Genomic DNA, 56,768 nt, shown 5'->3' on the forward strand with positions numbered 1-56,768 from the left:
TGGGACAGCTTTTGGTACGAGGGGGAACTCTCCTGCTTGTTTGCCGATTCCAACGTGGGCAAGTCCATCCTTGCCGTGCAGATAGCCGACCGCATCGCCCGAACCGACAATGTGCTGTATCTGGACTTTGAACTGTCCGAAAAGCAGTTCCAGCTCCGCTATACCAACGAGCATGGAGAGCTCTACACCTTTCCCGACAAACTCTATCGGGTGTCTATTGACTGCAACCAGCTTTTGGATGCCAACTTTGAGGAAGCTATCATAGGCGGCATTGAACAGATGGCTGTGCAGACCGACTGCAAGATTTTCATCATTGACAATCTTACCTACCTGTGTTGCGCCATGGAGAAAGGCGATGCCGCAGGACGGCTGATGATTCAGCTGAACAATCTCAAAAAGAGATATGCGCTCTCTATCCTTGTCCTAGCACATACGCCCAAACGCTCTTTGGATTGTCCCATCACATCCAACGACCTTGCCGGAAGCAAACGGCTCTACAATTTCTTTGACAGCGTGTTCACCATTGGAAAAAGTGCCCAAGACGGAGGGCTTCGCTATGTGAAGCAGCTTAAAGTGCGCTATGGCACGTTCTCTCATGATGCGGATAATGTAATCGTTTACGAGATTGACAAGGTGGATGCTTTCTTGCAGTTCGTGTTCAGGGGCTATTCCACGGAAAAGGAACACTTGAAAAAATTGGGCGACAATGAATCAAGCCAAAGGGATTGCCAAATTCTGCAACTCTCCCAATCGGGCAAGTCCGTCAGGGAGATAGCCTCACAGGTGAATTGTGGCAAGTCCACCGTAAACCGTATCATCCAGCGCAGCAAAGAGAGTAAAAACGCAGGTGTCCCAAGTGTCCCACTGTCCCAACCCTTAGAGTGTGGGACAATGGGACAGGATGGGACAGCCGACAATCAACCATCAAAAACGGACTAAGCTATGGGCAATTATTCATTACAGAAGTATAAAGGAACGGCAACACGGCATACCTGCCCCAAATGCGGAGACAGGCATTCTTTCGTCTATTACGTGGACGAAAATAATGTGCCGTTGCATCCATCGGTCGGCAGATGTAACCACGAAAGCGGTTGTGGGTATCACTACACTCCGAAAGAGTATTTTCAAGAGCATCCTGAACACAGAACTACCAATGATTTCTCTTTTGACAGGCAAAGAGCAGAGCAGAAGAAAGTGAAGCAGCAAAGTAAGCCGACAGCCATCGGCTATATTCCCCCTCACTATGTGGAGAAGTCGCAAAGCGAGCGTAGCAATTTCTTCCGTTTCCTCTTCACACTCCTTACTTCCTACTATGGCGACAAGGCGAAAGAGGTGTTGAAGCGGTTGTTGGAGGAATACCGTTTGGGGGCTACCCGTGACGGCTCTGTTATCTTTTGGCAGATAGACAGGACGGGCAAGGTACGCACGGGAAAGGTGATGCAGTACAATCCCGAAGACGGACACCGTATCAAGGGAGGACAGACATCGGCAGTGAACTGGATACACAGCATATTGAAAAAGCAGCGTGTGTTGGCAGAGGATTGGCAACTATCCCAATGCCTTTTCGGGGAACACTTGTTGAAAACGCATCCCGACAAGGTGGTGGTCTTGGTGGAATCCGAGAAGAGTGCCGTTATCGGTTCTGCTATCTTCCCCGATTATGTATGGCTGGCTACGGGTGGTAAGAGTCAGATGAGAGAAGAGAAACTCCGTGTACTGTCAGGGCGAACCGTGCTTCTCTTTCCCGATGCCGATGCTTATGCCGAGTGGAAACAGCGAGCCGAGAGCATGTACTTTTGTAAGGTGGTGGTTTCGGACATCATCGAAAGGAATGCCACCCCGAAACAAAAAGAAGCCCATATCGACATAGCCGATTGGATTATCTTTCAGATACGGGAGGGCAAGGTGATGAGTACAGCCAACCACTTGGTCGAGGCTGAGAGAATCCTCCAGCGGATGATAGAGAAGAATCCCGTCCTGCAAAAACTGATAGACGATTTAGACCTTGTGCTGGTCGGTGCATCTCCAATCGGCAACGATGATGAAAAACCTCCCTGACGGAGGAGAGCGGAAGCCGTAGGCTGGAGTTTGCAGACAATGGCTTGCCATTGATATAGCCCACTATAACTACACGCTCCGCTTACGTAGTTGTGGGCTCTCCCGAGGGGATTAGGGTTTTACCCTAATGACCCACTCAGGGCGTTTCTCCCCTGAGAACCCAGAGCAAAGAGTGACCCTCTCTTTGCAATCTCCGCTTATGGGTTGCACCCCTAAGAACCCCATGCGTTTACGGACAGCGGAAAAGCAAACAATAAAGTACAAACCCAAAAAACAAGTATCTATGGCAACAAAATCAAGCATACATATCAAGCCCTGCAATATCGCATCGAGTGAGGCTCACAACAGGAGGACTGCCGAATACATGCGCCACATCGGAGAGTCCAGAACCTATGTGGTTCCAGAACTCTCCACCGATAATGAGCAGTGGATAAATCCCGACTTCGGCAGTCCGGATTTGCGGATGCATTATGACAATATCAGACAGATGGTAAAGGAAAAGACCGGACGTGCCATGCAGGAAAAGGAGCGTGAACGCAAAGGCAAGAACGGTAAAATAGTCAAGATTGCGGGATGCTCCCCCATACGTGAAGGAGTGCTGCTTGTCAGGTCGGACACCACACTGGCAGACGTGCGTAAATTCGGTGAGGAGTGTCAAAGACGCTGGGGAATCACACCGCTGCAAATCTTCCTGCACAAGGATGAAGGGCATTGGCTGAACGGTCAGCCGGAAGCGGAAGACAGGGAAAGCTTCAAAGTCGGGGACAGATGGTTCAAGCCGAACTATCATGCCCATATCGTTTTCGACTGGATGAACCACGAAACAGGAAAGAGCCGAAAGCTCAATGACGATGACATGATGCAGATGCAGACCCTTGCATCCGACATCCTGCTGATGGAACGCGGGCAGTCAAAGGCTGTCACTGGTAAGGAGCATCTGGAACGGAACGACTTTATCATTGAGAAGCAGAAAGCTGAACTGCAACGCATGGATGCAGCCAAACGGCACAAAGAAGAACAGATAAATCTTGCCGAGCAGGAACTGAAACAGGTGAAATCAGAAATACGCACTGACAAGTTAAAGAAGACAGCCACCACGGCAGCGACAGCCATAACTAGTGGAGTTGCTTCTCTTTTCGGGAGTGGAAAACTGAAAGAACTGGAACGTGCCAACGAAAAACTGCAAGACGAGGTTTCAAAACGGAACACCAATATTGAAAAATTGCAGAGCCAAGTACAGCAGATGCAGAAACAGCATGATACGCAAATCCACAATCTCAGAGAAATGCACAGGCAGGAACTTGACATGAAAGAAAAAGAACTGTCACGGCTCGCCAGAATCATAGACAAGGCTTTCAGGTGGTTTCCGATGTTCAGGGAAATGCTGCGCATGGAAAAGTTTTGTGCCATGCTGGGATTCTCTAAAGAAATGACTGAAAGTCTTATAGTCAAAAAAGAAGCCCTGAAATGTAGCGGTAAAATCTATTCCGAGCAACACAGGCGGAACTTTGATATAAAGGATGATATTTTAAGGGTGGAAAATGACCCTGACGATGAAAGCAGGCTGAACCTGACAATAAACAGGAAGCCGATTGCCGACTGGTTCAGGGAGCAATGGCACAGGCTTAGATATGGAGCAAGAGTGCCGCAACAGGAAGAAAGAAAAAGTAGAGGATTCAAATTATAATAGAAGCAATTTGATTAGTAATCTAAAAGCACTCCGATAACGATTAGAGTGCTTTTAGATTGTTTATCATTAATTATCAAAGCAAGTGCAGTTTAAGATTTTACTGAAGTTTGCATTAATAAAGAATATACTACAGCTGATATATGCGCAACATATTGTGACGCTTGTGATTCATTTCCCTTGAAATCCTTAACAAATACCGCTAAGGTATAACTGATATTATTAGGCAGACATATATAGGCAACATCATTGTGAGCTGCAAGAACACCATTTTCATTAACATAACCTGAACCTGTCTTATGCGCTATAACAACCCCTTCTTTATCAAGAAGTGGAGCTGCTATCCTATCTACACCTGTTTTGCATTCTTTTAACGTATTCTTAATGAAACTTTGTTTCTCATCATCGATAAGACCTTCAGTAAACAAACGATTCATCAACATTGCAGCACCAAGAGGAGATGTATAGTTAGAGTAAGCCTTGTTATGGTCAGCCGACATTTCCTCTTCCGTATAAGCTATCTGAAAACTTGAACGAGGAATGAGTGTGGCTATAAAACTATCTGTTTGAGCGACATTAACCATATCCTTAAACATAAGGTTGCTTGCATTGTTGTCACTCTGAGTAAGAGTATAACGCAGCAAATCTCTCACTGTCAATGATATGACTGGCCCTGAATAATCTTTCAGCATAGGACTCCAAGTCTTTGGGTCAAGTTTATCCCTATTTATATTTACTAAGGTATCAAGTGAAATTCCTTTATTGTCAAAGTCATTACAAAGAGCTAATGCCTGATGAACCTTAAACACACTCATCATAGGATAAACACTCTTATTATTGACCTTAACCGTATCTCTGTTATTAACAATAACCGCCACACCAATTTCGCCAGGACAAGCTGAGACAATTTGAGAAATGCTATCAGTCAAAACATTTGTTAAAGGAGGATTTGCGCTATCTTTTGTCGCTGATTTATGGAACAATGAAAATACCAAGATGAAAATGCAAACTAAAGCTATACTCAAAACTACGATTTGTTTTTTTCTGTTTTTTTCCATGTTTATATTATTTATATTTGTTTGACGAGAATATCTTTATTTGCCGACAAAGGTACATAACTTTACGGAAAAATATGTTTCCTATTTTGAAAATATGATGCAAATTTAAGTATTTTTCCCCAAAATTACAAGCAATTTCCGGAAAAATAATGAAAAATACAGAATGCAAACGTTTGCTCATATTTATACGGCAGTATTAGAATAAGGCTGCTAATCTTTTACTAAATGGGCAAGGCTTGGCGTGTGCTTTATCCGTTGAATTTCTGAATCGACAAGCGATCGAATTTCTTGCTTCACTTTACGATAGTTGGCTTCAATGGTTTCTTTGAGCGTGTCGCAGCTTTCTTTGTCAGTAAAATCAGTTATATTGGGGATGGGTTTATAGGTTTTCATATCCGCAGATACCTTGGCACTATCTACCACTATCTCCGCATGGAAAATTTTCTGGTCGATACGCTCGTCAAAGTTGTCGGACACAGCACCGACAAACATTCCCTGTGTGAGATTACTGATTTTGCTTGCAGGGATAAGGCTATCCATTTGTGTGGAGATAGAGGTGGATTTGTCATTACGGTTAATGGTCATAGACTGTCGCTGTTGAAGCACCTTGCCAAAGCGTTCCGAGAGTGTTTTGGCAGTTTCTCCAACCACCTGCCCTGAGAACACATTACCCACCGTATTCTGGATTACCTTGCTCTCCTTGTCGCCATAATCACGGGTGAGTTGCGAAAAGTCTTGAAAACCCAAACAAACTGCCACTTTATTGCTTCGTGCTGTGGCTATGAGATTATCCAATCCACGGAAGTAAATCGTTGGCAACTCGTCGATAATTACCGAGCTTTTAAGTTGCTTCTTCTTGTTGATGAGCTTTACGATACGGCTATTGTAAAGTCCGAGTGCTGCCGAGTAGATATTCTGGCGGTCGGGATTATTGCCCACAACAAGTACTTTCGGCTCGTTGGGATTGTTGATGTCAAGCGAGAAATCATCACCTGTCATCACCCAATAGAGGGCAGGAGAAATCATGCGTGAAAGCGGTATCTTGGCACTCGCAATCTGTCCCTGTAGCTGTTCCTGCGCTCCTCCCTCCCAAGCATCCATAAAGGGAGAAAGGTAGTTGGCAAGCTCATCGTAGGAAGTAAGTATCGGAAATATCTGTGCGTAGGGACGGTTCAGGAATTCGATGGCATGGGGAAAGGTACAATATTTGCCGTTCTCATATATCTTCAGAAACCAGATAATGGCGGCAAGCAAGATAATCGGTGATTCGACGAAAAAATCTCCCTGCTTCTGAATCCACGAGCGGTTGAGATTGAGCATAATGGTGTAGGCACTCTCATAGGCATCGGATATATCTGTCATAAAGGCAGGATTGATGGGATTACAGCGATGTGATTTGCGAGGGTCGTCGAAGTTAATCACATAGAATTGCGGTTTGACTTTATAAGCATCTAAATGATGGAGCAGGTGATTGTAGGCTATCTCCGACAAATCGGGAAACTTATAATCATAGATATACATGGCAAAGCCTTTCTCTATCTGCTGCTTGATGTAGTTGTTCACGATAGCATACGACTTACCAGAGCCGGGGGTGCCGAGTACCATTGATGCACGGAAGGGATTAACTACATTGGTCCAGCCCTTGTTCCACTTCTTCTTATAGTAGAATCGTGTAGGAAGGTTTACCGAGTATTCGTTCTCCATCAACCGAGTTTCCTGCATAAAGCTCTCATTCTCGGTATTGAACACATCGTCCATCAAGTTGTTTTTGAGCAGTCGGCTCATCCACACACCGCCCATTAGCAGACAGATATAGCCCAAAGAAAGCGTGAAGATATAGAGCGAAGCAGCACCCACCTTACCTATGGGCAATGCCAACAGCCACCAATTCAGAAAGAAGAGCACAAAACCAGCGAAAAGCACCGTCCAAATCTTTGGCCATGTGATTTTCTCCTCCTTCACGCCTTTTGTCCCCAAGCAGGATAAGGCGAGAAATATCACACAAAACAGCTTCGTCCAAAGGATTGATGAAAACAATCCCGTGGAGCGTTGAAAGTTCATCAGTATCTTGTTGATGATGCCGAGTGTGAAGTGCCACGACTGAAATGCCTCGTAGCAGAACCAATAACAGTTAATCAGGAGGAAAATCACTGAAATTCCCCGCATAAAGTCCATAACCTTACCCAATGCCCTTAAATCGTCTTCTTGTGCCATAATGCTATTTTATTGTTGTTAGAATATCGTTTGAATACTATTTGAAAAATCTTTGATTACCATTTGAATGGTGCCATTAACGCTTCCTGCGTTTAAGTTTTACCTTACTTTGCTTACGAAGTTTGCGTTGCCATGCCGCTTCTTTCCAATCATCATTGCCCGATGAAGAGAAGGATTCTCCTACCATATTGTCGATAAATTCATCGACAAGATTGTCGCTTTCCTGCTCATCAGACTGTATTGTCTGCATCTGTTGTTGAAAGGTGGTATCAATCTTTCCATAAAGCGATTCATCCAAGAATGGATTATTCTCCGGGTTAGAGAAGTACTCGTTAAACTTATTGGCAGCATATCCTTTACCCAATCGAGAGCCATTGAGCGCAATACCTTTTTCATCATCAATGAATGTAATTCCATAGATGCGTCCATTATCATTCTTTCGGATTACCACTTGCAAGCCTTGTTTCTCCAATCTTTGTCGAAGTCTTTCCTCTGTGTGGGGAGAAGTACGCATTACTTCTAATACCTTTCTTCTGACAGTTGGTATCAATGGCTTAACCATCTGTTTTGACTTCAGCATCTTGTTCTGAACGGCAGTATAGCCCACACCTCTGCCTATGTCCGAGGCGTGAATGGGCGTGCTCACCTTATTGCCCTTGTCATCGGTAGGTACATAGACCAGCCCGTCATATTGCTTGCCCCTATACTCGGTCTTTACCTCCTCTACTGCAAGGTTGTATTTACGCAGAACGGCATTTAGTTCACCTAAGGAGCAGAAGGTATAATGCTTCATCGCAGAACGAACAGTATTTGCCACTTGTTCCTTGATATTCCCTTGCACAACATTGACCTTTGGTGTTTCTGTTGTTGTTCTCTCACTGACCTTTGAACTTGGAATGAGGTTATATTTCTTTTCCAAAGCATTAGTAATCTTCTTGCTTCGCCTGCCCTCAAACTTGTCATTGATTTTATTACCATCGAAATCCACTCGAAGCGAAACGATGTGAATATGCTCACGGGCAATGTCATTATGCTTAAAGACGATGTAGGGTTGATTGCCATAGCCGAGTGCCTCCATATACTCCTTCGCAATCTGCGTGAGCCTTTCATCAGATAGTTTCTCATCCGGGTGCGGATTGAGTGAGCAATGAAAAACCGTTTTCTTTGTCCTGCATTGCTCTGGTATCGCCTTTTGCATATCGGCAAGTACCTTATCCATTTGAAAAGTGCCATCGAAGCCTTTCCGAAGTTCGTTCACGCAGAGGACTGCCGCTTCGTTGTGCTGCACCTTTTTGAAGTTATATCCCAATGCTCCCCCAAGGTTCTCGGTAGAAGAAATCTTTGCAATCATATTCCTTTATCGACTATCAAATTGTTCCGTCAGTTGGATGGCTTTCTGTTGTAGCGTGATGATTTGACCAGAGATTTTTTCCAATTTTTCAAGTAAAATCTGTGCAGTTTTCACGCTGTGATAAGAGTTTATTGCGCGTACTGTTTGGTTGTAGAGTACGCCTATCCGATGATTTTCGGCAATCAATTCCGAGAGTTTACGATAATAGTCCACAGCGGATTTATCCACTGTTATCACCTTGAACTTCCCTCCAAGAATACATCCACGCACAAAATCAGACTTCGATTTTGCACCGGATTTATGGAAAAGTTCAATGACTTTTTGCTGGTCTTTGGGGTTGGGCAACCGCACGTGCCAATTGTCCCAGCGTGGCTTTTCCGCTTTTTTTCTCTCTGAACGAGATTTCTCTTCCTTATCCATAGCTTTACTTTTCTTTAATCACGACTTTGGAGTGATTTAATCCCCTTTGGGGCAAGGGTCTTTGTGGTACAACTGTAAGTTTGTGTTACAAAGACACACCTTGCCAATATCAAGAGTTGATACGATTGAAGTATCCACCCTCGTGGGGTGTCTGCTTCGGGATATTACCTCCATGTATTATTCTCGCCTGCAAAGTTACGGCGAGTTTTCAAATATCTCATTATCAATGGTATTCACTCTTTTTCCTCGCATTTCCCTGCACTTCATTGGTGTCATATAATCAGCCAAAATATCATTTATTTTGCAGTCAGAACGAGCGAACAATGGCATGATGATACAAGTAAAAGATACATCGTATTACCGTTGGCTTACACCAAAGATGACAAGAAGGAACGAAACATATTCATAACAATTTGTTGTCATGACAAACTATTGTCAGTACAACAGATAGCAAGAACTATAAATCGTCCTTTCAGACTATCGCACGAACCATACGCAGCCAGAACAAACTGTCTGCTGATACTTCTCAAGAATGAGAGCACATCCAAACATCAAATAGACAAGTAATATGAACTAAGAAATTATCATTATGGAGAACAAACAACAACGCCCCATCTTTCTGGGGTTCTCCTCGCAAAAGGGAGGAGTGGGAAAAAGTACTCTTGCCGAAATCGTAAGCAGCATATTGTACTACGAACAAGGCATCAACCTCTTCGTGATGGACTGCGACCTGTCGCAAGACTCTTTCTACAAACTGAGGGAACGTGAGAAAAGTATCGTTCAGGAGAGCGAAGAGCTTTCCAAATCCATGCAAGAGTACTTTCATCACCTTGGCAAAAAAGCATACAGAATTTACAAGTCTGCACCCAAGGAAGCCGTCAGGACTGCACGAAGTAAAATCGACGGAATCAGCAACGAGAAGTACCAGTTGGTTATATTTGATTTCCCGGGACATGCCGGAACAACCGAACTGATGGAACTGTCCCTTCAGATGGACTATATCCTATCTCCACTTGAAGCCGACATACAGTCGCTCGTCTCCTGCATGGCATACGCCAAGACCATCACGGAGATTGGAGTTTCGATGTCCGACTCCCAAATAAAGGACATTATCCTTTTCTGGAACAAGGTGGACAGAAGGGTGAGGAACGTCATCATTGACGAATACACGAAGCTCATCCAAGGACATGAGCTCACGCTCCTGCCCGGCTATGTATATGCTACGCACCGCTTCTCCCACGAACTCTCCACATACGGGCTGCGTGGTGTGTTCCGTTCCACCTATCAGCCTCCTGCAAAGGGACTGCGAACGGGTACGGGGCTGGATGAACTCGTCTCCGAGATAATTCAACGTCTCAAACTAAAAACGAAAACAGAAAATGGCAACGATTGAGGAAAGAAAACAGCAACTGGAAAAGAAGCTGAAGAAAATGGCAGAGGACAATGTCGTGGTGAAACCTGTCATGGTTCCCAACCCCTTCGATCCATCCGAGGACACCGAGCCTTCCCTCGCAACATCACGAGAGGAAGACAAAAGTTCGGAAGAAATGAAGACGGCAAAAGAAGAACGAACAGACGAAACAGGAGGAGAGGAAATCGGGAACACGGAACCGAAAAGAGAAAGGAAGCCAAGAATGGAAAAGTCCGGCAGGTCGTCCCTTTCCATAGAGGAATACCGTTCCCTATACTTTCATCCCGTACGTTCGCAAATGCGGACAGCTTTCTCCATCAATTTGGAGACATTACAGAACCTGCGCAATGTGCTACAAGACTTAGGAGAAAGGGTATCTATTGCTTCCTATATTGATAATATCCTCCGGGAGCATCTGCGGGAACATCAGGAATTGCTCAATAATGCAGCAGCAAAGCAAAGACGTAAGACAACAATAACACTATGATGGAAACAATACTTTTCAGTTTTATATTGGTACTCATCATCATTTGGATGATGCTTGGTATCCTGTATTTCTATATGCGGTATGTATCTCCGTATGACTTCATTATCAAGAAAAACGGAAAGAGCGATGAAGATAGCAAGAAGAAAGGAGCAACGAAGAAAAAAGACGGACAGAAAGGAAAAGGAACAATAGAGCAAGCCGAGTTTGTACTGATTGGAAAAAGCCGTTCCACTTCCCCGATTATCCCACAAATCCCCTCTGTTTCATCATCTGAAAATTCGGAGCAGAATAATAATAATTTTGCACCGCAGAACTCCGAAAAGGAGAAAGAAATGAAAGAGGACAACGAAATGGACGTTGATTTCGAGATGGAGAGAGTGGACGAAGATGAGATTGTCCGTGAGGAATTAAACCTATCCATCGAGTCCACATCGGGCGAAGCCGAAATTTCGGAGCAGTCCGTCCTCGCACGTGACTTAGTTCGCCTGCAAAAGTGGGCAAAGAACAGTGAGGAGGCTGATGAGGAAGAAGTCAAAGAGACCGTTCTGCGGCTTCAAGACTCAGACCTATTGGATAAGTACAAAGAAAACATCGCCAAGATGCTGGGTGAACAAGCCTCGCTATTGGAGAAAATCCGTAAGGCGGAAGAAAAGGAAGAACAGAGTGCTCAACCAGCAATGCCTTCATCACAAAACCCAACACCTCCTGTTTCTGGCATATCTGACACAGCGGTGGGCGATGCTGACGACAGACCGCTGTCCTATTATCTGTAAAAATGGTTTCTTGATTTTCATATTTTGGAGGAATGCAGGGGTGGTTCAAAAGTAAAACAATCAACCAATATCAGTCATACGATAAAACCGAGCCACCCCTTACCATCTCTACCCAAAAGAAAACAATTCATTTAACAACTTAAAATACAAAGAACAATGAACAACAAAAAGAAAATCACAATGCTACTCCTGATAGCCGCCACTGCCACAGGAGCATACGCACAGGGCAACGGCATGGCGGGTATCAATGAAGCCACAAAAATGGTAACCTCCTACTTCGATCCAGGGACAAAACTCATCTATGCCATCGGTGCCGTAGTAGGTCTGATTGGAGGAATAAAAGTCTATAACAAGTTCTCAAGTGGTGACCCCGATACGAGCAAGACCGCAGCCTCTTGGTTCGGTGCGTGTATTTTCCTCATCGTGGCTGCCACTATCTTGAGAAGTTTCTTCCTGTAAGGCGATGGCAGCATTTGAAATCAACAAAGGTGTAGGCCGGACGGTAGAGTTCAAGGGCTTGAAGGCACAGTATCTCTTCCTCTTTGCAGGAGGGCTGCTGGCTGTCTTTATTCTCGTGGTTATTCTCTATCTCTGTGGAGTCAGCCAAATTACCTGTCTTGTCATAGGTGTAGTGGGTGCCAGCCTTGTGGTATGGCAAACGTTCACCATGAATAGAAAGTACGGGCAATACGGGCTGATGAAAAAAGGAGCAGTACGTATGCACCCACGCTACCTTGTGAACCGCTGTACGGTCTGCCACCTTATCCGTAATCTTCAACCAAAGAAAGCAAAAAAATGAGAAACAAAAGCAAGATAACGACCCTTGAATCAAAGTTCCCGCTGCTCTCCATCGAGCAGGGCTGCATGGTGAGCAAGGATGCTGACATCACGGTGGCTTTCCGTGTGGAACTGCCCGAACTTTTTACCGTCACTTCTACAGAATACGAAGCAATGCACTCTGCCTGGCACAAGGCTATAAAAGTGCTGCCCAATTACAGCATCGTACATAAGCAGGACTGGTTCATTAAGGAGGACTATCAAGGAAAGCTCTCCGATGGTGGATTGAGTTTCCTTGCCCGTTCCTCTGAGCGGCACTTCAATGAGCGTCCGTATCTCCACCACTCAGTCTATCTCTTCCTGACCAAGACGAACAAGCAGCGTATGGCACAGCAGAGCAATTTTTCCTCGCTCTGCCGTGGACATCTGCTACCAAAAGAGATTACCAACAAGGACGAGGTAATGAAGTTCATGGAAGCCGTCGATCAGTTCGAGCGTATCATCAACGATACCGAGCAGCTAAGGATTGTCCGCATGACTGAAGATGAGTTGGTTGGCACAAATGAAAAGGGCGGACTCTTGGACCGTTATTTCTCCCTCTCGGAAGAAGGACACGCCTCGTTGGAGGACATCCGCTTGGGCGCAGACCTTGTGCGTGTGGGCGACAATATGCTTTGCCTACACACGCTCTCCGACACGGATGACCTGCCTACAACAGTCAGCACGGACAGCCGATATGAACGGCTATCCACCGACAGAAGCGACTGCCGTCTTTCCTTTGCCTCTCCCGTAGGGTTGATGCTACCCTGCAACCATATCTATAACCAGTATCTCTTCATCGAGGACAGCGATGTCAACTTGGAACGCTTCGAGAAGCAGGCAAGGAATATGCACTCGCTGGCACGCTACAGCCGTAGCAACCAAATCAACGAGGAGTGGATACAGGAGTATCTCAATATTGCCCATTCACAGGGACTGACCTCCATCCGTGCTCACTTCAACGTATTGGCCTGGAGTAGCGATAAGGAAGAACTTCGCCAGATTAAGAATGACGTGGGCTCTGCACTTGCTCTTATGGAATGCCACCCACGTCACAATACCATTGATGCGGCAACGCTCTACTGGGCAGGCATTCCCGGTAATGCGGCAGACTTTCCTGCAGAAGAGTCATTCTATACTTTCATCGAGCCTGCCCTCTGCTTCTTTACGGCAGAGACGAACTACAAGGACTCGCTCTCTCCCTTCGGTATCAAGATGGTAGACCGCCTTTCAGGAAAACCTGTTCATCTGGACATATCGGACTTACCGATGAAAAAGGGAGTCATCACCAACCGCAACAAGTTCATCTTGGGTCCTTCGGGCAGTGGCAAGAGCTTCTTCACAAACCACATGGTACGCCAGTATTACGAGCAAGGGGCACATGTCCTCTTGGTTGATACGGGTAACTCATATCAAGGCTTGTGCGAACTTATCCACCGCAAGACCAAGGGCGAGGACGGCGTCTACTTCACCTATACCAATGAAAGTCCTATATCTTTCAACCCTTTTTATACGGATGATTACTTCTTCGATGTAGAGAAAAGGGAGAGTATCTGTACGCTGCTGCTTACACTCTGGAAGAGTGCCGATGAGCATATCACTAAGACCGAAGCGGGCGAACTTGGTTCAGCCGTAAACTCCTATATCGAGCTGATATGTGCAGACCACAGCGTTACACCCTGTTTTAATACCTTCTATGAGTACCTGCGGGACGTGTACCGAAAGGATATGGAAAAGCGTGACATCAAGGTAACGCTCTCGGACTTCAACATCAACAACCTCTTAACGACATTGAAGCAATACTACAAAGGTGGTCGATATGATTTCCTTTTGAACTCGGACAAGAACATCGACCTGCTCTCCAAACGCTTTATCGTCTTTGAAATTGACCAAGTGAAGGACAACAAAGACCTTTTCCCTGTGGTAACGATTATCATTATGGAAGCCTTCATCAACAAGATGCGCCGATTAAAGGGTATCCGCAAGATGATACTCATTGAGGAAGCGTGGAAAGCGATTGCTTCGGCAAACATGGCAGACTACATCAAGTATCTCTATAAGACGGTGAGAAAATATTTCGGGGAAGCCATTGTCGTAACGCAGGAGGTGGACGATATCATTCAGTCTCCCATTGTCAAGGAAAGTATTATTAATAACTCCGACTGCAAGATACTGCTTGACCAGCGCAAGTATATGACCAAGTTCGACGGCATACAGGCGATGCTCGGTCTTTCGGAAAAGGAAAAGAGCCAGATACTCTCCATTAACCAGAACAATGACCCGAACCGACTCTACAAGGAAGTGTGGATAGGTCTGGGCGGTATGCAGAGTGCCGTCTATGCCACGGAGGTGAGTATGGAGGAATACCTGACCTACACCACGGAGGAAACCGAGAAGGTAGAGGTGATGAACAGGGCGGCACAGCTTGGTGGGGATATCGAAACAGCTATCCGTCAGCTTGCCATAGAGAAAAGAAACCACAAAAAGAAATAAGTACAAACCATCAAAACTATAGTAACAATGAAAAAGTACATTTTTATGGCTCTCTTAGGATTGAGCCTTTCTGTTCCCAAAGCCCACGCACAGTGGGTAGTAACCGACCCTGGCAATTTTGCCGGCAACATCGTCAATTCGGTCAAGGAGATAGCAACAGCTTCGAAGACGGTGAAGAACACCCTTGACGGGTTCAAGGAGGTGGAGAAGCTTTACAACGACACCAAGAAGTATTACGATGCCCTGAAGAAAGTGAACAACTTGATTGGTGATGCCTATAAGGTCAAAGAGTGCATCCTTATGGTGGGTGACATCTCGGAGATTTACGTCACCTCGTATAAGAAGATGCTCTCGGACAAGAACTTCCGTCCTTCGGAACTCGCGGCAATGGCTTCGGGATATGCCAAACTCTTGGAGCAGAGCGGTGAGAGTCTTAAGGAACTAAAGTCCATTGTTAAGAGCAATGTCTTCTCGATGAACGACCACGAACGAATGCAGGCCATTGACCGCATCTACACCACGCTGAGGGAAAATCGTTCGCTCGTGTCGTACTACACAAGGAAGAACATTTCCGTGAGCTATGTGCGTGCAAGGGAGAAGAACAACCTTGCCTCCGTTAAGGCACTCTATGGTAATACGGCAAGCAGATATTGGTAATTGGTCATTCATACATCTAAACACACTTGCTTATGGATTTTGCCAGTTTACATGAGCTGCTACGCTCAACCTATGATGAGATGATGCCACTCTGTGCCCAGATGACGGGCATTGCCAAAGGCATTGCGGGCTTGGGTGCGCTCTTTTATATTGCTCTTCGGGTATGGGCTTCCATTGCCCGTGCCGAGGCGATAGATGTTTTTCCACTTCTCCGACCTTTTGTCTTAGGCTTTTGTATAATGTTCTTTCCGACAGTCGTATTGGGTACGATGAATGCCGTTCTCTCGCCCGTAGTGCAGGGAACGGAGATGATGGTACACCAACAGGAGGGGAACCTTGCAGAGCTTACTGCCAAGCGGGACAAGTTGCAAGAAGAAGCCTACCTTAGGAATCCTGAAACAGCCTACCTTGTCTCCAACGAGAAGTTCGATGAGAAGATAGAGGAAATGGGTATCATCGGGCCTGAAGATGCCGTGACGATAGCGGGTATGTATGCCGAGCGTGCTGCCTATCAGACCAAGCAATGGATTATGAAGATGGTACACGACCTTTTAGAACTTCTGTTCCATGCTGCAGGGCTTATCATCGACACACTGCGCACCTTCATACTCATCGTTCTTGCCATTCTCGGTCCGATAGTCTTCGGCATTGCCGTATGGGATGGTCTTGCTGGCTCACTTACGGCATGGTTCTCACGCTATATATCGGTCTACCTGTGGCTGCCTGTTAGCTCTATTCTTACGGCACTGCTAACGAAAATACAGGTGCTGATGATAGAGAAGGATATCGAAGCGCTCAGTGACCCTAACTACCTGCCTGATTCGGGGACGTGGTACTATATCGTCTTCTTCCTTATTGGTATTGTAGGCTACTTCTGTGTACCTACTGTGGCTGGCTGGATTATCGAAGCTGGAGGCGGTATCGGCTCATACGGTCGCAACGTCAATCAGACAGCGCAGCGTGGCGCACAGGGTGCATACACGGGTGGTAAATATGTGGCAGGCGGAGCGGGTGCCGCTATCGGCAACGTGGGCGGACGTATCAAGGGAGCGTTGCTCAAAGGGAAATGAAACAAGCCGCATAATGGACACTAAGCCCCTCGATTTGTACCCCACTCGTGGGGTGTCGTAAGGGGGCACTCGTGGGGTACGAGCACACCCCACGAGTGGGGTGCGGAAAGGGATATTAATGGGTGGAAACTCCCGTACCCTTACTCTGCTGCCAAACAACGATTACAGATTAAACAGAAAGAACATTAAACAAAAAGAAATGGAATTTAAATCACTCACAAATATCGAGACCTCATTCAGGCAGATACGGCTCTATGCCTTTGTCTTCGCCATCGTCTGCGTGGCGGTAAGCGGTTATACCGTCTATGCCTCGTACAGCTTCGCCAAGGAGCAGCGGGAGAAAATCTATGTGCTTGACCAGGGAAAGTCGCTCATGCTGGCTCTCAGTCAGGATGCAAGTCGTAATCGTCCCGTAGAGGCAAGGGAGCATGTGCGTCGTTTCCACGAGCTGTTCTTCACCATTGCGCCTGACAAGGATGCCATTGAGAAGAACATGGAGCGTGCCTTTGTGCTGTGTGACAAGTCGGCTTTCAACTATTACAAAGACTTGGCAGAGAAAGGCTATTATAACCGTGCCATATCGGGTAATGTCAATCAGCGCATAGAGGTGGACTCTATCCACTGCAACTTTAATACTTACCCTTATGCGGTAACGACTTATGCAAGGGAGTTTATCGTCCGTCAGAGTAACGTTACAGAGCGTAGTCTCATTACGACCTGCACGCTGCAGAACTCAGTTCGTTCGGATAACAACCCGCAAGGTTTTCTTATGGAGAACTTCCTTGTGAAGGAAAACAGGGATATACAGACTTATAAACGATAAGGCTATGGCAAGGAAAAGAAACTTTTTACTCTCACGTCACTATCTGCGCTTTCACCTATGGCTCCGCCATCGGTGTGAACGGCTCACGATAAAGCAGAGAAAGGAAATCGTCTATGGGCTGTGTTTCATCTATCTGCTCTGCTCGCTTTGGATGATAGCGCAGTTTTTCCTTCCTCCAAAGAAGGAAAAACTACCCATCCCCACGGGAAAGCTGATGGACAGTCCGATATGGGCGGACAGTACTTTACAAGAGTTACACGGCAATTTTTATCTACAACATCATCAAACAATCAAAGAAAATGGATAATAAACAGAAAGAACAAATGAAAAAAGGCTTGGTCTTCGGAGGACTGGGACTGCTGTTTGCCCTCTCGATGTGGTTTATCTTCGCACCTTCGGGCAAGGATAAGACTGCAGCGGAGCAGGGACTCAATGACAGCATCCCGCAGGCAACGACAGAAAAACTGACGGAGAACAAGCTCAAAGCCTACGAATTGGGCGACAAGGCACACAGGGGAACAGACTAGCGAGGAGATGGGCAGGCTATCGGACTATTTCGCACAGAACACTGCTCCATCAGAGGCGGAGCGTGCAGAGACAGCTGCTTCTACGGCAAAGATAGAAAACTCCATGCATCGCTATGAGGAGAACAATCGCCTCTTGAACTCCTTTTACGCTCCCGACCCACACGAGCAGGAGCGTGAAGCCCTGCGCTCGGAGATAGATAACCTTAAAAAGGAACTCTCTGCCAAAGACAGCAGGGAGGACAATGAAGAGAAACGGCAGCTTGCCTTGATGGAAAAGAGCTATCAGATGGCAGCAAAGTATCTTCCTAAAGCATCAACTCCACCTACCTTCAATAATGGTCTGACGGCAGGAAAGGAAAAAACGGAAGACACTGAAGGTGGCTCTGATGTCGCTAAGGGCAAGACCATGCAGAATGAAAAGCCTGCAATGGAAGTTCTGCCGGAGCGTAAGCAGATAGTTTCTTCACTTGACCAGCCTATGAGCGATGTGTACTTTATGGAGGAATACGGCAAGAAGGCTCGTAATATGGGCTTTCATTCGCTTGCAAGCACGGCTGTACCTACAATGCGCAATACGCTGAAAGTCGTCGTGGACAGGACTACTGTTCTTAAAGAGGGTGACAATGTTGTACTCCGTCTGCTGGAAACTGCCAAGGTACAGGGACTGCACATTCCACGACAAAGCCGACTCATAGCCGTCGCTAAGATTGAGGGCAACCGTATGCACCTGCTTATCAAAAGCATAGAAGTGGACGGCCATATCATAGCTGTCAAGCTCTCGGTATATGACACAGACGGACAAGAGGGCGTGTATATACCAGGCTCGGAGGACGTCAATGCGCTTAAGGAAGTTGGGGCGAACATCGGTGGTTCAATGGGCACATCCTTTACCTTCGCTTCCTCTGCCAAAGACCAAATTATCTCAGAGGCTGCCCGTGGGGTGATGCAGGGCGCAAGTCAGCTGCTTCAGAAGAAACTGCGTACCATCAAGGTAACGCTCAAGGGTGGCTACCGCCTTTTCTTGGTTCAGTCCAAATAAAACAATCGAAAATGATAAGTAAAAAATAACATCAAATCAAAAAGAACAATGAAGAAAATTATTTTATCAATGGCTATGCTTGCCATGGTGGGAGCAACAGCCACTGCACAGGAAAACAATGATGGCCTGACACCAAACCGTCCGCTTACTTCGGGAGAGCTGTTTCAAGGTATGAGCCGTGCCATACCAACGGGGCGTGTCGTACTGCCGTATGGTCTGGACGTCACCTTTGACAAGACCGTGCATCTTATCTTCCCTTCTGCTATTCGTTATGTAGACTTAGGTTCGCAGAATATCATTGCAGGAAAGGCAGAGGATGCAGAGAACGTACTGCGTGTAAAGGCTTCGGTGAAGGACTTTGAGACGGAAACCAATATGAGTGTCATCTGTGAGGACGGCTCTTTCTATGCTTTCAACGTGAAATATGCCGATGAGCCAGAGAAGTTAAGTATCGAGATGAAAGACTTTCTTTCCACGACGGAAGGTAGACTGCCAAGCAATCGCTCTGACATTTACTTTAAGGAACTCGGTAACGAGTCGCCTGTATTAGTAAAACTGATGATGCAAACTATCTATCAGAATGACAGACGCTGCATTAAGCACATCGGTGCACAGCAGTTTGGCATGAAGTTTCTGCTTCGTGGCTTGTATGCCCATAACGGCTTGCTGTATTTCCACACCCGTATGGAAAACGGCACGAATATGCCGTACTCGGTGGATTTTATCACATTTAAGGTGGTTGATAAGAAGATGGCAAAGCGTACCGCTATACAGGAACAAGTATTACAGCCACTTCGTGCTTATCATCAGGTGATGCAGGTGCGTGGCATGGGTAGTGAACATACTGTGTTTGCGCTCGAGCAGTTTTCTCTTGCAGAAGATAAGCAGCTTGAAGTGACGCTCTATGAAAGAAATGGCGGTCGTACACTGACCTTTTATGTGACGGCAGAAGACCTGCAGTTGGCAAAGAAGATTGATAACCTCAAACTGAAATGGTAGACATTATGAAGAAGAAAATCATTTTATCGGTTTGTGCAGCGGTAGCAATGGCTTTTAGCTTGCCATCGCAGGCACAGCGACTGATACCCAAGCAAAGGGGAATAGAGGTTGTAGGGAGTGTTCCACTTATTAAGGGCGAAAAGTTCCTTGCTGCTGACAATTTCGGTATGGGAGTATCAGTCACCCGATACTTGGGACATGAGAATTATACCTTTGTTATGGCAGAGTATGAACAGCAGAATATGCCGTACAGAAGTTATAACGTAAAACTCATGGATGCACTCTTGCACTTGGGCTATATGCACCCAGTTCTCTCCGACAGAGGCAAGAACGTGTTTCTCTATGGTGGTATATCCGCTTTGGGTGGCTATGAGGAATTGAACGAGGATAAGAAGTTGCTGCCCGATGGGGCAACACTGCTCGACCGCTCTCGCTTTGTCTATGGTGGTGCCGTGCATGGTTCGGTGGAAGTGTTCCTAACGGACAGGGTTCTCTTTCTTATAAAGGCGCAGGGACGTTTCCTCTTTGGCTCGGACCTGCATTGTTTCCGCCCGGCTGTTTCTGCAGGACTAAGGTTTAACTTTTAAGTAGAAGAAAAGATGAAGAAGATATTGAATACGATTTGGGTAATGGGTGTGCTGACCCTTGCCGTGTTTTGCCTATCTGCTTGTGATAGGGATTTGGATGTTCAGCAGTCTTATCCGTTTACGGTGGAGACAATGCCGGTTCAGAAGGACATCATAAAGGGACAGACGGCTGAGATACGCTGCACGCTGAAGCGAGGCGGTGAGTTTGCCGACACTCGTTATACGATACGTTATTTCCAGTCTGATGGCAAGGGCTTACTAAGAAATGATAATGGTACGGTTTTCAAGCCGAACGACCGCTATCCGCTGACGAAGGATGTGTTCCGCTTGTACTACACCTCTCTGTCATCTGACCGCCAGACGATTGATGTATATGTGGAGGATAGTTTCGGTAAGGTTCAGCAGCTAACCTTTAGTTTTAACAACGAGCGGGAAGAGGGCAAGCCTACATCCTCTCGCCACTAAGAACATAATAGATGCGAACGATAAATTCTTTCATTTTACTTTGTGTATTCTGCCTGTTCTGTCAGCCGACCCTTGCCCAGCGCAGGGTGCGGCTGGCAGACTTGCCACCTTTTGAACGTGCGGTTGTCGTTGTGAAATACTTTGAGGGACTGCATGGCTGGAAGAATTATCCGTATGTTGGGTATGGGCATCAGCTGCAACCAGGAGAACGTTTCACAGCGGATATGACGGAACGGCAGGCAGACTCCCTGCTTCGTGCCGACCTTTGGAAATGCTTTGAACACTTCAAGGGGTATGGTAAGGATGCCCTGCTGCTCAGCCTACTTGCCTATAACGTGGGTGTGGGGAGATTGCTTGGTTATGGTAAGCATCCCAAGAGCCGATTATTACAAAAGATTGAGGCAGGAGACAGAAATATCTATCGTGAGTATGTTTCGTTCTGCAAATACAAGGGAAAAGTTTTGAAAGGATTGGTCAAGCGCAGACAGGTGGAGTTTACCCTATTCTTTATTCCTTGATTTTCCAATCAATCTTCCTGTTTGTTTAATCAACTTGCGAGTGAGTTTTATTCCCGTTTTTCGTATTTGTCACTATTAATAAGTAACTTTGTAGAAATTTTAATTAATGAGAAATGCGATGGCTACACTTCATATAATTGGCAATGGCTTTGACATTCATCATGGCATAGCTTCTTTGTATAGTGATTTTAGAGAATATGCATGGGAACATTCTGGCTCAGATGGGTATTGGTTAGGGCAGTTAGAAACGTGTTATCCCACGAAGAATAAAAAAAATGGAGAACTAGAACTATGGTGTGACCTTGAATATGCTTTAGGAAATATTGATTTTCAGAACGCATTCGATGAATCGACAGAAGATATTGAATTGGAGGAAGACCATGAAATGCGGTTTCAAGCTCAAATGGAGGACGCCCCCAAATATCACCTAGAAATGATGTTCGAGGCTTTCCATGGTATATTTGAAGAGTGGGTTAATCAAATAGATATAGATGCTCAGCCTGTAGTCTTGCCACATTTTGACAGAAATGGCACGTTTCTATCTTTCAACTATACCGAAACATTGGAGACCCTTTACAGAATTCCAAAGGCACAAATCAATTATATACATGGAAGGCGAAACTGTAATCAAAGATTAGTTGTTGGGCATATAAACAACCTTAATGGAAATGATTTCCTTTCAGAAGATCCAATGATTTATGAATATGAGGCATACGATAATATTGCTGAAGTTGTAAATGAGCAGCAGAAAAATATTTCTGAAATAATTAGCGACAATGCTAAGTACTGGAGCAGTTTAACCAATATAGATAAAATCGTCATTTACGGACACTCTTTATCTGATATTGATTTAGATTATTTTGTAGAGATAGCTAAACATGTCACACCAGATGTTCAGTGGTTCTTTTCCATTTATTATAATAATCCACAAGAGCGTGACAAAGAAATTTCGAGAGTAAAAGACTTTATCTCGAAGTTAAAACTTGATGCTTCAAATTGTCAAACGTTTACTCTGTAATTAAACCTATAATGCAATTCTTGCGACTTTCTTTTGCTTCTTTGCTTTGGTCGCCTACTCGTTCAAAGACAAAGAAAAGAAGCCACGCAAATTTTCGGTTTGCGTGGCTCTTGGTCTTATTCAAGACACTGTTTCTACACCTTCGTTATTCTGTCTATTCGCTTGTTGGGGTGTCTGTCAAATGCCCAGTTTATCTCATCATCGGGCAGGGTGCTGTGAATGCTTCCACCCATAACCAATCCACAATTTTGCAGGACTTTCTGCCGTGCTTCCTCCTTGCTCTCGGCAACCACATCGAATACGCCGTCAAAAACATATTCCGTGTAAACTAAAAATCTCTGTTTCTTCATCATTCCTAATCTTAAAATTCAACCTTTAATAATCTGTACTCCTTTGGCTCTCCATTGGATAATTTGCGGTGTTTGAGCCAAAAGTGATGTGCGCCATAACCATAGGCGAAAAACTTGTCAAGTTCCGTTTCTTCGGCTATTTTGCCTATTGCCGTCCTTAACTCTTCCTCATTGTCGGATAGGGTTATTGCATTGATAACCCTGATGAGAATGTGCGGTATCTCGTCCGTGTAGTTATAGATGATGTTTTCTATCTCTGTTTTCATATCTCTGATATTTTAATGGTTCATACTTCATGCAGTTGCTTTCATTCTTTGGCTTATTAGTTCTCGATTAGCATTAACAAGGTTCACTATCTGTTCGTGATACTCCGTATTCTTGTTGCACACTCCACGACTTTGCACCACTTTGAGCGTGTCCAGATTGACCTCAATCGTTTCTATCCGTCTGCCCTCAATGGTTGCCGAAAGGATAAGCGAGTTTTCTTTGAGATAGTAAGCATTGTCGAACACGCAATGGTGCATTGATACACCTTCTTCCAAATGTTCTTGCACGCTCTCTAATACGTGGACTTGGATTGTGCCGTCTGTGAAACAGATACCAAAGAACTTGGATTTGAGTTCGTGGAAACGCTTCTCTTCCTCCATTGCCTTTTTGCGTTTCGCCGCCTTTTCTTCCTTTTCCCTTTGTCTGCGGAGTTCGCTTTGTCTTAGGTCGTGTTCCCTATGCAGGTCGGTGGGGCAAACATACTTCGGGTTGTGTATGTCTTTATTCAATCTGCGGAGCATATCCACATAGTCACACCATAGAGAAATATCCTCTATCTCATAGCCGTTGCGAGTGGCAACTTTGTAGGACTGCCAACAAGCGTCAAATGTCGATTTGTTGTTGAGGAAATAGCGTAAATGCTCCATTCGTCCTATTTTTATCAATGTTTCCACTCTGCTGTCAGAAAGCAATGCAGGAATGAGTGTTGTCGGGGCAATGTCGTAAAAATTATCCTTGAAACCATTCCTGCGGAGTGTGTCTGTAACCTTGAATTTAGGATATATCTGCGAATAGGCTGCATATCGGTAGGCTTCATTGTCGTTACGGATAGTCATAGGGGTATAGTAAGAAAAGGTATCAACATATCTGCCCAATGTGCGTGGAATGGCAACAATGGCTTGCTGTCCTTTTGCGTTCCACCAATACTGACCGATTTCAAGTGCGTGATATTGTGCCTTACAGCCTTTCTCTATTCCCACAACAAGTAGGAACATGCGCAATACTTGAAACTCTCCACAAGTGGTAAGTAGGGTGAAATAATGCTTCTGCTGCAACTTGCGCTCGTAGGTTTCCTTGACCTGCAACTTTGCCCTACAATGAGGGCAAGTGCAAGTTTCTCTATGTTTGTTCATTATCCAACTATGCCCACAATCCATACAAGTGGTGCGACCTTTTGGCAAGCGGTAGGCGAAGTGGTCAATACACTCACGGAATGCCCACTTACTTTGTTGCTTTGTTATCGGGCGAAGATACTTGCTTTGTTCCAAAACTGCCTTTTCATATTTGTTTCTCGGTTTCATAGGCTTAAAAATCAAATAGTGATGGTTGTACTTGGGTTGCTATGTTCTCGGTCTTTTTCACTCGTGCGTTACGGCTCTGTAACTTGGCAAGTTCCTCACGCTGATATTGCTTAATGGCTTCCTGCCTTGCTTCGGCTTTTTCTTCCTCTGTGAGTTCTACAATGTGATTAACGGCAACTTGGCAAGAAACAGCCTTACCCACCTCTATATCGTCCTCATCGTAGTAATGAACAGCCATAGAGAAGATTTCATCATCATCAAAGCCGTTGCAACCGCTTTTCTGCACTTCATTAAGAATATAGGTGATGCACTCCTCGATATTCTTGTTCGGTTTCATCAAGTTAGGGGCAAACAAGGGGTCTGTCATAGCACGCTGATTGAGATACTCGGCTATTGTCCGTGTGAAATGTTCTGTTCCTTTCATTGTCGTATATGTTTTGATGTTGTTAATACTTGGGAATTTCTACTATTTGATTGATGCGCCCATATAGGTAGGCTCTTAGGCTTGTTCTGTCGGGTGCGTAATACTCTGCCCAATGTCCGTATTGATTGACCAAATACTTCTTCAATACGTCCATAAAGTCAAACCGATAACCCATAAGGGGTACGGCTGTACGGAAGTAGGTGTTAGTGTTCACCGCTTCGGCAAGCCAATTCTTTTCCTCACGGCTCATTCGCTCCCCACGATTGAGTTTCACACGCAATAAATAAACCTTGCTGTGGCTCAAAGTTTCCAAAGGCTCAACATCCCACTGCACAAACTTAGTTGCCACCAAACGCTCACTTTCATCAACCACCGAACTTATGCGGTAATGAGAGGAGGAGCTATATCCTTTTTTCTTCATCGAAGATGTGATATTTACTTTCTGCTGTTCCATAATGACATTTTTTTTATGCGTCCAAAGATCGGAGTATGCTGATTCCTTTTTGTAGCAAGAACAAGGTAGGGGGCGCAGCCGGCACAAGGTTTTGTAGGAAAATACTACCCGAAATGAAATGTAGGTGTGGAGATTTTCCGTACAAACCAAAGGCACTGACCTTGTCAAGCCGTAGCCCCTTACTACCTTTGCGAATAAAAAGAAATCAGCACCGACTTATGGCATATCAAAGTGGAATATGTGGACGTGAGAAGCGAAAGTGCAACGCCAGTATGGAAAACGAAAAAGGGTGGCTACCTCAAATCGAGATAACCACCCAGAAAGAAGAATGAATCGAAGAATATCTTTCCTTGTGCCTTAGAGCACACAGAGCAGGATTGCCAAGATGACGGCAAGCCAGAACAGCCAACGCAGGATTGTAAAGGTTACTTGCAGTATCACTCTGACAATGAAGCGTAGTATCAGGAAACCGAGAATAACCGAAACGGCGGTTACGACTTGCGGCGTAACTATCTTCGAGATGAGGTAAACCGCACCGATAACGATGGAAAGCAGAACAGCGAGTTCGATGAAGCGTGTCCAACCGAAGCGGCGGACTTGCTTGGGAGAAGTCGGCTGCTGCCTGTTCCTCTCGGTTTTGTTCGATACGTCTGCCTTGATGAAGGCAGGTGTGTGCACGTCTTGATTCATGATGATTGTATTCATAATCGGGGCTTTTAATAGTTTCAAGAGCGATAACAAGATGCGCAGACTACACAAAGACAAGTGTTTGCAAAACTCTTGACGTGTGGAGTGGAGCGTTTATCTTGGCTCTTGATACTACAAAAGCCCCCGATGGTGAAGTATCAAGCCATGTTCTCACCGCCTATCGTCGGCAGACCATTGACCTCAATGAGCAGCACGATTGTACCAGTCAGTTCGGTGTACAGTTTGTCGTATTCTGTACCTGCCGCAAAGTTGTCTGTGAGTTCGTACTTAGCAAATACCGCTTGAATTGCCTTGTTTTTCAGCAGGATTAGTGCTAACCTTTCGGGAAGCGGACTTGGCAGTTCCTTCTCAAACTCCTGCTCCAGTACGGAAACAATGGTATCATACTTTGAGAAGTGTAGGTCGTGGTACAGCACCTCGCTTGCCATCGTCTCTGCTTCGGGGTAGGAGAACCCTTGCGCCACGGCATCGCAGTAAGCCGTCAATGCCTCGTCTGCGCGAGCGGTTACAAACGCATTGTCATTCTCTCTCTCAGGGAAATGCTCTCCGAGATACGCTTCCAACTTCAGACGGAAGTAGGAAAGTTCTTTCTTTGTTGTTGTCATAAATTCAAAATTTTAGAATTATATACATTATTTTGAGGAAATGCCTAATGCCGTATTGAAAGTACCCAACTTGTCAGCCAGTTCATCCATATCGTGTTCTATCTTCTTATTGGTAATACGGGCGTAGAGCTGAGTAGTTTTAATGTTGGTGTGTCCCAGCATTTTTGAAACCGACTCGATGGGTACGCCCTTACTGAGTGACATCGTGGCAAATGTGTGCCGGGCGAGGTGGAAGGTCAGGTTCTTCTTGATGCCACAAATATCAGCAATTTCTTTCAGATAACTGTTCAGTTTTTGATTCGTCAGCATGGGGAAAAGTTTGCCGTCACGATAGGTCTTACCACTATATTTTGCAATGATGCTCTTGGGTATATCGAGTAAAAGAACGTTGGTCTCCACGCTCGTCTTCTGCCGTTTGGTCATTATCCACTGCTTGCCGTTGAGCGTGACGATGTTTTCCGGAGCGAGGTTGTACACGTCTATGTACGCAAGTCCCGTGAAGCACGAAAACACGAACACGTCCCTTACAAGTTCCAAACGACCGATGCCGAAATCCTTGTTGGCAATTTTAAGGATTTCCTCGTCTGTGAGGAATCCACGATTGACCGGTTCCATGTGAAAACGGATGTTGAGGAACGGATCATGGTGCAGAACACCAAGTTTCCTGCCCAGAATGGTGATTGTCTTGAAAGTTTTCATCATCCTCGTGGCGGTGTTGGGATTCTGCCCGACAACCGTTCTAAGATAAATGTCGAAGTCGTGTATCACGATATAGCCGAGTTCGGACAGGCGGATGTCAGATCGACCGTATTTGTCACGAAGGAAATTTGAGAAGTGTTTCTTGCAGACGTTGTATTTCTGTAAGGTTGCAGCTTCGACCGACACGCCTACCTGCCGTGCAACGTCACTGTTGTGCTTATTGAAGAGGCTCATTAGGGTATCCACATCCTCCTTCTTACCAAGATACTCCGACTTGATACGCTCCAAGGACACCTCGTCCGTCATCTCGACTTTCTTGAAGATGGTCTGGAGTCCGCTCTGAATGTTGTCAAGTTCGAGGTTGGTGGAAAGTGCTTCAGTTGTCCTTCCCTTCAACCGTTCCTTCTCCCTGTCCCATTGGGACTGTTGGACAGCAATGCCCGTCGAGCCGATGGAAAGGCGTTCGTTGTTGAGATAAATTCTCAGCATGACGGGGGTCTTGCCCTCCTTGTTCACATAATTGCTTCTGAGATAGAAGACTGCTCTGAAAATAGCTTTCATACATTTTACTGCTTTTAGTTGTAGCCTGAACAGAAGTCTTGTCCTAACACCTGCCATCTGTAGCCGTGGCTTGTCGGACACATTGTTGCCCGAAGTGGTGTATGGTAACAAAAACACCTCTGTAATCACGCTGCAAAGTTCAACATATTTGTTTGAATAGCAGTAATTTACGCATACTCCTTATGTACTCTGTATGTACTCTTGGCTACATTTTTATTTTGCCTTGAAAATGTGTAGCCTGATTGTAGCCTTTTTAGAGCATTTTGGGAGTTTCTGCCCCCTCCGTGCATACTCTGAAATTTGGGATGGGTATAAAAGAAAAGTATCATAACTACTTGTAGCTATGATACTTACGATTTTCTTAGATTTCTCTCTGATGTTCATTTCAGAGTACCTAAAGCGGAGAAAGGGGGATTCGAACCCCCGAAACGCTTTAGACGTTTACACGCTTTCCAGGCGTGCCTCTTCAACCACTCGAGCATTTCTCCTTTCGATTTGCGGTTGCAAAATTATCTTTTTTCCTGTTATTACGGGTAAGATAATGGTATTTTTAAAGTTCTTTAAAGATTTGATGTGCTTGCTATATATTGAAAATTCGCAAGGCATTGGCTGTTGTGATACGGGCGACTTCCTCCTCTGAAATATCATAACATTCAGCCATCTTTTGTAAAATATACCGTACATATGCACTCTCGTTTCGCTTACCTCTCATCGGTACGGGTGCCATATACGGCGAATCGGTTTCCAACACGATTCTTTCAATGGGTATTTGGGGAAGAACTTCAGGCAAATGACTTTTTTTGAATGTCAAAACGCCTCCAATACCAAGAACGAAACGCTCGAAGTTCAACAATTCAGCAGCTTCTTTTTCATTACCGGTGAAGCAGTGGAATACTCCGCCGGGCAATTCTTTGGCATAGCGTTTCAGTATATGTACCATTTCATTTTGTGCCTTTCTGCAATGTATGGAAAGAGGTAATCGGGTTTCAACAGACCATTTCACTTGCTCTTCAAATGCTGAAAGTTGTTCTTGTCGGTAAGTTTTTGACCAGTAAAAATCCAAGCCCACTTCCCCCACGGCAATATATTTAAAAGTTCTATCAGTAGTGTTTGTTAAATTTTCCAACAGTTTTCCCCTCATCATAGTCAAAACCTCTTCCCAATCTTCTTTCACTTCTTCAGGATGAAGACCTATCATCGGATAAGCAAAATCTGGGTATCGACGACAAACGGCCTCAATCGTTGTCACCGAGGAAAAGTTGATTGCCGGCAGACAAACTTTATTTACACCGGCTTTGAGGGCGCGTTCCACTACTTCGGAAAGGTCTTCATTGAACTCTTCACCATCAAGATGAGCATGCGTATCAATCATTTCCATTTGTTAAAAACGTATCAATCAGTATTTTCTTCGCATCATGTTATCGGCATATCGGGTTAATTCCGCTTTACGGGAGACAGGGACTTCAACAGCAGACAGATACTTCCTGCTCTCTCCGAAATAATAATCTATCTTCTCAATAGCCAATTTATCGATTCCTATTTCATTGTAAAGACGGGTCACAGTCTCTACCTTTTCATTGTTATCAAAATCCGTTTTTCCTATCCATGTCATCAATTCTTCTCGCTGTTTTTTATCTGCTTTAGCGAAAGCATTGATGAGCATGTAAGTTTTTTTGTTGGAAACGATGTCTCCTCCAATTGCTTTTCCAAAGAGTTTAGGGTCTCCATACACGTCTAAAAAGTCGTCTTGTAACTGAAAGGCGAGCCCAATCTGTTCGCCAAACTTATATAGATTTTCAGCATCAGCAGGCGGAGCATCAGCCAGAATAGCTCCCATTTTCATGGCACAGGCTAACAATACACTTGTTTTCAAGCGTATCATTTCAATATATTCTTCTTCTTTCACGTCATCACGCTGCTCAAACGACATATCAAACTCTTGCCCCTCTCCTATCTCAAGTGCCGTTTCCGTAAAGAGATCAAGAATATCTTTCAGCTTGTCTGCCCTACATCGGGCTAAGCGTTCATAAGCTAACACCAGCATAGAATCGCCCGATAAGATGGCTGTATTGGCTCCCCAACGCTTATGAACAGTGGCACGTCCACGTCTAACATCGGCATGGTCCATCAGGTCGTCGTGCAACAATGTATAATTATGATATGTTTCTATAGCACAAGCCGTAGAAAGAATGCTTTCGGGGTCATCTTTATACAAGTTGTAAGCCAAAAGCATAAGGGTGGGACGGATACGTTTTCCGCCCATTGAAAGCACATACTTAATCGGCTCATATAAACTCTTGGGGCTACGGTCGTAGTTTTGACCCTCCAAGTAGCGATTAAACATATCCAGAATAGCATCGGATGTCATCATCGTTGTATAAGATTAAAGTTTAAAGACAATAGGTATCGCCACCATGGTACGACATGGTTTATCGTTCTGAATACCCGGTTTCCACTTTGGCATCATACGTATTACGCGCATGGCTTCACGGTCTAAATCGTCATCTACAGACTTAATGACTTTTGCATCTGCAATTATCCCGTCTTTGTTTACGATGAACGACACGATTACACGTCCCTGAATTTTCTGCTGTTGGGCACGTGCCGGGTATTTCAAGTTCTTTGTCAGCCATTTCATCAAGTAAACCATCCCTCCGGGAAACTCAGGCATTTGCTGCACCACGCGGAAATTCAAGGGTTTATTATCATTGTCCATGGCTGCTGATGCCATGGGCGACGGTGTATCGTCCTGTGGTTTCAGCGAACCGTCTCCTTCCAATGAAACAAGTGGAGCCGGCGTAACGGAAAGCGAAACATTCGCTTTTTCCACCCTATCGACCTTGTTTAATCGCTCAGAAGGTTCTTTCGACTGCATGGGAGTAGCAGCAATCATATCTTGTTGCCTAACGGCAGGCAACATTTCCACGTCTTCCGAAAGATTGTCCAACACGTCATCAGCTTCCTCAATGCTGCTTCCACTACTCCTAAATTCAAGCAACGTGAGCAACAATGCCAAAGCTACAACAAGTCCAAGCAGAAAGCCCGTACCTCTTTTACTGTCTAAATCGGCTATCGGTGATTTCTTTTCTTCCATTTTTCTCTTACCGTCTCCCCCGCTCCCGCATTGTTTCTGTACGGAATTTCCATATCCTTATCTTCTCAAAAGATATATCACCGGTCGGTTGGCATTATTTTACTAAATTATGATGAAGTCTATCATTTCGCCATACAAATATAATTCAGATATTTGAAAAAAGGTGTATCTTTGTCCACAATTTAATCATCACAGATGAAAAAAGTCGTTTTGGGCATCTTATTCATCGTTTCTCCAGTTCTCTGTATGGCTCAAGAAAGCCGAACAGAGTATAACTTTCTGCGCCTACCGGTAAGCGCCCATGCGGCTGCACTTGGCGGAGACAATATTACGCTCATAGCCGACGATGCCTCATTGCTATTCAACAATCCCGCATTGTTAGGCTCCGTCAGCGATAAAACACTGAATTTCAACTACATGAACTATATGAGCGGTGTACAATTCGGTAGCGCCGCCTATGTGAGAACTACAGGAAAACAGGGTACGGTGGCAGCTACAGTGCAGTATATCAACTACGGTAAGATGGCTGAAACCGACGAAAACAATATAAAGACGGGAGAATTTTCTGCAAAAGACATTGTGCTTGGCGGCACATTCTCTTACGAACTGTCTGAACGAATAATAGGCGGTATCACGGCCAAGTTCATTACTTCTTACATAGGAGATTACAACTCGCTTGCCGTAGGTGTGGATTTAGGTATCAATTACTATGACCCAGACCGCCAATGGAGCCTTTCTGCCGTTGCGAAAAACCTCGGCGGGCAGTTGAAGGCCTACAATGAGACCTACGAAAAAATGCCTTTCGACCTACAAATAGGTGTAAGCAAACGCGTTATCGGTACTCCTTTCCGACTGTCGGCTGCGTTTGTAGACCTCCATCAATGGAATGGCAAGGGTATCGACCATCTTGTTGCAGGCGTAGATGCCATCCTTTCAGACCATGTTTACATTGCAGCCGGTTATAATTTCCGTCGTTCGCACGAAATGAAAACAGGAAAGGATGAAGAAAAAAGCAGTCATGGAGCGGGCTTCTCTTTAGGTACCGGCCTACAACTCGACCGTTTTAAACTGCATTTGGCCTATGGGAAATACCACATATCCTCATCATCGCTCATTCTAAACCTTGCATATACATTTTAAAGAAATGAAGAAGATAATCATCGCCATCGATGGTTTTTCATCGTGTGGAAAAAGTACAATGGCTAAAAATCTGGCACATGAAATCGGTTATATTTATGTAGATACGGGTGCCATGTATCGTTCGGTCACGTTGTTTGCCCTGCGTAACGGCTTATTCGATAGCGAGGGGAAGGTAAATACGGATAAATTGCGAGATAGGATGAAAGATATTCACATTTCGTTTATCCTCAATCATGAGACAGGACGCCCCGAAACATACCTCAACAACGAGAATGTGGAACAGGAAATACGTACTATGGAGGTATCTCAGCACGTCAGCCTCATCGCTGCCATTCCCTTTGTACGACAAGCTCTCGTAGCCCAGCAGCAACAAATGGGCAGAGAGAAAGGCCTTGTTATGGACGGAAGAGACATCGGTACGGTAGTGTTTCCGCAAGCAGAGCTGAAGATTTTTGTCACGGCAACTGCCGAAGTACGCGCCCAACGCCGCTTCGATGAACTTCGAGACAAAGGCATACCTGCTGATTATGATACCATTTTGCAAAATGTAAAAGAACGTGACTACATCGATAGCCATCGTTCCGTGTCGCCATTGTGCAAAGCGGCCGATGCCATAGAATTGGACAACAGCCATCTAAGCATTGCCGAACAACAACAATGGCTGATGAAACAATACAAAAAAGCGGTGGAATAAGTAGGCTGTTCCCTACCCTTTCTGACCATACATATAAGTCATTGAATAACAACATGATAGAGACGTATCTGAAAGAGCATAGCTTTGAGCGTGTAAAAGCTATGCTCTGACGGTATCAAAGCTAAGGGATAAGGCTGTAATAGCTATGCTTTAAAGTAGCTCGTCCATGAAAAGTCTATTGCCGACGCTTGTGTGAGGTGGCCGAATAATTGATATTTAAAGCATTGGCACGTCGGAGGGCTTGCTTTACGTCGGCAATGACACCCATGGAAGTGCTACGGTCGGCCTTGATAGAGACTGTCATTGCTTGCACATCTTCGGGAGACATACGGTTGCGTTCGGCTACCATATAATCAGTAATCTCTGCCGGTTCAGCATATTTGTCGTTGAGTTGAATGCGTGTTTTCCCGTCTTCCGAACGACCTATATATATATAGGAAACAGCTGATTTCTTGGTGAGCTTGGTGAGTTCCGTACCTGCGGGCACGCGATATTTCACCTTCAGCGTGGTCTTACGCATGTGGGTGACAATCATAAAGAAAAAGAGTACGGTGAAAATAAGGTCAGGCAAGGAAGCGGTATTTAAGCTCGGAACACCTTGCATGCGGCGGCGGTAGATACTCATGGATGGCCTCCTTCCTTTTGAAGATAACGCTCGGAAATGCGTTGCGGCACATCGTGGCGTATCGTTTCTTGGCGGTCTTCATCTAAAAGGGCAAAGGCACGACCGTAACGCTTTTTCGACAAACGATTGCGCAGGTCGTTGTAGACGGCAACTAATTCGTTTTGCAGCGCAAAATAGGTGTCATAACGGGCATTGCGGTCGGCTTCCACTTCGATAACATGCCGTTTTCCACGCTCCGTGATAAAGGCTTCTACTCGTTTGTGGACTTGTTGCAAGGGCATGGGAACATCATTACACAGCAGTCGATTATCTGCTGTGATGCGCAAGGAGAGCACATCGCGACGATCAATGTCGGTCTGGTGATGCTCCTGACGGGGAGGTTCGGGCGGAGGAAGTCTGCGCGATAGTCCTTTATCTACATCCATTGACGTGGTGACAAGAAACAATATCAACAGCATAAATGAGATGTCTGCCGTTGAAGTCGTATTGAGTTGAGGTACTCTGCGCCTATTTCTTTTCCACATGTTGCTTCTTTCTATAATACCGAGTGGCACCGAAAATGACTGTTGCCACTGCTAAAACGATGAGCATGCTACCTGTGACGACAAACATGTCGGCCGTCTTGAGCCAGAGTGTATCTGCGTAAGTATGACCGTTGATTTGAAGAGCGTTCGGCGAACCTGCCAAAAACGTGACGACCAGCAACAAGAGTGTAAGACCAGCAATGCCGTAAGATAGTCTGATAGAGGGAATGCCATTGTCGTCTGAGGCTGTCCGATGACGATGGCGTAGGGTCGTAACAATGGTATAGACAGTGAGTGTCACGGTTGAGATAAGAAGGAGTCCGACCAGCACCAGCACAGCATCCGTGAGCAGTGGAGCATTGAAAACGGGATTTTCGGCAAAGGGATGGTCGTATCCCACGAGGTAAAATGCTCCGAAAACGAGCAAAGATAAGGCTATCAGCAGATACAATACGTACTGCGACAGTTGCTCGGTAGTGAGTTGGTTGATGTGTAGTCGTTTCATCCTCTCAGCTTGTGTTTGGCAATGGCATCGAGCAAAGCAATGGCCGACTCTTCCATCTGCGCCGTGAGATGCTCGATTTTCGATAGAATATAATTGTAGAACACTTGCAAGATAAGGGCTACAATGATACCGAAAATGGTTGTAATGAGCGCCACTTTCATGCCCGATGCCACAATAGTGGGACTGATATCACCGGCCTGTTGTATCTGGTCAAAGGCCATTACCATGCCGATAACCGTTCCCAAGAAGCCCAACGAAGGCGCCATGGCTATGAAGAGCGTTATCCACGAACATCCTTTTTCGAGGTTGGCAGCCTGAACCGCTCCGTAAGAGGCAACCGAACGTTCGATGTTGTCTAATGATTCGTGGATGCGCACGAGGCCTTGGTAGCAGATGGAAGCTACCGGGCCGCGTGTGGTTCGGCAGAGTTCTTTAGCTCCTTCCATATCATTGGCGGTAATTTTGCTGTCTAAATCTCTCATAAATCGCTTGGCGTCAATCTCTGAAAGACTGAGATAAATGATGCGTTCGATACAAAATGCCAAACCGATGACTAATGCTAAGGCGACAAGTGACATGAAGCCGGCATTTCCTTCAATAAATTTTGTTTTCAACGCCTGATGGAATCCCATACTCTCTTCAGAGGTTTCGAGGGAGGCCGTGTCAGTGGAAAGGTCGTCACTGAGCAGTGCGTCGTCGATGCTATCTGTGCGGGTATCTGTTCCGAGACGGGCATCCGTCTGTGTGGAAGTGGGCTTCGATGGCGGCACTGTACCTTCAGGAACTGCAAAAAGGTGAGTGGGAAAAGTAGTCTGTAAAAAGAGAAGAGCAGTCAACGCGCCCTTTGCAGTAAGATGCTTCATACGTTTCTATTCGTTTATCAATTGTTCTTTTTCGTCAATAAGACGGAGTGCCAAAGGTACATATTTTCATAAGATTCGCCAAAAGAATACCTCGGAAATCACTTCTACAACCCATATTATTCTCAATCGTATAGCATGGAATGACATTGGATGGGCTTCATCGCGCTCTACAAAACGGCACAAATTATTTTGAAGTGTGCAATAAAAGCATTATCTTTGCACAAATTTTTATGATTTGTGCAATGAAAACCATACCCTCTTTCAACGCTTATATAGAAAAAAGTATCACCGAACACTGGCACCTCAACGCACTGACAGACTATCAAGGAGCGACGTTACAATACAACGACGTGGCACGGAAGATTGAGAAACTACACATTCTGTTTGAACACAGCGGAATAGTAAAGGGCGACAAGATTGCCCTATGTGGCAGAAACTGCGCCCATTGGGGCGTGGCTTTCCTTGCTACTCTCACGTATGGTGCCATCGCCGTGCCTATCCTCCACGAGTTTACGCCCGACCAGATACACCACATTGTGAACCACAGCGATGCCAAACTGCTCTTTGTTGGCGATGTTGTAGCTACCGAAGTAGATGCCACCAAGATGCCTGCCCTTGAAGGCATTGTCTACATTCCCGACTATTCGCTTGTCATATCGCGTACCGACCGCCTCACCTATGCCCGCGAGCATCTCAACGAAATCTTTGGAAAAAAATACCCCAAGTATTTCCGCGCCGAACACGTGAAGTATTATCGTGAGCAGAGTCCCGATGAGCTGGCACTCATTAACTATACCAGCGGTACCACAGGCTTTTCAAAAGGCGTGATGATACCCTACCGAGCCCTTTGGAGCAACCTCGACTTTGCGTTCCATGTATTAGGCGACAAGGTGCACCACGGCGATAGCATCATCAGTATTCTACCCATGGCGCACATGTATGGCATGGCATTCGAGTTCCTGTTCGAGTTCTGCTCCGGCTGCCACATCTTCTTCCTCACCCGTATTCCCAGCCCCGCCATCATTGCACAAGCCTTTGCCGATGTTCGCCCCACTATTATCATCGCCGTGCCCCTCATTATCGAGAAGATTATCCGCAAGAAAGTATTCCCCAAGATACAAAACAACAAGATGCGTTTGCTGTTGGGCATGCCGGTCATCAACAAAAAAGTAAACCAAAAGATATGCGAGCAAGTGATGAATGCTTTCGGAGGTCGATTCTACGAAATCATCATCGGTGGAGCAGCTTTCAATCAAGAGGTGGAGCAATTCCTGCATAAGATAGACTTCCCCTACACTGTGGGCTACGGTGCCACGGAGTGTGCACCCATCATCACTTACGCCGACTATCAAACCTTTGTACCCGGTTCTTGTGGACGTGCCGTCATACACATGGAGGTAAAGATAGACAGCAATGACCCGCAGCATGTGCCCGGCGAAATCCTTGCCCGTGGACTCAACGTCATGTTGGGCTACTACAAGAACGAGGAGGCTACCCGCGAAGTGATAGATACCGAGGGATGGTACCACACGGGAGACCTCGGCCAGATGGATGAAGAAGGCAACGTGTTCATCAAGGGACGCAGCAAAAACATGCTACTCGGCTCTAATGGACAGAACATTTACCCCGAAGAGATAGAAGACAAACTCAACTCCATGGCACTCGTAAGCGAAAGTCTCGTCATACAAGAGGGCGAACGGCTCGTAGGACTTGTGCATCCTGACTACGACGAGGCCAAAACACTCGGACTGACCGTTGAGGATTTAGAAAACGTGATGACACAGAACTGCCGCGAACTAAACGCCATGATTCCGGCATACTGCAAACTCTCGGCCATCAAACTTCACGAAGAGGAATTCGAGAAAACGCCCAAGAAAAGCATCAAAAGATATCTGTATCAGTAGCTTTGTAATATCTCACGGATACCAAAAGCCCCGCAATAGCTGCTAACTCATGTTATATATGCAAGATAGCAATCGTGAACTAACGAAACCCAAGCGCAAACACTGGATAGACCTTTTGCGGGGCTTCTGTATGGTAGCTATATTGCTCGACCATACCGAAATATACTACACAGGCGACAATATCATCGGCTACAACTACTATGTAGCCAATGTGTTGGTCGCCTTTTTCTTTCTCTCAGGCTATCTTTTCTACAAGGAAACACCATTTTCGCTGCGCCATAAGCTCACCTACATCGCGCGCTACCTGCTGTTGCCCTACTTCCTGTTCACCACTTTCATTGCCATTCCGAAAGCTTTCGCACACGATTTCGACATTTCCGACACCCTGTTCTCCGTCCTCACGGGGCAAGCATCTTGGTTTGTAGCTGCCCTCATCGTTGCAGAAATCGTGTTTTCCACAGTGTTATGGGCGTGCAAAGGCAAAACTTGGGGGCTGTCAATACCCGCCCTTGCAGCCTCAGCAGCTTGTTATCTTCTTTCCACACATTGTTCCGACCTTTATTGGCAAATAGAAAACGCCTGTATGGCATTGCCCATTCTCTGTTTTGGCTACTTCTACCACAAGTGGGAAAGCGTTTTCCACCGTTTCCACAACCTATCATCATCATTCTTTCTCTTTATACTTTTAGTTATCATAAAAGTATATGAACATACGCAGGGCATAACTCTGCTTGTCGAACCCATACGCATAAACAATTGGTACGTATTTGTTTTCGATGCCCTTGTATGCACCCTGTTCCTCGTAAGTTTAGCCAAACAGCTGAAAAGCGTTGCTTGGTTGGAATGGACAGGACGCCGCAGCCTCGTCTACTACTTCTTTTCAGGCGGCATACCCCTCATTGTTTCCGCCCTGCTCCAACGCACCGATATGGGCTATTCGGGGCACTACCACCGTGTTCTTCTTGCCTTCCTGCTCGTCTACGCCCTTACTTCCATTATTGCGTGGGCAGTCTATCGCTACTTAGGCTTTATCGTTCAACAGCCTTCAAAAGCAGCAAACAAAGCGTAAACCACCACGAAAATACCCCACAAAATTCTTCTTTCCCAAATTACTTACGTGTAAATAATAATTTATCTACACGTAAAGAAATATTTTTCTACGTGTAAGTAAATATTTCTTTACGTGTAAGTAATTTACCTAACAAGCAATTCTAAATGATTATCCACGTTTTATTTTTTTAACCTATCATTTTTTATAATGCCAGTATTAACTACTAATTTTGTCCAAAATCAACTCTTGCTGAAGAGTAAAAGAATTATCCAAAAGCATTCTTTTAATGGCTTGCAGATTTAAATAGCAATCATTATATAATGTAAAGAAAGTTTTTTATATGTAGGCGCACTATGAATAAAGCTATCCTCTTTATATTCTCTGGACTGCCAGCAGTAGGAAAATCCACGCTTGCAATGTCTGTTGTAAAGCATTTCGGAGCGGTTTACCTACGCATTGATACCATTGAACAAGGCTTGAAAGACTTGTGTCGTATCGATGTTGAGGGGGAAGGCTATCGGTTGGCATATCGTATGGCAGCCGACAATCTGCAATTAGGCAACAATGTAGTGGCTGATTGCTGCAACCCTATTGAACTGACAAGGCGAGAATGGGAAGATGTTGCTGTCAATAACAACTGCCGTTTCGTAAACATTGAGGTTGTTTGTTCGGATAAGACAGAACACAAAAAGCGTGCAGAACAGAGAAATGCAGAAGTAGCAAATATGAAACTACCTGTGTGGAACGACATAGAAAACCGAGAATATCACGAGTGGCACAAAAACCGCATCATCATTGACACAGCAGGAAAGACCATTAAACAATGCCAAACCGAACTAAAAGAAAAGGTTGCCGATAGTCTTTCGCAAAAAGGAGATGGTCAAGAATATGAAAGCATAGACGATTCGCTGAAAGCAACCATCATAGAAAAGCTCTGTTATACAAAATTTGTGTATGACAGAATAAACCGAAAGCTCGGACTTTATCTATCGCCACAAGAAATAGAAAGTTTTATTTCAGACATTATCATGCATACAGACACGAATCATTTCCTGAAAAAAGGAAAGAACTATTATATAACTAATGATACAGAACATATCCGTATCACCGTTAACTCTTGTACATTCAGAGTTATTTCAACTGATAAAATATAAAAAAAACAATGGCACGAGCAACAACAAAAGTGGATTTAATAACATCTGCTAATGGACAATTTGAGAAGATGTGGAAGCTCATAGACAGTATGAGCGAAGAGCTACAGACAGCAACCTTTGCAGAAAAAATGGCTGCAATGGGCAAAGAAGCACATTGGAGCAGGGACAAAAATCTGCGCGATGTACTTGTTCATCTGTATGAATGGCATCAGTTGTTACTGAATTGGATAAACTCCAATCGTGAGGGAGAATGCAAATCTTTTCTTCCTGAGCCTTATAATTGGAAAACATATCCAGTAATGAACGTGGAGTTTTGGAAGAAACATCAAAACACATCGCTATCAGATGCAAAGGCAATGTTAAAAGAAAGCCATCAACAAGTAATGGAATTGATTGCAACTTTCTCTGACAACGAACTCTTTAACAAGGGCATATTCGATTGGACGGGCACCTCTACGCTTGGTTCTTATAGTGTTTCAGCAACTTCAAGCCATTATGATTGGGCGATAAAGAAAATAAAAGTACATATTAAAACACAATAAACAAACAATAGAAATCTTATAATAAGGCTAATAAAGAAACGTGGAAGATAAGAAAAAAGTATGGAACTACAAACAAAACGCCTGCTATTGAGAGCATGGAAAGAAAGCGATGCTGAAGCATTATACAAGTATGCACGGAATCCGAACGTTGGTCCTATTGCTGGTTGGCCACCGCATACAAGTGTAGAGAACAGTCGTGAAATTATAAAGGCAGTACTCTCTGCTCCTGAAACCTATGCGGTTGTGTTGAAAGAAACTGGCGAAGCTGTCGGCAGCATTGGGATAATGACCGCAAGAAGTGAAATCCACAGTGCAAAAATGGCAGACAATGAGTGTGAAATAGGTTATTGGATTGGTGAGCCCTATTGGGGACAAGGCTTGATTCCTGAAGCTGTAAACGAATTGCTTCGGTATGCTTTTGAGAACTTACGGCAAACTACGGTTTGGTGTGGGTACTACGACGGAAACAAGAAATCGAAACGAGCACAAGAGAAATGCGGATTCGTTTACAGCCATACAGAAGAAAATAAACCTGTTCCATTGCTGAACGAAGTTCGCACAGAGCATTTTACCAAAATCACTTTAGAGGATTGGAAAAACAACATCGGTAATTTGAAGTAAATAACAAGGGAGGTTATGACAAGAATAAACTTAATAATGATGCTTCTTCCTTTCGTGTTTATGGTTCACGAATACGAGGAAATTATTATGTTTAGACGTTGGATAGACAGGAATAGGGAAGAATTGAGAAAACGATTCCCTAAAATCGAATCGTTCTTTACCCGACGAGGAGTTTTCGATTATTCCACTTCCACCTTTGCCGTTGGTACTGCTCACGAGTTCATACTTATTTCTGTTGTTTCGTTTTGCTCCGTTTGGACAGGTGAATATCAATGGTGGTTTGCTGCATTGACAGGGTATTCCGTTCACCTTTTAATGCATATCGTGCAGTGGATTGTATATCAAAAATATGTGCCCGTTATCATTACAAGCTTCCTGACATTACCTTATTGCATCTATTCTTTTGCAGAATTCTCAAAAACAACAGTTCTATCCTTCTTGCAAATGGTTCTATGGGCAGCCATTGGCATTGTTCTTACCATACTAAGCTTGTTTTCTGCATTCTTCTTTATGGATAGGTTTCAACGTTGGGAAAAAGGTAATAAATAACAACCACCCTTGTCAGCATAGATTTGAAGATAATAAAAACCGCTATCAAACGAAGCAAAAGCAGTTTGATAGCGGTTTATTTGTGCTGATAAGAGTATGTTTCAGGGTTGCTTAAGCATTGATATACCCTTTTCGCATTGCTGTGAGAAAGATTTTATTTCGGCTGTATGATAATCGTTACCTTTACTTGTCCGTAGTTGCCACTATTGCGTTTCAGCATATAGATGCGAGTTTGCTGGGGCTTTTCCACCACAAGTAGGGTAGTATGTTCGTTATTTGCCACCTTGTCGGTCCAGCTTCCCGTACGTGCTTCGCGTTTAAATGCGCGGTAGTATGCACCCTGTTCCTCGTAAGTTTAGCCAAACAGCTGAAAAGCGTTGCTTGGTTGGAATGGACAGGACGCCGCAGCCTCGTATACTACTTCTTTTCTGGCGGCATACCCCTCATTGTTTCCGCTCTGCTCCAACGCATCAATATGAGCTATTCGGGGCACTACCACCGTGTTCTCCTCGCCTTCCTGCTCGTCTACGCCCTTACTTCCATTATTGCGTGGGCAGTCTATCGCTACTTAGGCTTTATTGTTCAACAGCCTCCAAAAGCAGCAAACAAAGAGCAATAAAAACAAATAGAATAAGAGCAGCGAGAGTGAATTATACAAATAGGCAGAGGACAAGACATAAAAAAGAGAATGTGTCTGTTTCTTGACACACTCTCCTGCCTGTATCTGACGGTTATTGACCATCGCTGTGCTTTACTTCTGTATGGCAGCTACACCGGGGAGCACTTTCCCCTCTATGGCCTCGAGCATTGCACCACCACCCGTAGACACATAGCTTACCTTATCAGCTAAGTGGAACTTATTCACGGCAGCAACGGAGTCACCTCCTCCCACCAACGAATAGGCACCTTTCTCCTGTGTAGCTTCTGCCACGAATTTAGCTACCTCACCGGTTCCATGGGCAAAGTTCTCAAACTCAAACACGCCTACGGGGCCGTTCCAAAGTATGGTTTTCGATTGCAGAATGATGTCGTGCCATTCTTTCAGCGATGCTTCTGCGGTGTCCATGCCCATCCATCCGTCGGGAATTTCATTGGTGGGTACAATTTTCCGCTGTGCATCATTGGCAAACGTATCGGCGATTACGGTCTCGGTTGGCAGACTCAGCTTCACACCTTTCTCTTTGGCCTTGGCTATCACGTTGAGTGCCTCGCCTATGAGGTCGTCTTCATGCAACGAGTTACCGATCTTCCCGCCTTGTGCCTTAATGAAAGTGTAAGCCATACCGCCGCCGATGATAAGATTATCTACCCGTTCGAGCAGGTTGAGTATAACACCGAGCTTCGAGCTGACCTTCGATCCACCGATAATTGCAGTAAAAGGATGCTTTGCGTTTTTCAGCACATTGTCGATAGCAGCCACTTCTTTCTCCATAAGATAACCCAACATCTTTGCATCATCGCCGAAGTAATCGGCAATCACAGCGGTAGAAGCATGGCGACGATGTGCAGTGCCGAAAGCATCGTTCACGTAAACGTCGGCATAGGATGCCAACTTCTTGGCAAAGTCTTTTTGTTGGTCTTTCATGGCTTTCTTCGCCTCGTCGTAGGCAGGATCGCTTTTGTCGATGCCCACGGGCTTTCCCTCTTCTTCGGGATAGAAGCGCAGATTTTCCAGCAACAATGCCTCGCCGGGTTTCAGAGTAGCCGCAGCCTCATCGGCATGGGCACAGTCGTCGGCAAACTTCACTTTTACACCGAGATGCTCGGACACGTTTCCAACGATCTGTCCGAGTGACAATTTTGCATTTACCTTTCCTTTGGGTTTTCCCATATGGCTCATCATAATCACCGAACCGCCGTCGGACAGAATTTTCTTCAGTGTGGGCAGGGCGCCACGGATACGAGTATCGTCGGTTATATGACCGTTTTCATCTAACGGCACATTGAAGTCTACACGTACGATAGCCCTCTTTCCTGCAAAGTTGAATTGATCTATTTTCATTTTACCTTAATATTTAGAATGTTAAACATGTTTGTTATCGGTAGGCAAAGTTACGCATTTTATTCCAAATGAGAAAGGTTGCACTTGTTTTTCGAGTCTAGCCTGCCAAGTTTCCGACAGGTAAATCAGCTCTGTTTATTGATGATCTCCATTTGCTGCCGTATGCTCTCTTCATGGATTCCCTCAAAGATGTTTTTTACAAACTTTACATTCATACCACAGCGTGTGCCCTGAATACTACGGGTTTCTAATATCTCGTTGTAACGTGCGGGTTGCAGCACAGTGAGGTTGTGGTCTTTCTTATAATGAGCTATTTCACAACTGATACGCATGCGTTTGGCCAACAGTTCGAGAAGTTCGTTGTCGAGTTCATCGATTTGACTACGCAGAGCATGCAAACTTTCGGAGGGTATCGATTTGCTGCGCACCACTAATCGGGAAAGTATACCGTTGAGCGCATCGGGAGTCAGCTGTTGTCGGGCATCGCTCCACGCAGCATCGGGGGTGCAATGGCTTTCAACGATCAGTCCGTCGAAGCCCATATCCATGGCTTGTTGGCTGAGTGGTGCAATAAGCTCTCTGCGTCCACCGATGTGACTTGGATCGCAGATAATGGGCAAGAAAGGAAAACGACGCCGCAGTTCAATTGGAATTTGCCACATGGGAGCGTTTCGATAGAGATGTTTGTCGTAACTTGAGAAGCCTCGATGGATGGCTGCGAGCCGTCGAATGCCGGCTTGGTTGAGTCGTTCCATGCCACCTATCCACAATTCGAGATCGGGATTGACTGGATTCTTCACCAACACAGGCAGGTCGATTCCCCGCAATGCGTCGGCTAAGGCCTGCATGGCAAAGGGGTTAGCAGAGGTACGCGCTCCTATCCAGAAAAAGTCGATGCCATAGGCCATACATCGTTCCACATGTTCGGGCGTGGCCACTTCGGTGCCGACAAACATGCCCATTTCCTCTTTCACGCGCTTCATCCACGGCAAGGCCAGCTCTCCGTTTCCCTCAAAGCCTCCGGGCTTCGTGCGTGGTTTCCATACGCCAGCTCGGAAGATGCGACACCCCAAAGCTGCCAACTCGCGGGCGGTGGATAGCACTTGCTCTTCGGTTTCTGCCGAACAAGGGCCTGCGATGAGGAGTGGACGAGTGCTGTCGCAGGGCAGCCGCAAAGGTGAAAGTATCAGTTCCATATTTTCTATATACTCCATTTTAGTATCGTTGCAAAGGTACACCTTTTGATCGTCACACCGACATATCGCGCATCAAAATATGCTGGTGTAAGTCTACAATTCCACATTCGGAGAGGCAAGATTCAATTGACAGCATCGCATAGTATTCATGAAAAATCCCAACCGCTTCTAAAGAACGATTGGGATTTTCTATTCATCTCTCGGCGACACGCCGCAGGGTTTAGTTATCGTCTTCGGCGGCTTCTTCAGCTGCATGTTCTGCAATGAGCTTCTGCTGGAGTTCGTTGGGTACAAGTTCGTAGCTGGCAAACTTAGTAATGAAAGATGCACGGCCACCGGTAAGCGAACTGAGTGCGATAGAGTAGTTACTCAACTCTTTCAACGGTATCTTGGCCTGCAACTTCTGATAGCCGGCTTCGCTGTCCATACCCATGATAAGGGCGCGGCGGCCTTGCAAGTCACTCATCACGTCGCCCATGAAGTCGGCTGGCACGAATACTTCGAGATCGTAGATGGGTTCGAGAATTTTCGGACCGGCTTCTTTAAAGGCGTCAGCAAAGGCTCTGCGGGCAGCCAGCATGAATGAGAGTTCATTGGAATCTACGGGGTGCATCTTGCCATCGTACACGATAACGCGCACGTCGCGAGCATAGCTGCCCGTAAGCGGACCATGTTCCATACAATCCATCACACCTTTCAAAATGGCGGGCATGAATCGGGCATCGATGGCACCACCTACCACGGAGTTGAGGAAAACGAGCTTACCACCCCACTCCAACTCTATCTCCTCGCGGCCTTTGATATTCATCTTGAACTCCTGGCCGTTAAACTTATAGGTGGTTGGGTCGGGCATTCCCTCGGCATAAGGTTCTACGATGAGGTGTACCTCGCCAAACTGTCCTGCCCCGCCCGACTGCTTCTTGTGTCGATATTCGGCACGTGCCGACTTGGTGATAGTCTCGCGGTAGGGAATCTTGGGTTCTTCGAACTTCACTTGCAGTTTTTCGTTGTTCTCGAGGCGCCATTTAAGGGTGCGAAGATGAAACTCTCCCTGCCCGTGTACAATGGTCTGACGCAGTTCCTTGCTCTGTTCCACCACCCATGTGGGGTCTTCCTGTCGCATCTTGATGACTGCAGCCATCAGTTTCTCCGTATCCTGCTCGTTTACGGCTTTTATAGCGCGGGCGTATTTTGAGTTAGGGTACTTAATGAAATCGAACTTATTTTCCGTTTCCTTGGCGTTCAGTGTGTTGCCCGTTTTCACATCTTTCAGTTTCACAGTGCAACCGATGTCTCCGGCATTCAGTTGGTCTACGGCAATGCGATTGGATCCGGCGCAAGCATAAATTTGCCCGATACGTTCTCTTGAGCCGCGATCGGCATTGATAAGGTCGTCGCCCGGCTTGATACTCCCACTCATCACTTTGAAGTAAGATACCTCTCCGATGTGCGGCTCCATACCGGTTTTGAAGAAGTAAACGGAAGCGGGTGCGTTTGAATCCGGCGTTATTTCTTCGCCACGTGTATTATGTATCTTCGGCATCTCGCTGACGAAAGGTACCACGTTGCCTAAAAATTCCATCAACCGACGCACACCCATATCCTTTCCGGCACAGACGCAGAAGATAGGGAATATAGACCTCGTAACAAGTCCCTTACGGATACCTTCCCGTAGTTCGTCTTCCGTAAGCCGTTCTTCCTCGAAGAACTTCTCCATCAAGGTCTCGTCGTTCTCGGCTGCAGCCTCGACAAGTGCTTTGTGCAGTTCCATGGCTTTGGGCATTTCATCTTGGGGAATATCTTCAATCTTGGGACTTCCTCCTTCGGGTGCCCACGAATATTTCTTCATGAGCAGTACGTCAATAAGGGCATTGAAGCCGCTGCCTGTATGGATGGGATACTGTATTTGAACGCATTTGCTGCCATAGATGTCCTGCATGGTGGTGATGATCGAGTCGTAGTCGCACTTTTCCGAATCGAGCTGATTAACGAGGAAAATAACAGGTTTCTTTAACTTCTCCGTGTAGCGGAAAGCGTTCTGCGTACCTACTTCCGGACCATATTGCCCGTTGATAAGGATAACCGCTTGATCGGTTACGTTGAGTGCGGTGATGGCGCCACCCACGAAATCGTCAGCACCCGGGCAGTCTATGATATTCAACTTCTTGTTGTTCCATTCCACATGGAAAACAGTGGGAAATACAGAATAACCATATTCCTGCTCCACCGGAAAATAGTCGCTCACCGTGTTCTTAGCTTCCACCGTTCCGCGACGTTTGATAAGGCCGCTACCATACAACATTGACTCGGCAAGGGTGGTCTTGCCGCTACCCGAACTGCCTAACAAGGCAATGTTCTTAATCTCATCAGTCTGATATACTTTCATGTTATTCAGATTTAAAGTGTTAGTTATGTTATTAAAATTAAAGGCATTAATTCGCCGTCTAAGATAGGGGTTTTATCATAAAGTACCAAAAGAATAGGCGAGAAACATTTATCCTTTTAGAATATATTAGTATTTTTGCAGACCGAAAATATCCCTTTCATGGCAGGCATCTATATTCATATTCCATTTTGTGCAAGCCGTTGCATCTACTGTGCGTTTTATTCTTCCACGCATGCGGAATGGCAGGAGGCATATGTAGATGCCTTGTGCCGAGAGATGTCGATGCGTGCCGATTACCTGCAAGATGCGCCCCTAGAAACCGTTTACTTAGGAGGAGGCACCCCTTCTCAGCTGTCGATCACATGCTTACATCGACTTTTCAATCATCTATATACAAAAGTGTACAAAGGTTGCTGCCCCACGGAAATAACGATGGAATGCAACCCCGACGACGTAACACCCGAATGGGTATCGGCATTACGCGAACTATCGGTAAACAGAGTAAGCATGGGTGCACAAACTTTCGACGACCGACGCCTCCGCTTCTTGCACCGTCGCCATACTGCCGCCGAGGTGTTTCGGGCAGTGGAACGTCTGCGCGCGGCGGACATCAATCATATCAATATCGATTTGATGTTTGGTTTTCCTGATGAAACACGGGAAGATTGGACGGAAGACATCGACCGCGCCCTTGCACTGAACATAGAGCACCTATCTGCCTATTGCCTTGCTTACGAGGAGGGAACACCTCTCTATCATCTGCGAGAACAGGGACGGGTGAAAGAGCTTGACGAAGAGGTGAGCCGCAGCATGTACGAAACGCTCATCGACCGCATGACTGCAGCCGGTTACGAACACTACGAGATAAGCAACTTCGCACGTCCCGGACATCATTCACTTCACAACGCCAACTATTGGAATGCCACGCCTTACATCGGTCTCGGGGCATCGGCACATTCATATGACGGGGCATCGCGACAATGGAATATCTCCGACACGCAACGCTATATTGCGTCTATCGCCGAAGGCATCGTGCCCGCAGAACGCGAAACACTGGATGCCGATACCCGCTATAACGACCTCGTGACCACAGCCCTGCGCACCGCCCGCGGTATCTATCTTCCCTCGCTTTGCGCAGACCGCCGGAACTATCTGATGCAGAATGCACGGAGACACATCGAAAATGGTCTCTTGGCAGTAGAGGCAGACCGTTTGCTTCTTACACGGCAGGGGCTCTTCGTAAGCGATACCGTAATGTCTGACCTCATATACATCGATTAAACTACAAAACAATGGAACAAGACAAAGCCTTTGAGCGTTATTGGCGCGAGAACAAAAACAGCCTTCTGCACCAAGACATAGAGTATCTTTCCACCATCAACAGTTATAAAATGCACACAGGCACCGACTTGTTGCTTTATGGTCTACCCGTTATCATTGGCATCACGCTCGCAGAATACCTCCCTATCACCCACGAGCTTCTTAAATGGATTGTCGTTGTTGTCGTCACCCTTGCAGCCTTCGTTGTAAGCGTCTATATCAAATCGCGTATGGCTGGTATCAAATCTGTCAGCGAGATAGAACGGCGGATAAAGGCTGAAGCGTATGAAGCATACTGCCATCGCCGCGAAACGAACAACGAACGGACGGAATAAAGGAAACAAAACATCACGGCGTATTCACATACACCGGACAGCAATCGTTAAAATCGATTTCGGGACTTCCCAAAATGCTCAAGAGACTTTAAAAACGATTTCGGGACATCCCAAAATGCCCAAAAGACTTTAAAATCGATTTCGGGACATCCCAAAATGCCCAAAAGACTTTAAAATCGATTCCGGCCCAAGCCGAAATGCTCAAAAGATGCAAGATGTCTACAAGCAAAAAAGATGACAGGAAGCCATGTCATCTATATTGAAATACGCGAGTTCGGGATAAGGTTATCTGAACTCGCGTTATTGAAATGGTCAACAAATGGTCTCATGACCGATTGGGTTAGAATACGTAGACCAAACCTACGTTCGTAATGCCTCGGGCATCGCCGTCGACAAACTGATAATAAGTCTCGGCCGTGAGATGCAGGTTTTTGCTGATATTGAACTGCAACCCGCCGCCTAAGTTTGCCCCAAGCCATGTGTGGCTATCATAACCGATAACACCAATACCTCCCAACGGATACAGCTTAAAGCGGTCGGTAATATCGAAGATGTAGTGCAGATTGGCATTCAAATCCCAAGCCGGATCAATCTTACCGTCCTTCGGATAGAAATTAAGCGTTACTTCGGGACGGAAATGATCGTTGATATGATAACGTCCCACAACACCAATACCCAAATGAGGTCTATCATAACTAAAGTTCAGCCTTCCGCCCAACTCTATGCCCTCCATCTGTGCAAAGGCACCCATGCCCGTAAACATGCAGGCAATTGTCAATAATAATTTCTTCATAATGACTGTTTTTAATTGAATAAATTGCGGTGCAAACTTACGAAATGCCGGTGAGAATAAAGAATAAATAGAACTTTTTTATCATTTACATCGTGCAGGGAAGGTTTTCTTGCCCCGATTTCTATCGATGCTTGTCCGTGCCAACCCACTTTTTTATGCGTCTTGTAAAGGCCTTTCCAATGTGGCGAAAATTCCCATATCTTAGGTTGAGCAGCAATTCTTCGACCGACCGCATCGCCTTTACAGCAGGATGTCCCCATGCATTTTTCAGGTAAAGCCGCTCTTTGTAGGCCACATTTTCTATGACATATTGCGGATGGTGCAGCGGGAAGTTCAGCTCAAATCGCTTCATGGTAAAGATACTCCGATAGGTATGTGGTGTGGTTTTAAGGGTTGCAGAGAAGTGTGTCGCCCCTTCTGTCAGACCAATATTGTTGATTTGATTACGAGTGGGCATGATAGCCAGTGCGGAATTGAGCAACATAGACGACCAGAAGATACTTTCAAAATAGGCTTTGCCAGACATCTTGTGGTCACGACACATCGGGAGAAAGTCGCTCCTCAACCGCCGCTGATGCACCAAATCCTGCAATTGACGTGTCGTCTGCCGGTCATTGAGAAACGAATAGTGGGCATCCCATTTATCGATGACGCGCCGCCACGATGCCCATCCCCAGATAGAGAAAGCCGACGTGAAGAAATAATCTTCCACGATGTCCGATGACTGTTCGTCAATATTAAAGCCGGCGATCATCCCTATTCGCTCGTCGTGCTCGTAACGGTCGAGCATCTCTTTGCAGAAGGGGAAGAAACTCTGTGTCGGCACCACATCATCTTCGAGCACGATGCACTTGTCTGCCAACGAGAAAGCCCATGTATGCGACAGGTAACCGGAGGGATCGCACCCGTAGTTTCGTGTCTGATAATTGCGGTGTACATCACATTCCCAATCGATATTTTCTGCGATATGCCTACAGGCCATGATACCCTCCATATCCCGTTCATCCCTTGGCCCGTCCTGATAAAGAAACAAGCGTGACGGACGTGCTTTCTTCACTTCCTCAAACACTTGGCTAAAGGATTCAGGACGGTTGAAAAACAGTAGTAGCACGGCAATATTTATCTTTGCAGAATGTTTCATAACGATTGTGATTGATGATGCAAAGATAGCGGAAATAAAGCAATAAAAGAATGAAATACGGTCAAAATAAGAAAGCATAAGAAACGGGATGCACTGCCAAATGAGTGCATCCCGAAAACGAGAAAAGGTATGATTTAAGAAAGGAATCCGAGCAATGCACCTGCTGCAACAGCACTGCCAATCACGCCTGCTACGTTGGGTCCCATGGCATGCATAAGCAAGAAATTGTGGCGGTCGTACTCCAAACCGATATTGTTGGAGATACGTGCACTCATCGGTACGGCACTCACACCGGCATTACCTATCAGTGGATTCAGCTTCTTATCTTTCGACAAGAACAGATTCATGAACTTCACGAACAGAATACCGCTTGTGCTGGCAATAATGAAAGCAAAGGCTCCCAATGCAAAGATAAGAATGGTGTTCAGCGTAAGGAATTCGCTGGCCTGCGTAGAACACCCCACCGTGAGACCGAGCAACATCACGATAATATCATTGAGAGCTGCTCCTGCAGTCTTAGCCAAACGCGTGGTCTTGCCACTCTCTTTCAGCAGATTACCAAAGAAGAGCATACCCAGCAACGGAAGTCCAGATGGAACGATAAATGTGGTAAGCAACAAACCTATGATGGGGAAAAGAATACGTTCTGTCTGGCTTACCTGTCTGGCCGGTTTCATATGGATAACGCGTTCCTTATTCGTAGTGAGCAAGCGCATCAAAGGAGGTTGTATGACCGGCACAAGAGCCATATAGGAATAGGCACAGACGGCTATAGCTCCCATCAAGTTTGGACTGAGCTTAGACGACAGGAAGATGGCTGTAGGTCCATCGGCACCACCAATGATGGCAATGCCTGCAGCCTGATTAGGCTCAAAACCCATGGCCAGGGCTATCATATAGGCACCGAAGATACCGAATTGTGCAGCAGCCCCTATAAGTATGAGCTTGGGATTACTAATAAGAGCAGAGAAGTCGGTCATAGCCCCGATACCGAGAAATACCAAAGGCGGATACCACCCAAGACGCACTCCTTGATAGAAGATGTTTAATACCGAGTTGTCCTCATACAGACCTATTTCCAAACCGGCATCGGTCTTAAAGGGGATGTTCCCAAGAATAATACCCAAACCGATGGGTACGAGGAGGAGAGGTTCGAAATCTTTCTTGATAGCCAACCATATAAACACAGCCCCTACTACTATCATGATAAGGTTTCCCACCGTGGCGTTGGCAAAGCCTGTATAGGTGAGAAACTCGTTGAAGTTGGTTGTTACGAAATCAATAAATCCCATAGCGCTTATCCGATTGTGAGGAGTACGGTACCTTCCATCACCGTATCACCTTTGTTTACCAATATAGAAGTGATGGTGCCATCTACTTCCGCTTCAATATTGTTTTGCATTTTCATGGCCTCTAATACGATAACAGTCTCACCACTTCTTACAAGGTCGCCTTCTTTAAACTTAATCTCGGTGATTGTACCCGGCAATGGTGACAATATCTTCATACCTGCACCAGCCTGTACTTGGGGTTGTGGAGTCGCTTTGGGCGACGGCGACATGGGTACAGGTGCTACAGGTTTAGACACTTTTACTTTACTTCTCTCCGAGGAGGTTGGCTTCAACGGTTGGCTTACTTCCACTTCAAACGGAATACCGTTTACCGTTACATGGGCGATATTTCCCTTTATTTCTTCGATTTCAACATCGTAATTGATGCCTTGAACTTTATATTGATATTGAGACATAGTGTATATTTCTTTAAAAATGAGTAATAAGGTTTGATGATTATCTGTTGAGGTTATGCCAAAGCGTTGTCTTCTTTCTGATGGTGATAACGCCACTTTCCGTATCGTGCACATCGTCACGATACTGTTTCAGAGCCATGGCGATGACAGCCAAATGGATTTCTTGACTAACGTCTTTGTCGTTTGTTGCATCAACGGGCGTCTGTCCTTTCTTCGCACTTCCGCCAACGGCCTTGCCTTTGTTCTTGGCTATAGTTTTGGCAGATTGCTGTTCGGTGTCCTTCTGTTTCCGTGTCTGCTTACGCTGCATGTAGAGTCCAAAGATTGAGAAGAAGACATAGAGCAATACAAGACTGAAGAAGACGATACCCATAGAGAGGAGAGCAATACCGAAGCCGTGGGGATCTCCTTTCTTCAATCGGGCAACTTTCGTTTCTGTTACTTGAATAAAGTTATCATTGTCGGGGGTTACAGCATCGGCGGCTTTGATAACCCATCGATCTGCTCCGTCACTGTATCGGGCATAAGAGGTGTTTTGCGACAATACCGGCACGGAAACGGAGTCGATAAGGTCTACTGCATTTCCGTCATACAAAGCCACCCACAAGGGCTGAGAAGAGGCAACTTTGACGGGGAGATGGTTGGTACCACGCGCCGGATTGCTGCTAAGGAAGAATACGACATGTTGTTTCGCGGTCAGTCGTGTCAGCTCATCATCATTGGGAATGATGCTCATCATGCGCATACGTTCCGGCACAGAAAGAGTTTTGTCCAGCACCCTCCGATCCGTGGTGATATACATTCCACGTACATTATACGTGGAATAGGCGGTATTGACCAGCTCCACCCACGGGTGTCGGTAGCCATAACCGTCTTGCAGACTTTGAGTATTGTTCGTCATCACCTCATTGATTCTTATATTGCTTGCCCCTTGAGCAAAAGCAAATGAGGTTCCCATCAATACCAAGCCTAAGATTGATATTTGTCTTTTCATATATTATTATATAAAGTTGATTATCTTTCTCGTACTTGAACGTAGGGCATGTCACATGCCGCACGTTTCTCCTATACACAACAAAGGAGAATGATGGTCTGCGCCACGAAGATACGTAGGAACATACTCAGCGGATAGACCGTGGAATATCCTACAGCCGGTGCGTCTTTGGAGCAGACCGAGTTGGCATAAGCCAGTGCCGGCGGGTCGGTGTAAGTACCGGCCAAGAGTCCCATAATCGTAAAGTAATTAAACTTATACTTCATTTTTGCGAAGATACCTACCAAAAGTATGGGGATAACGGTGATGAGGAATCCCGTGATGACATACTTCACACCGTCGCCTTGTGCTACAGTCTGCCAGAAATGAGCACCGGCTTTAATTCCCACGCTGGCAAGGAACAACACGAGTCCTATCTCTCTCATCATCATATTGGCACTGGTTGTAGTATAGGTAACTAACTTCACTCTGTGTCCAAATTTACCAATGAGGATGGCTATAATCAGAGGACCACCGGCAATACCTAACTTCAATGGAACGGGCATTCCCTGTATGGTGATAGGGAAACTACCGAAGATGATACCTACCATGATACCAATAAAGATGGTAGCAATGTTAGGTGCATTCAATCCCTTGGCTGAATTACCCATGATGGCCGCGACGCGATTGATGTTTTCTTCCGGACCAACGACCATTAACTTGTCGCCTACTTGTAACCGAAAGTTACGACTTGCAAAGAGATTCATCCCTTGGCGGTTGATTCTTGTCACGTTCACACCATAAACAGAGGAGAAATGCATCTTGCCCAATGTTTTACCGTTCATCGATGATTTGGTGATAACGATGCGTTTTGACACGAGATGTAGTGTGTCATATTTGTTATTATCCCACTCCGTATCGCTTTCCGGACCAATAAAAGCAATGATGGCCTCGGTATCTATCTCGGCACATACAATAAACAATTCATCGCCTACGGTCAAGACCGTATCAGGCGTAGGTATGCTCACTTTTCCATCGTGCAGTATTCGCGAGCAAGCAAAGTCTCTGTTTAAGAAGTTTCGTACCTGTCTCAAGGTCTTGCCAGACAGATAAGCATTAGAGACTTTGATACTTATCATGTGGGGCTTGGCCGAGGAGTCTTCCTCTTCTTCCCTTTGCAACTGGCTGTTTTCCTCGTCTAATTTTACACGACAGAAGTATCTTACTGCAATGGTTGCCCCAATGATACCCAGCACACCGAGAGGATAGGCACAGGCATAACCGGAGGCAATCTGCGGCATCCTGCCTTCTGGGAAGATAGAAGCCAATGCTTCGTTGGCAGCACCGAGACCGGGGGTATTGGTTACAGCACCATATAATGTACCGACCATCATGGGTAGATTGTTGGGGTTGGAAGTGTCGAAAAAGGCAAAGTAACATCCAAACATAACCAACACATTCAATAAAATGGTAACCGAAGCTAAAATATTTAGCGTTACGCCGCCTTTCTTAAAGCTCTCAAAAAAGCCTGGGCCTACCTGCATACCTATCATAAAAACAAATAGGATAAGCCCGAAATCCTGGATGAAAGTAAGTATGTTGGTAGGCGCGGTAAAGCCAATATGCCCTGCCAAAATACCGACAAACAGGACAAAGGTAACGCCGAGGGATATTCCTGCCACCTTTATTTTGCCTAAGTAGACACCTATGGCGATGACAATGGAATACAACAACGCGATATGCGCCACGCTGTCTGTAGATACTAATAAGTTTCTCAACCAGTACATTTCATATAGACGATTAACTTTGGCAAAGGTAATTAAAATATCAAGACAACAAACATTTTTAGACATTTATTTTCATCGTTACACAAAAAATGTCTAAAAGTATGAAAAGTTCTTTTCATGCTTCTGCATAAGCTTCCTCTCTCTTTCCTGAATTTATTGCAAAATACGGTATATGAAGTGTTGGAGGTGCACGATATGTCAGCCCAGCGCATAACACCGAGTAGATGACATTTCCTCAAGTAAGCTCTGAAACGAACGTTCGCTGTGCGGAGCGAAAAGCAAGGAGCATAACATGTTAGCCCAGCGCATAACACCGAGTAGATGTCATTTCCCCAAGTAAGCTCTGAAACGAACGTTCGTTGTGCGGAGTGAAATAGCGAAGCGGAAAGCAAAGAGCATAACATGTCAGCCCAGCGCATAGCGCTGGGGATAGGGCGTTCTCCTAAATGGAGCGCTGTAGGTGCGACAGAATCCCACAACCGATACGATTTGCCGTGAGAAAGGTTGCCGACCTTTCCCTGTACAAACACCACCTGTACATAGGACAAACGCCATCTGTACGGGTCACGAATCCCGACTTATCAATCGTCACTTTACGATCCCGAATTTCCAATCGGTCATGAGAGCTTCTTAGGAAGCCATGTCATCTTTATTAAATGGTAGAAAAGTGGTCTCATGAACGATGTAGGTTACGAGTTACAATCCCGAACCTTTGAGCATCAAATACTAAAGAATCATCACAAAAACGGGGTGAAAAGTTACAAAAGAAAACTATCGTTTTTTCTTCCTTGCTATTTCTATGATGAGAAGAATCAAGTCCGTGAATAAGTTGTTGGCAAAACATATGGGCTTCTTATATTCACCTACTATAAGAAAAATCGCTTGTTTTAATTGACAAATTGTCATTATAGCAAAAACTTTTGGTTAACTATTTAAAAAACGAAGATATTTTGTGGTAGAAAAAGTTAGACAACATCATTTTATCGATACCTTTGCGAACATGAAGCAAAAGACGATTTGGGCAATAGCCATCATCATGGGGCTCTCGTTCCTGTCCCTTCTCTTCCTCCAACTTATATATATACAAGAGATGGTGGAGATGAAGAAAGAGCAGTTCGATGAGTCGGTGAATCGGGCACTTTATCAGGCAGCAAGGAATTTGGAATTGAATGAGACTCTGCGCTATCTGGAAAAGGACGTAAACGAGACGGAGCGTCGCGCACTGCGAAACGACTCGATTGCTACAAGATCCGGCAGAGTGAACGATGTGGTACAGCATTCCCACCAATATGCCGTGGCCGGCAAAGATGGGACGGTATACTCTTCTTTCGAGCTAAAAACCATTACCACAAAACCTTCGCAGATGCCCAAAGCCATGATACTTCGCACGGACAAGAACTCCATATCGGAGGCTTCGAAGTCATTACAGGCCATTGTAAAGAACCGCTATGTATATCAGAAGGCGTTGCTAGACGAGGTCGTATACAGCATACTCTACTCTGCATCGGATAAACCTCTGAAAGAGCGAATTAACTTTAAGTTATTAGACCAAGACTTGAAAGCCGAATTGATGAATAACGGTATCAATATACCCTACCATTTCACAGTATCTACACAGGATGAACGTGAGGTCTACCGATGCCCTGATTATACCGATGAGGGCGAAAAGTACACCTACACGCAAGTGTTGTTTCACAACGACCCACAAGCGAAAATGGGTATTGTGAAGATACATTTCCCAGAAATGGATCGTTATATCTTCGCCTCAGTACGATTCATGATACCATCGGTTATTTTCACGGTGGTGTTGCTGGTGACATTTATTTTTACCATCATGGTTATCTTCCGGCAGAAACGTCTGACAGAAATCAAGAACGACTTCATCAACAACATGACCCACGAGTTGAAAACTCCCATCAGCAGCATCTCCCTGGCGGCACAAATGCTGAACGACGAAAGCCTCAACAAAAGCCCCGCTATGC

At 45.5% G+C, this 56,768-nt stretch carries 60 protein-coding genes, 1 tRNA gene and 1 pseudogene (2 of these 62 only partly in view); 32 read left to right on the forward strand and 30 right to left on the reverse strand.

The genetic code is table 11. The annotated features are described in order from the left end of the window. From HMPREF0658_RS02510 to HMPREF0658_RS02520, 3 genes are all read left to right on the forward strand, one after another. Positions 1-939, forward strand: partial view of an AAA family ATPase gene (locus HMPREF0658_RS02510; protein WP_004348225.1) — the 3' portion only. 159 nt of this gene lie to the left of the window's left edge; only the last 939 of its 1,098 coding nucleotides appear in the window; the start codon falls outside the window, past its left edge; it ends in the stop codon at positions 937-939. 3 nt (positions 940-942) lie between these two features. Next, on the forward strand, positions 943-2,058 hold the full coding sequence (locus tag HMPREF0658_RS02515) for a DUF6371 domain-containing protein (protein ID WP_004292742.1): 1,116 nt from the start codon (positions 943-945) through the stop codon (positions 2,056-2,058). A 283-nt stretch (positions 2,059-2,341) separates the two neighbouring features. After that, positions 2,342-3,745, forward strand: a complete 1,404-nt coding sequence (locus tag HMPREF0658_RS02520) for a hypothetical protein (protein WP_004339684.1) — start codon at positions 2,342-2,344, stop codon at positions 3,743-3,745. Between the two features lie 92 nt (positions 3,746-3,837). Here HMPREF0658_RS02520 and HMPREF0658_RS02525 read toward each other — a convergent pair whose 3' ends face one another. The 4 genes from HMPREF0658_RS02525 to HMPREF0658_RS02540 form a co-directional block, all read right to left on the reverse strand. Further along, a complete protein-coding gene (locus HMPREF0658_RS02525; RefSeq protein ID WP_004339683.1) occupies positions 3,838-4,803 on the reverse strand; it encodes a CfxA family broad-spectrum class A beta-lactamase in 966 nt (321 codons plus the stop codon). 210 nt (positions 4,804-5,013) lie between these two features. Continuing rightward, entirely contained in the window at positions 5,014-7,017 is a 2,004-nt protein-coding gene (mobC, locus tag HMPREF0658_RS02530; RefSeq protein WP_006948352.1) for a conjugal transfer protein MobC, read from the reverse strand. Positions 7,018-7,093: 76 nt separating this feature from the next. Then, the gene (gene mobB / locus HMPREF0658_RS02535) at positions 7,094-8,368 is read right to left on the reverse strand and encodes a conjugal transfer protein MobB (protein WP_004338346.1); all 1,275 of its coding nucleotides are present in this window, start codon (positions 8,366-8,368) and stop codon (positions 7,094-7,096) included. 6 nt (positions 8,369-8,374) lie between these two features. After that, positions 8,375-8,788 (reverse strand): plasmid mobilization protein, encoded by a 414-nt coding sequence (locus HMPREF0658_RS02540; protein ID WP_004338348.1) that lies wholly within the window; start codon positions 8,786-8,788, stop codon positions 8,375-8,377. A gap of 589 nt (positions 8,789-9,377) precedes the next feature. Between HMPREF0658_RS02540 and HMPREF0658_RS02545 the strand changes: the two genes are divergently transcribed. The 17 genes from HMPREF0658_RS02545 (at position 9,378) to HMPREF0658_RS02620 (ending at position 22,471) form a co-directional block, all read left to right on the forward strand. Continuing rightward, a complete protein-coding gene (locus HMPREF0658_RS02545) occupies positions 9,378-10,181 on the forward strand; it encodes a nucleotide-binding protein (protein ID WP_006948356.1) in 804 nt (267 codons plus the stop codon). Beyond that, positions 10,168-10,686, forward strand: coding sequence for a DUF3408 domain-containing protein (locus tag HMPREF0658_RS02550; protein WP_006948357.1), 519 nt, complete (start codon positions 10,168-10,170; stop codon positions 10,684-10,686). The genes HMPREF0658_RS02545 and HMPREF0658_RS02550 overlap by 14 nt, the downstream gene beginning before the upstream one ends. Continuing rightward, positions 10,683-11,459, forward strand: a complete 777-nt coding sequence (locus tag HMPREF0658_RS02555) for a hypothetical protein (RefSeq protein WP_006948358.1) — start codon at positions 10,683-10,685, stop codon at positions 11,457-11,459. The genes HMPREF0658_RS02550 and HMPREF0658_RS02555 overlap by 4 nt, the downstream gene beginning before the upstream one ends. 156 nt (positions 11,460-11,615) lie before the next feature. Then, positions 11,616-11,918: a DUF4134 domain-containing protein gene (locus tag HMPREF0658_RS02560; protein WP_004378854.1), complete on the forward strand. Its 303-nt coding sequence runs from the start codon at positions 11,616-11,618 to the stop codon at positions 11,916-11,918. A gap of 4 nt (positions 11,919-11,922) precedes the next feature. Next, positions 11,923-12,258 (forward strand): DUF4133 domain-containing protein, encoded by a 336-nt coding sequence (locus HMPREF0658_RS02565; RefSeq protein ID WP_006948359.1) that lies wholly within the window; start codon positions 11,923-11,925, stop codon positions 12,256-12,258. Continuing rightward, positions 12,255-14,768, forward strand: a complete 2,514-nt coding sequence (locus HMPREF0658_RS02570) for a TraG family conjugative transposon ATPase (RefSeq protein ID WP_006948360.1) — start codon at positions 12,255-12,257, stop codon at positions 14,766-14,768. Before HMPREF0658_RS02565 ends, HMPREF0658_RS02570 begins: the two co-directional genes overlap by 4 nt. 27 nt (positions 14,769-14,795) lie before the next feature. After that, positions 14,796-15,425, forward strand: coding sequence for a DUF4141 domain-containing protein (locus HMPREF0658_RS02575; RefSeq protein WP_004353763.1), 630 nt, complete (start codon positions 14,796-14,798; stop codon positions 15,423-15,425). A gap of 32 nt (positions 15,426-15,457) precedes the next feature. Then, positions 15,458-16,495, forward strand: coding sequence for a conjugative transposon protein TraJ (gene traJ, locus HMPREF0658_RS02580; RefSeq protein WP_006948362.1), 1,038 nt, complete (start codon positions 15,458-15,460; stop codon positions 16,493-16,495). Between the two features lie 199 nt (positions 16,496-16,694). Next, positions 16,695-17,318 (forward strand): conjugative transposon protein TraK, encoded by a 624-nt coding sequence (gene traK, locus HMPREF0658_RS02585; RefSeq protein ID WP_024990782.1) that lies wholly within the window; start codon positions 16,695-16,697, stop codon positions 17,316-17,318. A gap of 4 nt (positions 17,319-17,322) precedes the next feature. Next, positions 17,323-17,625, forward strand: coding sequence for a hypothetical protein (locus HMPREF0658_RS02590; RefSeq protein ID WP_006948364.1), 303 nt, complete (start codon positions 17,323-17,325; stop codon positions 17,623-17,625). Further along, on the forward strand, positions 17,618-17,845 hold the full coding sequence (locus HMPREF0658_RS12020; RefSeq protein ID WP_006948365.1) for a hypothetical protein: 228 nt from the start codon (positions 17,618-17,620) through the stop codon (positions 17,843-17,845). The genes HMPREF0658_RS02590 and HMPREF0658_RS12020 overlap by 8 nt, the downstream gene beginning before the upstream one ends. A 7-nt stretch (positions 17,846-17,852) precedes the next feature. Continuing rightward, the gene (gene traM, locus HMPREF0658_RS02595; RefSeq protein ID WP_006948366.1) at positions 17,853-18,884 is read left to right on the forward strand and encodes a conjugative transposon protein TraM; all 1,032 of its coding nucleotides are present in this window, start codon (positions 17,853-17,855) and stop codon (positions 18,882-18,884) included. A gap of 48 nt (positions 18,885-18,932) precedes the next feature. Next, positions 18,933-19,883: a conjugative transposon protein TraN gene (gene traN, locus HMPREF0658_RS02600; protein ID WP_006948367.1), complete on the forward strand. Its 951-nt coding sequence runs from the start codon at positions 18,933-18,935 to the stop codon at positions 19,881-19,883. Then, positions 19,877-20,470, forward strand: coding sequence for a conjugal transfer protein TraO (locus tag HMPREF0658_RS02605; RefSeq protein ID WP_006948368.1), 594 nt, complete (start codon positions 19,877-19,879; stop codon positions 20,468-20,470). The genes traN and HMPREF0658_RS02605 overlap by 7 nt, the downstream gene beginning before the upstream one ends. 12 nt (positions 20,471-20,482) lie before the next feature. Next, on the forward strand, positions 20,483-20,935 hold the full coding sequence (locus HMPREF0658_RS02610) for a DUF3872 domain-containing protein (protein ID WP_006948369.1): 453 nt from the start codon (positions 20,483-20,485) through the stop codon (positions 20,933-20,935). Between the two features lie 11 nt (positions 20,936-20,946). After that, the gene (locus tag HMPREF0658_RS02615; RefSeq protein WP_006948370.1) at positions 20,947-21,453 is read left to right on the forward strand and encodes a glycoside hydrolase family protein; all 507 of its coding nucleotides are present in this window, start codon (positions 20,947-20,949) and stop codon (positions 21,451-21,453) included. 118 nt (positions 21,454-21,571) lie between these two features. Next, positions 21,572-22,471: a bacteriophage abortive infection AbiH family protein gene (locus HMPREF0658_RS02620; protein ID WP_024990784.1), complete on the forward strand. Its 900-nt coding sequence runs from the start codon at positions 21,572-21,574 to the stop codon at positions 22,469-22,471. A gap of 134 nt (positions 22,472-22,605) precedes the next feature. Here the strand turns inward: HMPREF0658_RS02620 and HMPREF0658_RS02625 are convergent, their stop codons facing one another. The 12 genes from HMPREF0658_RS02625 to HMPREF0658_RS02680 all read right to left on the reverse strand — a co-directional run bounded on the left by HMPREF0658_RS02625 (position 22,606) and on the right by HMPREF0658_RS02680 (position 30,934). Continuing rightward, positions 22,606-22,824, reverse strand: coding sequence for a hypothetical protein (locus HMPREF0658_RS02625; RefSeq protein WP_006948373.1), 219 nt, complete (start codon positions 22,822-22,824; stop codon positions 22,606-22,608). A gap of 8 nt (positions 22,825-22,832) precedes the next feature. Further along, positions 22,833-23,087, reverse strand: coding sequence for a hypothetical protein (locus HMPREF0658_RS02630; protein ID WP_006948374.1), 255 nt, complete (start codon positions 23,085-23,087; stop codon positions 22,833-22,835). A gap of 27 nt (positions 23,088-23,114) precedes the next feature. Beyond that, positions 23,115-24,389 (reverse strand): PcfJ domain-containing protein, encoded by a 1,275-nt coding sequence (locus tag HMPREF0658_RS02635; protein ID WP_006948375.1) that lies wholly within the window; start codon positions 24,387-24,389, stop codon positions 23,115-23,117. A gap of 4 nt (positions 24,390-24,393) precedes the next feature. After that, a complete protein-coding gene (locus HMPREF0658_RS02640) occupies positions 24,394-24,813 on the reverse strand; it encodes a PcfK-like family protein (RefSeq protein ID WP_006948376.1) in 420 nt (139 codons plus the stop codon). 22 nt (positions 24,814-24,835) lie between these two features. Then, positions 24,836-25,267 (reverse strand): hypothetical protein, encoded by a 432-nt coding sequence (locus HMPREF0658_RS02645; RefSeq protein WP_006948377.1) that lies wholly within the window; start codon positions 25,265-25,267, stop codon positions 24,836-24,838. A gap of 357 nt (positions 25,268-25,624) precedes the next feature. Then, entirely contained in the window at positions 25,625-25,972 is a 348-nt protein-coding gene (locus tag HMPREF0658_RS02650; protein WP_006948379.1) for a hypothetical protein, read from the reverse strand. A 140-nt stretch (positions 25,973-26,112) separates the two neighbouring features. Further along, the gene (locus HMPREF0658_RS02655) at positions 26,113-26,580 is read right to left on the reverse strand and encodes a DUF1896 domain-containing protein (RefSeq protein WP_006948380.1); all 468 of its coding nucleotides are present in this window, start codon (positions 26,578-26,580) and stop codon (positions 26,113-26,115) included. Between the two features lie 27 nt (positions 26,581-26,607). Continuing rightward, entirely contained in the window at positions 26,608-27,840 is a 1,233-nt protein-coding gene (locus tag HMPREF0658_RS02660; protein WP_040557632.1) for a site-specific integrase, read from the reverse strand. Between the two features lie 400 nt (positions 27,841-28,240). After that, a tRNA-Ser gene (locus HMPREF0658_RS02665) sits at positions 28,241-28,328 on the reverse strand. A 92-nt stretch (positions 28,329-28,420) separates the two neighbouring features. Beyond that, positions 28,421-29,218: a TatD family hydrolase gene (locus HMPREF0658_RS02670; RefSeq protein ID WP_006948382.1), complete on the reverse strand. Its 798-nt coding sequence runs from the start codon at positions 29,216-29,218 to the stop codon at positions 28,421-28,423. Positions 29,219-29,236: 18 nt separating this feature from the next. Continuing rightward, positions 29,237-30,211: a polyprenyl synthetase family protein gene (locus tag HMPREF0658_RS02675; RefSeq protein WP_006948383.1), complete on the reverse strand. Its 975-nt coding sequence runs from the start codon at positions 30,209-30,211 to the stop codon at positions 29,237-29,239. A 12-nt stretch (positions 30,212-30,223) separates the two neighbouring features. Further along, the gene (locus HMPREF0658_RS02680; RefSeq protein WP_006948384.1) at positions 30,224-30,934 is read right to left on the reverse strand and encodes an energy transducer TonB; all 711 of its coding nucleotides are present in this window, start codon (positions 30,932-30,934) and stop codon (positions 30,224-30,226) included. A gap of 195 nt (positions 30,935-31,129) precedes the next feature. Here HMPREF0658_RS02680 and porQ point away from each other — a divergent pair, with 195 nt between their 5' ends. Together porQ and cmk are read left to right on the forward strand one after the other, a co-directional pair. Beyond that, positions 31,130-32,074, forward strand: a complete 945-nt coding sequence (gene porQ / locus HMPREF0658_RS02685; protein WP_006948385.1) for a type IX secretion system protein PorQ — start codon at positions 31,130-31,132, stop codon at positions 32,072-32,074. A 4-nt stretch (positions 32,075-32,078) separates the two neighbouring features. Next, positions 32,079-32,768 (forward strand): (d)CMP kinase, encoded by a 690-nt coding sequence (gene cmk, locus HMPREF0658_RS02690; protein WP_006948386.1) that lies wholly within the window; start codon positions 32,079-32,081, stop codon positions 32,766-32,768. 175 nt (positions 32,769-32,943) lie between these two features. Here the strand turns inward: cmk and HMPREF0658_RS02695 are convergent, their stop codons facing one another. Genes HMPREF0658_RS02695 through HMPREF0658_RS02710 form a run of 4 tightly spaced genes read right to left on the reverse strand, consistent with a single transcriptional unit; the run spans position 32,944 to position 35,285 of the window. Then, entirely contained in the window at positions 32,944-33,393 is a 450-nt protein-coding gene (locus tag HMPREF0658_RS02695; protein ID WP_006948388.1) for an ExbD/TolR family protein, read from the reverse strand. Then, positions 33,390-33,917 (reverse strand): ExbD/TolR family protein, encoded by a 528-nt coding sequence (locus HMPREF0658_RS02700; RefSeq protein WP_024990787.1) that lies wholly within the window; start codon positions 33,915-33,917, stop codon positions 33,390-33,392. The genes HMPREF0658_RS02695 and HMPREF0658_RS02700 overlap by 4 nt, the downstream gene beginning before the upstream one ends. Further along, the gene (locus HMPREF0658_RS02705; RefSeq protein ID WP_006948390.1) at positions 33,901-34,422 is read right to left on the reverse strand and encodes a hypothetical protein; all 522 of its coding nucleotides are present in this window, start codon (positions 34,420-34,422) and stop codon (positions 33,901-33,903) included. Before HMPREF0658_RS02705 ends, HMPREF0658_RS02700 begins: the two co-directional genes overlap by 17 nt. After that, positions 34,419-35,285, reverse strand: coding sequence for a MotA/TolQ/ExbB proton channel family protein (locus tag HMPREF0658_RS02710; protein WP_006948391.1), 867 nt, complete (start codon positions 35,283-35,285; stop codon positions 34,419-34,421). Before HMPREF0658_RS02710 ends, HMPREF0658_RS02705 begins: the two co-directional genes overlap by 4 nt. A gap of 242 nt (positions 35,286-35,527) precedes the next feature. Here HMPREF0658_RS02710 and HMPREF0658_RS02715 point away from each other — a divergent pair, with 242 nt between their 5' ends. From HMPREF0658_RS02715 to HMPREF0658_RS02740, 6 genes are all read left to right on the forward strand, one after another. Then, entirely contained in the window at positions 35,528-37,189 is a 1,662-nt protein-coding gene (locus tag HMPREF0658_RS02715) for an AMP-binding protein (protein ID WP_024990789.1), read from the forward strand. 58 nt (positions 37,190-37,247) lie between these two features. Beyond that, a complete protein-coding gene (locus HMPREF0658_RS02720) occupies positions 37,248-38,258 on the forward strand; it encodes an acyltransferase family protein (protein ID WP_024990790.1) in 1,011 nt (336 codons plus the stop codon). Positions 38,259-38,593: 335 nt separating this feature from the next. Further along, positions 38,594-39,394 (forward strand): DUF3781 domain-containing protein, encoded by an 801-nt coding sequence (locus tag HMPREF0658_RS02725; protein WP_006948394.1) that lies wholly within the window; start codon positions 38,594-38,596, stop codon positions 39,392-39,394. 8 nt (positions 39,395-39,402) lie between these two features. Beyond that, positions 39,403-39,936, forward strand: coding sequence for a ClbS/DfsB family four-helix bundle protein (locus HMPREF0658_RS02730; protein WP_004363257.1), 534 nt, complete (start codon positions 39,403-39,405; stop codon positions 39,934-39,936). A gap of 60 nt (positions 39,937-39,996) precedes the next feature. After that, the gene (locus tag HMPREF0658_RS02735) at positions 39,997-40,557 is read left to right on the forward strand and encodes a GNAT family N-acetyltransferase (RefSeq protein ID WP_004363259.1); all 561 of its coding nucleotides are present in this window, start codon (positions 39,997-39,999) and stop codon (positions 40,555-40,557) included. Positions 40,558-40,572: 15 nt separating this feature from the next. Next, positions 40,573-41,106, forward strand: coding sequence for an HXXEE domain-containing protein (locus HMPREF0658_RS02740; RefSeq protein ID WP_006948395.1), 534 nt, complete (start codon positions 40,573-40,575; stop codon positions 41,104-41,106). A 154-nt stretch (positions 41,107-41,260) separates the two neighbouring features. On the opposite strand, the gene HMPREF0658_RS11910 is transcribed toward HMPREF0658_RS02740, so the two are convergent. Next, the gene (locus HMPREF0658_RS11910) at positions 41,261-41,389 is read right to left on the reverse strand and encodes a hypothetical protein (RefSeq protein ID WP_262502306.1); all 129 of its coding nucleotides are present in this window, start codon (positions 41,387-41,389) and stop codon (positions 41,261-41,263) included. A gap of 42 nt (positions 41,390-41,431) precedes the next feature. On the opposite strand from HMPREF0658_RS11910, the pseudogene HMPREF0658_RS02745 reads away from it, so the two are divergent. Further along, positions 41,432-41,725, forward strand: a pseudogene (locus tag HMPREF0658_RS02745) (acyltransferase family protein); the annotation flags it as partial. A gap of 132 nt (positions 41,726-41,857) precedes the next feature. Here HMPREF0658_RS02745 and HMPREF0658_RS02750 read toward each other — a convergent pair. The 3 genes from HMPREF0658_RS02750 to HMPREF0658_RS02760 form a co-directional block, all read right to left on the reverse strand. Beyond that, entirely contained in the window at positions 41,858-43,108 is a 1,251-nt protein-coding gene (locus tag HMPREF0658_RS02750) for a phosphoglycerate kinase (protein WP_006948398.1), read from the reverse strand. 125 nt (positions 43,109-43,233) lie between these two features. After that, the gene (locus HMPREF0658_RS02755; RefSeq protein ID WP_040557821.1) at positions 43,234-44,304 is read right to left on the reverse strand and encodes a bifunctional 3-deoxy-7-phosphoheptulonate synthase/chorismate mutase type II; all 1,071 of its coding nucleotides are present in this window, start codon (positions 44,302-44,304) and stop codon (positions 43,234-43,236) included. 220 nt (positions 44,305-44,524) lie between these two features. Then, a complete protein-coding gene (locus HMPREF0658_RS02760) occupies positions 44,525-46,690 on the reverse strand; it encodes an elongation factor G (protein WP_006948400.1) in 2,166 nt (721 codons plus the stop codon). Between the two features lie 159 nt (positions 46,691-46,849). Here HMPREF0658_RS02760 and hemW point away from each other — a divergent pair, with 159 nt between their 5' ends. Together hemW and HMPREF0658_RS02770 are read left to right on the forward strand one after the other, a co-directional pair. Further along, a complete protein-coding gene (gene hemW / locus HMPREF0658_RS02765; protein WP_024990791.1) occupies positions 46,850-47,971 on the forward strand; it encodes a radical SAM family heme chaperone HemW in 1,122 nt (373 codons plus the stop codon). An 11-nt stretch (positions 47,972-47,982) separates the two neighbouring features. Beyond that, a complete protein-coding gene (locus HMPREF0658_RS02770; protein WP_006948402.1) occupies positions 47,983-48,345 on the forward strand; it encodes a hypothetical protein in 363 nt (120 codons plus the stop codon). Positions 48,346-48,685: 340 nt separating this feature from the next. Here the strand turns inward: HMPREF0658_RS02770 and HMPREF0658_RS02775 are convergent, their stop codons facing one another. The 6 genes from HMPREF0658_RS02775 to HMPREF0658_RS02800 all read right to left on the reverse strand — a co-directional run bounded on the left by HMPREF0658_RS02775 (position 48,686) and on the right by HMPREF0658_RS02800 (position 54,786). After that, complete coding sequence (locus tag HMPREF0658_RS02775; protein WP_006948403.1) at positions 48,686-49,138, reverse strand: outer membrane protein; 453 nt, start codon at positions 49,136-49,138, stop codon at positions 48,686-48,688. Positions 49,139-49,259: 121 nt separating this feature from the next. Then, a complete protein-coding gene (locus HMPREF0658_RS02780; protein ID WP_006948404.1) occupies positions 49,260-50,279 on the reverse strand; it encodes a hypothetical protein in 1,020 nt (339 codons plus the stop codon). A 134-nt stretch (positions 50,280-50,413) separates the two neighbouring features. Beyond that, a complete protein-coding gene (locus HMPREF0658_RS02785) occupies positions 50,414-51,571 on the reverse strand; it encodes a sodium ion-translocating decarboxylase subunit beta (protein WP_006948405.1) in 1,158 nt (385 codons plus the stop codon). 5 nt (positions 51,572-51,576) lie between these two features. After that, positions 51,577-52,026, reverse strand: a complete 450-nt coding sequence (locus tag HMPREF0658_RS02790; RefSeq protein ID WP_006948406.1) for a biotin/lipoyl-containing protein — start codon at positions 52,024-52,026, stop codon at positions 51,577-51,579. A 40-nt stretch (positions 52,027-52,066) separates the two neighbouring features. After that, positions 52,067-53,020 carry an OadG family protein gene (locus HMPREF0658_RS02795; protein WP_006948407.1) on the reverse strand — a complete coding sequence of 318 codons (954 nt, stop codon included), beginning with the start codon at positions 53,018-53,020 and terminating at the stop codon, positions 52,067-52,069. Positions 53,021-53,091: 71 nt separating this feature from the next. Continuing rightward, positions 53,092-54,786: a putative transporter gene (locus HMPREF0658_RS02800; protein WP_040557635.1), complete on the reverse strand. Its 1,695-nt coding sequence runs from the start codon at positions 54,784-54,786 to the stop codon at positions 53,092-53,094. Positions 54,787-55,786: 1,000 nt separating this feature from the next. On the opposite strand from HMPREF0658_RS02800, the gene HMPREF0658_RS02805 reads away from it, so the two are divergent. Further along, positions 55,787-56,768 carry the 5' portion of a sensor histidine kinase gene (locus HMPREF0658_RS02805; RefSeq protein WP_040557636.1) on the forward strand. Its footprint extends 581 nt past the window's final position, so 982 of the gene's 1,563 nt are visible here — the first part of the coding sequence; its start codon is at positions 55,787-55,789; the stop codon falls past the right edge of the window.

Origin of the sequence: Hoylesella marshii DSM 16973 = JCM 13450, from assembly GCF_000146675.1 — a bacterium.
Taxonomy (GTDB): domain Bacteria; phylum Bacteroidota; class Bacteroidia; order Bacteroidales; family Bacteroidaceae; genus Prevotella; species Prevotella marshii.

Bases quoted from the DNA above. Each gene is read 5' to 3' on its own strand.
- HMPREF0658_RS02780 (WP_006948404.1), bottom strand. From the start codon at position 50,279: ATGAAACATTCTGCAAAGATAAATATTGCCGTGCTACTACTGTTTTTC.
- HMPREF0658_RS12020 (WP_006948365.1), top strand. From the start codon at position 17,618: ATGGATAATAAACAGAAAGAACAAATGAAAAAAGGCTTGGTCTTCGGA.
- traJ (WP_006948362.1), top strand. From the start codon at position 15,458: ATGGATTTTGCCAGTTTACATGAGCTGCTACGCTCAACCTATGATGAG.
- HMPREF0658_RS02750 (WP_006948398.1), bottom strand. From the start codon at position 43,108: ATGAAAATAGATCAATTCAACTTTGCAGGAAAGAGGGCTATCGTACGT.
- HMPREF0658_RS02565 (WP_006948359.1), top strand. From the start codon at position 11,923: ATGGCAGCATTTGAAATCAACAAAGGTGTAGGCCGGACGGTAGAGTTC.
- HMPREF0658_RS02680 (WP_006948384.1), bottom strand. From the start codon at position 30,934: ATGGAAGAAAAGAAATCACCGATAGCCGATTTAGACAGTAAAAGAGGT.
- HMPREF0658_RS02800 (WP_040557635.1), bottom strand. From the start codon at position 54,786: ATGTACTGGTTGAGAAACTTATTAGTATCTACAGACAGCGTGGCGCAT.
- HMPREF0658_RS02795 (WP_006948407.1), bottom strand. From the start codon at position 53,020: ATGAAAAGACAAATATCAATCTTAGGCTTGGTATTGATGGGAACCTCA.
- HMPREF0658_RS02770 (WP_006948402.1), top strand. From the start codon at position 47,983: ATGGAACAAGACAAAGCCTTTGAGCGTTATTGGCGCGAGAACAAAAAC.
- HMPREF0658_RS02640 (WP_006948376.1), bottom strand. From the start codon at position 24,813: ATGAAAGGAACAGAACATTTCACACGGACAATAGCCGAGTATCTCAAT.
- traM (WP_006948366.1), top strand. From the start codon at position 17,853: ATGGGCAGGCTATCGGACTATTTCGCACAGAACACTGCTCCATCAGAG.
- mobC (WP_006948352.1), bottom strand. From the start codon at position 7,017: ATGGCACAAGAAGACGATTTAAGGGCATTGGGTAAGGTTATGGACTTT.
- HMPREF0658_RS02695 (WP_006948388.1), bottom strand. From the start codon at position 33,393: ATGAGTATCTACCGCCGCCGCATGCAAGGTGTTCCGAGCTTAAATACC.
- HMPREF0658_RS02570 (WP_006948360.1), top strand. From the start codon at position 12,255: ATGAGAAACAAAAGCAAGATAACGACCCTTGAATCAAAGTTCCCGCTG.
- traN (WP_006948367.1), top strand. From the start codon at position 18,933: ATGAAGAAAATTATTTTATCAATGGCTATGCTTGCCATGGTGGGAGCA.
- HMPREF0658_RS02775 (WP_006948403.1), bottom strand. From the start codon at position 49,138: ATGAAGAAATTATTATTGACAATTGCCTGCATGTTTACGGGCATGGGT.
- HMPREF0658_RS02705 (WP_006948390.1), bottom strand. From the start codon at position 34,422: ATGAAACGACTACACATCAACCAACTCACTACCGAGCAACTGTCGCAG.
- HMPREF0658_RS02550 (WP_006948357.1), top strand. From the start codon at position 10,168: ATGGCAACGATTGAGGAAAGAAAACAGCAACTGGAAAAGAAGCTGAAG.
- HMPREF0658_RS02635 (WP_006948375.1), bottom strand. From the start codon at position 24,389: ATGAAACCGAGAAACAAATATGAAAAGGCAGTTTTGGAACAAAGCAAG.
- traK (WP_024990782.1), top strand. From the start codon at position 16,695: ATGGAATTTAAATCACTCACAAATATCGAGACCTCATTCAGGCAGATA.
- HMPREF0658_RS02735 (WP_004363259.1), top strand. From the start codon at position 39,997: ATGGAACTACAAACAAAACGCCTGCTATTGAGAGCATGGAAAGAAAGC.
- HMPREF0658_RS02525 (WP_004339683.1), bottom strand. From the start codon at position 4,803: ATGGAAAAAAACAGAAAAAAACAAATCGTAGTTTTGAGTATAGCTTTA.
- HMPREF0658_RS02700 (WP_024990787.1), bottom strand. From the start codon at position 33,917: ATGTGGAAAAGAAATAGGCGCAGAGTACCTCAACTCAATACGACTTCA.
- HMPREF0658_RS02790 (WP_006948406.1), bottom strand. From the start codon at position 52,026: ATGTCTCAATATCAATATAAAGTTCAAGGCATCAATTACGATGTTGAA.
- HMPREF0658_RS02725 (WP_006948394.1), top strand. From the start codon at position 38,594: ATGAATAAAGCTATCCTCTTTATATTCTCTGGACTGCCAGCAGTAGGA.
- HMPREF0658_RS02720 (WP_024990790.1), top strand. From the start codon at position 37,248: ATGCAAGATAGCAATCGTGAACTAACGAAACCCAAGCGCAAACACTGG.
- HMPREF0658_RS02625 (WP_006948373.1), bottom strand. From the start codon at position 22,824: ATGATGAAGAAACAGAGATTTTTAGTTTACACGGAATATGTTTTTGAC.
- HMPREF0658_RS02785 (WP_006948405.1), bottom strand. From the start codon at position 51,571: ATGGGATTTATTGATTTCGTAACAACCAACTTCAACGAGTTTCTCACC.
- HMPREF0658_RS02610 (WP_006948369.1), top strand. From the start codon at position 20,483: ATGAAGAAGATATTGAATACGATTTGGGTAATGGGTGTGCTGACCCTT.
- HMPREF0658_RS02710 (WP_006948391.1), bottom strand. From the start codon at position 35,285: ATGAAGCATCTTACTGCAAAGGGCGCGTTGACTGCTCTTCTCTTTTTA.
- HMPREF0658_RS02660 (WP_040557632.1), bottom strand. From the start codon at position 27,840: ATGAAAGCTATTTTCAGAGCAGTCTTCTATCTCAGAAGCAATTATGTG.
- HMPREF0658_RS02715 (WP_024990789.1), top strand. From the start codon at position 35,528: ATGAAAACCATACCCTCTTTCAACGCTTATATAGAAAAAAGTATCACC.
- HMPREF0658_RS02605 (WP_006948368.1), top strand. From the start codon at position 19,877: ATGGTAGACATTATGAAGAAGAAAATCATTTTATCGGTTTGTGCAGCG.
- HMPREF0658_RS02520 (WP_004339684.1), top strand. From the start codon at position 2,342: ATGGCAACAAAATCAAGCATACATATCAAGCCCTGCAATATCGCATCG.
- HMPREF0658_RS02515 (WP_004292742.1), top strand. From the start codon at position 943: ATGGGCAATTATTCATTACAGAAGTATAAAGGAACGGCAACACGGCAT.
- HMPREF0658_RS02540 (WP_004338348.1), bottom strand. From the start codon at position 8,788: ATGGATAAGGAAGAGAAATCTCGTTCAGAGAGAAAAAAAGCGGAAAAG.
- HMPREF0658_RS02670 (WP_006948382.1), bottom strand. From the start codon at position 29,218: ATGGAAATGATTGATACGCATGCTCATCTTGATGGTGAAGAGTTCAAT.
- porQ (WP_006948385.1), top strand. From the start codon at position 31,130: ATGAAAAAAGTCGTTTTGGGCATCTTATTCATCGTTTCTCCAGTTCTC.
- HMPREF0658_RS02590 (WP_006948364.1), top strand. From the start codon at position 17,323: ATGGCAAGGAAAAGAAACTTTTTACTCTCACGTCACTATCTGCGCTTT.
- HMPREF0658_RS02650 (WP_006948379.1), bottom strand. From the start codon at position 25,972: ATGAATACAATCATCATGAATCAAGACGTGCACACACCTGCCTTCATC.
- HMPREF0658_RS02675 (WP_006948383.1), bottom strand. From the start codon at position 30,211: ATGATGACATCCGATGCTATTCTGGATATGTTTAATCGCTACTTGGAG.
- cmk (WP_006948386.1), top strand. From the start codon at position 32,079: ATGAAGAAGATAATCATCGCCATCGATGGTTTTTCATCGTGTGGAAAA.
- HMPREF0658_RS02730 (WP_004363257.1), top strand. From the start codon at position 39,403: ATGGCACGAGCAACAACAAAAGTGGATTTAATAACATCTGCTAATGGA.
- hemW (WP_024990791.1), top strand. From the start codon at position 46,850: ATGGCAGGCATCTATATTCATATTCCATTTTGTGCAAGCCGTTGCATC.
- HMPREF0658_RS02630 (WP_006948374.1), bottom strand. From the start codon at position 23,087: ATGAAAACAGAGATAGAAAACATCATCTATAACTACACGGACGAGATA.
- HMPREF0658_RS02655 (WP_006948380.1), bottom strand. From the start codon at position 26,580: ATGACAACAACAAAGAAAGAACTTTCCTACTTCCGTCTGAAGTTGGAA.
- HMPREF0658_RS02615 (WP_006948370.1), top strand. From the start codon at position 20,947: ATGCGAACGATAAATTCTTTCATTTTACTTTGTGTATTCTGCCTGTTC.
- HMPREF0658_RS02620 (WP_024990784.1), top strand. From the start codon at position 21,572: ATGGCTACACTTCATATAATTGGCAATGGCTTTGACATTCATCATGGC.
- HMPREF0658_RS02755 (WP_040557821.1), bottom strand. From the start codon at position 44,304: ATGGAACTGATACTTTCACCTTTGCGGCTGCCCTGCGACAGCACTCGT.
- HMPREF0658_RS02575 (WP_004353763.1), top strand. From the start codon at position 14,796: ATGAAAAAGTACATTTTTATGGCTCTCTTAGGATTGAGCCTTTCTGTT.
- HMPREF0658_RS02555 (WP_006948358.1), top strand. From the start codon at position 10,683: ATGATGGAAACAATACTTTTCAGTTTTATATTGGTACTCATCATCATT.
- mobB (WP_004338346.1), bottom strand. From the start codon at position 8,368: ATGATTGCAAAGATTTCTTCTACCGAGAACCTTGGGGGAGCATTGGGA.
- HMPREF0658_RS02545 (WP_006948356.1), top strand. From the start codon at position 9,378: ATGGAGAACAAACAACAACGCCCCATCTTTCTGGGGTTCTCCTCGCAA.
- HMPREF0658_RS02560 (WP_004378854.1), top strand. From the start codon at position 11,616: ATGAACAACAAAAAGAAAATCACAATGCTACTCCTGATAGCCGCCACT.
- HMPREF0658_RS02760 (WP_006948400.1), bottom strand. From the start codon at position 46,690: ATGAAAGTATATCAGACTGATGAGATTAAGAACATTGCCTTGTTAGGC.
- HMPREF0658_RS02740 (WP_006948395.1), top strand. From the start codon at position 40,573: ATGACAAGAATAAACTTAATAATGATGCTTCTTCCTTTCGTGTTTATG.
- HMPREF0658_RS02645 (WP_006948377.1), bottom strand. From the start codon at position 25,267: ATGGAACAGCAGAAAGTAAATATCACATCTTCGATGAAGAAAAAAGGA.